The following is a 57,671-nucleotide window of genomic DNA, read 5'->3' as shown; positions in this document are numbered from 1 at the left end:
CGGTGAGTGCTCATACGGATAGTAGCCCGTGGACCGTGCGAATCGTCTCGGACCTGATGACAAAGGACGATGCCGCAGAAGGTGACAATCCCGTTGTCATTCCAATGTCCGATGTCGGCCCGAGTTCACCTGCGAATTGGACAGGCTACGCAGTCGGCACCGTCTGGGCGATGCGTGAGGCAGGGCTGCTGCCTGCAGATTGCCCAAACTTTGACATTGCAATTTCCTCGGATGTTCCAATCGGCTCTGGGCTGTCCAGCTCTGCCGCATTGGAGTGCTCCGTCGGCGTTGCAGCCTTCGAGCTCGTGCACGGTCGCAGTGCCAACGAGGAGGAGAAGCAGGGAATCATTGAGGCGGCCATCCGCGCAGAAAATGAGGTAGTTGGTGCCTCTACCGGTGGTCTGGATCAGCGTATTTCCATCAAGGGCAAGGAAAATCACGCGCTGGCCATTGACTTTGCGAAGAATTCGGACCAGCTTGTAAAGGCCGCCTTCGCAGACAAGGACCTCGAAATTTTAGTAATCAACACCAATGTGCGGCACAGCCTCTCTGATGGACAGTATGCGTCGCGTCGAGGAATTATCGATGCTGTGACAAGCGGTCTTGCGGTACCGAACTTCCGCGGGATGAGTGATGCTGTGGGAGCTGCTATCGATTGGGCCCAGGACAATGTTCCTGCAGACACCGATAAAGATCAGTGGGTGGATACGGTAGCGCGCAGAGTTCGTCACGTTGTTACCGAAACCGATCGGACTGCGCAGGCCATTGAAAAGCTCGCTGAGGGCGACTTCGATGCCTTTGGCACTTTGATGGTGGCAAGCCATCTTTCACTGAAGGAGGACTACGAAGTTTCCTGTCCTGAGCTGGATGTGGCCGTAGATGTGGCACTAGAGCAGGGGGCACTAGGTGCCCGAATGACCGGCGGCGGCTTTGGTGGCAGCGCCATTGCGCTGCTGCCACATGACCACGTCAGGGCTGCAGCCGATGCAATCGCTACAGCCTTCCGTGACCGAGGAATGCCTGAACCGGAATTCCTCGTTGCCAACCCGGGGCCGGGAGCAAGCCGGCTAGTCTAGTCGCCTCCCTCCCGCGCCCCTGCGGGGAAAAGGAAAACTACTGCAGCTCAAACTTCTTACGCTGAGGTTTGAGCAGCGTGGTCATAAAGATCAGCACAATGCCGAGAGCCGCTGAGACAAACATCGAGATGCCGTAACCGCGAATGATGTCGTCGGTGTTGGCATCGGCGACTCCGGCACCCGACAGGCCCGCGGTAATAATGGCGGACATTGCCACAAACAGTGCCGTACCAACTGCACCGGCAACCTGCTGCAGCGTATTCATAATTGCCGAGCCATCCGGGTAAAGATCGCGTGGCAGGTCGCCGAGGCCGAAAGTAAACAGCGGCGTAAACAGCAGACCAAGGCCAATCTCAAACACAATGTGGCAGGTGACAATCCACCACAGTGGTGTCGTAGCCGAAATAAAGCCCAAGCCAAAGAGTCCCAGGGCCAGCAGTACAGCGCCGGGGATTGCCAATGGCCGTGGGCCGTACTTGTCAAAGAGCCGGCCGATGGCTGGGCCCATCAGACCCATAATCAGCGGACCAGGCATGACAATCAAGCCGATGGTCTTGACATCGACACCACGCTGGCTGAGGTAGAGCGGCAGGATGATGATGACACCGAACATCAACATGAAGCCGACCGACAGAATAATGGTGGAAAGCCTAAAGCTCTTGGTACGGAAAGCCCGCAAATCAATGAGGGCACGATTGTCGGGTGCGAGGCGACGCTGACGCACCACAAAGAGCACAAGCAGCACAACTCCGGCCGCGCCGAGGATTCCGTCGATAAGCGTGAACTCCGCACCCACGCGGCTGAGCGAGTACACCAGCGGGCCAAACGCGCCGGCGCTGAGGAACACGGAGAGGACGTCGAGATGCTTGGTGGAGTCCTCTTCGATCTTCGGGACGAGGAATGCGCCGACTACCAAAACAATGAGACTCAACGGCAGCATCGTGTCGAAGAGTGCGTGCCAATTGTTGTTGGCGACCTGCAGAATTAATCCGGAGATGGTCGGGCCGATAGCAGGTGCCACGGCGATGACCACGCTCATGCGTCCCATCATGCGACCGCGTTCGTGCTCGGGTACGACATTGAGCACCGTGGTCATAAGTAGCGGCAGAAGCACGGCGGTGCCGCTGGCCTGCACAATACGAGCGAGCAGAACGACTGCGAAGTTCGGCGCAAAGACACCGATAGCGGTACCTGCGACGAAGAGTCCCTGACAGACGGTGAAGAGCGTGCGGATGGGAACTGTGGAAATCAAGTAGCCGGTCATCGGAATGACGACGGCCATGGTCAGCAGAAACGACGTCGTCAGCCAACCGGCAGTCGCAGCGGTGATACCCAAATCGGCTTTGACGACCGGAATTGCGACACTCATGACAGTCTCATTCAAAATTGCCATAAATGCCGCTGCCAGCAGCACATAGATTGCCATATAAGCGTTGGCAGGTGCCGAGGCGGAATGGGATTCCGAGTTAGATGAGACGTGCGATGAGGGCTCGGAATCGTGAGACTCAGAAACCAAGTGAAGCTACTTTCTAGTTATCGTTATTGAAAAATCAAAAAATCAAAATCTTGGGATATTGACGACCCAATGACTGGGGGCGTTGGCACACAAGTTGCCACGAACATCCTAAGGTAAAGGTTAAAGATTAACCCGTTGGAAAGGACTCGATTAGTCGTGAGCAATATCAAAGTGGGCGTTCTCGGCGCCAAGGGCAAGGTTGGCAGCACAATCTGCGAGGCAGTAGAGGCCGCCGATGACCTGGATCTGGTTGCTGGCATCGATCACGACGATGAACTGACTGAGCTTGTTGACGCTGGAGTCCAGACCGTTGTCGACTTTACTCAGCCTGACGCCGTCATGGGGAACCTGGAGTTCTGCATCAGCCACGGCATCAACGCCGTCGTGGGTACCACGGGCTTTACTCAGGAACGTCTCGATCAGGTACAGCGCTGGCTTGACGACGCCGACGGTGACGTCAACGTCCTTATTGCCCCTAACTTCGCAATCTCCGCGGTCCTGACCATGAAGATGGCGGAGCTGGCTGCACCGTACTTCGACTCGGCGGAAGTTATTGAGATGCACCACCCGTTTAAGAAGGATGCGCCGTCGGGCACTGCAATTCACACTGCTGAGGCTATTGCGCGCGCTCGCAAGGAAGCTGGCATGGGCGCGCAGCCTGATGCCACCGAGCAGACGCTCGACGGTGCTCGTGGCGCTGATGTGGAGGGTATTCCGGTCCATGCAGTTCGTATGACCGGCTCCGTTGCTCATGAGACTGTGATTTTCGGTGCAGAAGGTCAGTCGCTGACCATTAAGCAGGATTCGTACTCGCGCACCAGCTTCGTTCCGGGCGTTCTGCTCGGCGTGCGTAAGATTGCTGACTTCCCGGGTCTGACTGTGGGACTGGAGCCATTCCTGGGACTGTAAGCACCAGGAGTTACGTGAAAATGTCGGAAAACGTCACTTTATCGGCGCAGCTGATTGCCGCGACTAATTTTTTCCCACCGGAGGACATCGGTTTCGAGACCGACGCCGACGGTGGGGAAGCGCTTATCGAGTTTTCGGGACGTGCGTGCTACGAAACGTGGGACAAGCCCAATCCGCGCACGGCGACCAACGAGGGCTATTTGCGCCATGTCCTCGAGGTGGGGCATACCTCGCTGTTTGAGCACGCTAGCGCCAGCATTTATGTTCGCGGACTCTCGCGGTCGTGTGCACACGAATTGACGCGGCATCGTCATTTTTCCTTCTCGCAATTATCACAGCGATTTGTGCCTGCTAGCTCGAACAATGTGGTTGTTCCACCCGCCATTGCGCAAGACCCCGAGCTGTTGCGAGTTTTTGAAAGTGCGGTCGATCAGTCGCGTTTCGCCTATGGTGAATTATTAGATGCGCTTGAGGAGAAGTGGGCGGACGAGCCCAATGCTATTTTGCGCCGTAAGCAAGCGCGGCAGGCTGCCAGGGCAGTATTGCCCAATGCCACTGAGACTCGAATCGTGGTCACAGGCAACTTCCGCTCGTGGCGTCACTTCATCTCTATGCGCGCAACCGAGCACGCCGACGGTGAAATCCGCGAGTTGGCGGTCGCTTGTCTGAAAGAGCTACAGCGCTGTGCGCCCGTGGCATTCGGGGACTTTGAGATCAACACGTTGCGTGACGGATCGGTCATCGCATCGAGTCCTTACGCCTTCGAAGGCTGATGACACGTACAGTGTGAAGATATAGTTGATAGGAATTTTTAGGAAAAGGTAGTCAACAATGAGCACAGGACTTGTCTCAACACGCGGTGCTGACATTTTCGGCACCGTTGCCGTAGCTATGGTGACCCCTTTTGATAAGGAGGGCAACCTGGATGTTGACGCTGGTGTACGGCTTGCCGGCCACCTCGTTGACAACGGCCTGGATGCCCTGATTTTGGCTGGTACTACCGGTGAGTCGCCGACGACCACGACGGAGGAGAAGCTCACTCTGCTCAAGGCCGTCCGTGCTGAACTCGGTGATTCGGTCAAGCTTATGGCCGGTGCTGGCACGAACAACACCGCTAGCTCGATTGAGCTGGCCAAGGCTTCGGTGGCTGCGGGCGCGGATTCGCTGCTCGTGGTCACGCCGTACTACTCCAAGCCGAATCAAGAAGGTCTGTACCGCCACTTTACGGCGGTAGCAGATGCCGCTGACGCGCCTGTGTGCCTGTACGACATTCCGCCGCGTTCGGTTATTCCAATCGAAGTTGATACCATTTACCGACTGTCGGAGCACCCAAACATTAAGGCTGTTAAGGATGCCAAGGGTGATTTGGGCGCTGCCGCAGGAATTATCGCTAATACTGATTTGGCGTGGTACTCCGGTGACGATGTATTGAACTTGCCGTGGCTGTCGATTGGCGCTACTGGTTTTATCTCCGTTATCGGGCATGCTGCTCCGAAGCTTCTGGCAGAAGTTCGCTCGTGCTTTGACAAGGGCGATTTGGCTGGAGCTCAGGCGGCCCACGCAAAGATGACTCCGCTGTTTGCAGCTCAGGCTGCGCTCGGTGGTGTAAGTTTTGCTAAGTCCGCTCTGCGTCTGCAGGGCATTGAGATAGGAGATCCGCGCTTGCCGCAAATCGCACCTAATGACCAGCAACTTGAGTTGCTTGAAGAAGCTATGCGGAAGGCAGGTGTTCTGTAGTGGCTGAAGGACGCAATCGCGCCCGCAAGGTGACTCGGAAGGCTGGCCCGCCGTCTGAGTCCGATGTTGCTGTAGCAGAGCAGCAGCAGAAGAAGAACTCCGGTTCGAACGAGTCGAAGTCTTCTCAGCGCTCCGGGGACCGTAAGAACTCCGGTGGCAATGGACGTTCGGAGAAGAACGACTCTCGCGGCGGAGCTAAGAAGTCGCAGAATTCGTCGTCACGCAATTCCCGTGGGGGACGTGGCGGGCGTGGCGGCAATCGCGGTGGCCGTGGCGGTCGCGGCGGACGCGGAAATCGCCGTAACGTCGTGCAGTCGATGCAGGGTGCTGACCTGACTCAGCGTCTGCCCGCACCGCCGAAGGCGCCGAAGGACGGTCTGCGTGTTGTCGCGCTCGGCGGTATCTCGGAGATCGGTCGTAACATGACCGTGCTCGAGTACAAGAACCGCCTAATCATCGTTGACTGTGGTGTGCTGTTTCCGAGCTCCGACGAACCGGGCGTTGACCTGATTCTGCCGGACTTCTCCTACATGGAGGACAAGTGGGATCGCGTTGAAGCACTGGTAGTAACCCACGGTCACGAGGACCACATTGGTGCTATCCCGTGGCTGCTGAAGCAGCGCGCGGATATTCCGATTATCGCTTCCCGCTTTACCTTGGCGCTGATTCAGGCCAAGACGCAGGAGCACCGTCAGCGTCCGAAGGTTATCGAGGTCAACGACACCAGCCACATCCAGCGTGGCCCGTTCGACCTGCGCTTCTTCAACGTTAACCACTCCATTCCGGAGTGTCTGGGCATCGTCATCAAGACCGGTGCCGGCATGGTTGTTCACACCGGTGACGTGAAGATGGACCAGACTCCGCCGGACGGAAAGCCGACTGACCTGCCGGCACTGAGCCGCTACGGTGATGAAGGCATTGACCTGTTCCTGTGTGAGTCCACCAACGCAACCATTCCGGGCTTCTCGGACTCGGAGGCAGAATTGGCTCCGACTCTGCGTCGTCTGATTATGGATGCCAAGCAGCGAGTAATTGTTGCCGCGTTTGCCTCTAACGTCTACCGCGTGCAGGCCGTTATTGATGCTGCCGTGAAGGCCGGCCGTAAGGTCGCTTTCAACGGTCGTTCGATGATTCGTAACATGCGCATCGCGCAGGAGCTGGGTCTTTTGACCGCGCCGGAGAACACCATTGTGGAGATGAACGAGGCAGCTCGGATGGCTCCGCACAAGGTGGTGCTGGTTACCACCGGTACGCAGGGTGAGCCGATGGCCGCTCTGTCGCGCATGGCTCGTCGTGAGCACCGCCAGATTACGGTTCGCGATGGTGACTTGATTATCCTGAGTTCCTCGCTGGTGCCGGGCAACGAAGAGGCCGTTTTCGGTGTCATCAATATGCTCGCCCAGATTGGTGCGACGGTTATCACCTCCAAGGACGCCAAGGTTCACACCTCGGGCCACGGTTTCGCAGGCGAGCTGCTATTCCTCTACAACGCTGCTCGTCCGTCGAACGTCATGCCGATTCACGGTGAGTGGCGCCACATCCGCGCCAATAAGGAATTGGCAATCTCTACCGGTGTGAAGCCGGAGAACGTCGTTCTGGCACAAAATGGTGTTGTTGTGGACCTCGTCGACGGTCGCGCTCGCGTGGTTGGCCAGATTCCGGTCGGTAATCTCTACGTCGACGGTGTCACCATGGGCGATGTCGATGCCGACGTTCTAGCTGACCGCGCTGAACTGCGCGAAGGCGGTCTCATCACTGTCACCGCCGTTATCGACAACCGTACTGGCCGCCCGCTGGAGAAGCCGAAGGCGCAGGCCCGCGGTTACTCCGACGATGCCAAGGAAGTGCTCGCTACCGTAGAGCAAGTTGTCGATGACACGCTCTTCGACTTGGCTGGCAGCGGCGAAAACAATCCGTACCGCATGGCACAGGAAGTCCGTCGTCGCACCGAGCGCGTCATCAACCAGAAGTGGCGCCGTAGCCCAATGGTTGTCCCAACGATCGTTCCGATGTCCTCTGAGTCCACCGATGAGGTCACCGACGACGATATCCGGGAGTCCCGCGAGAGCGTTTAAACCGACGCGCATCGTGGGGCGACTACCCGCCATAGGTCGCTGACAAGCCCGCATCATAAGCACGAGTTTTCGTGCGGATGCGGGCTTTAGTGTTTCTGGTCTAGGCTGGTGCCATGACTTTTGCAGAACAGGAACGTGAAGCTCTAGCTAACCTGCTGCTCGCCGTCGGCCCCAACGCGCCAACGCTGTGTGAGGGCTGGACCACTCGAGATCTGGCTAATCACCTCTATATCCGTGAAAATCGCCCGGATGCTGCCGGCGGAATGTTTGTCAAGGCTCTGACTGATCGTCTGAACTCCGTAACGGCAGAGGTTGATCAGATGCCGTACGCAGAGGTCGTGGGGAAGTGGGGCAGTGGTGCTCCAAAGTGGAACCCGATGAAGTGGGCGGACAAATATGTCAACACTGTCGAGAACTTCGTTCACCACGAAGACGTGCGTCGTGCACAGGAAGGCTGGACAGTCCGTCAGCTTCCGCCGTCCGCAAAGACCGATCTGTGGAAGATGGTCACTACCTCTGGCCGCATGATGCTACGTGGCTCGACCTCGACGGTTGTTTTCATGCGTGACGACGGAGTTGCTGCGACCTTGGTCGACAATAGTGACAAGAGTGCTCCGGTTGTGACTGTGAGCGGTAGCGTCGGTGAACTTGTGCTGTGGCTCTATGGCCGTGATGAGGTTCGCGTCACCATTGATGGTGATGAGTCTGGCATTAAGCGCAACAGCATCTAATTGAGTGCTTCAATTTAACTCCGGCTTTACCCCAACCTCGTAATTCAGCCATCTCATCGTGCGCTACTATGCCTAATGCCTCGCTTGAGGCCAGCCCTCCCTGATCACGTAGTGAACACCGTATTACTGGTGTTAAGCAATGACACGCGTGTTACTAATGTGAAAACGGTCCGGGATTGGCTGTAAGGTATTGGGCATGTCAGCGACCAGCCGAACCAGAACCGACAATCGTCGAGCATCGAACCGCAATGCGGACATCGATGCCACTCGTCGCTATCCCGTGCACAATGCGACGGAGGAGTTTGAGCGCACGCCAAGTGCGATGTCCTTCGTCGGTAAAAGCCTTGCCAACGCCTGGTCGGAAACGGCCCGTGGCGTGGCAGGTGTTGCCCGGAAGATTGGTGGTCGCAAATCAAAGCGAGATGATGAGGAGAATATGGCGCGGCGCGAAAGTGACGCCGATTTTTCAACGACGACGCCTCGCAGGAAGCGTCGTAAAGCTGCCAGCGGATATGACGATGGCTTGATTGACCCACCGGCACCAACCGACGTTGACGACGTTGACCTGGATGTTCATGACAGCGGCGAGTCTGGCTCGAAGGACGGCGTGGCCTTGTTGGTCATGGCGCTGGCCATTGTGCTCGCCGGGTCGACATGGTTCCACCTGGCCGGTCCGGTGGGAGAGGTCATTGAGACATCGGTGCGAACCATCATCGGCATCGGTGCCTTTGTGCTGCCCATCGCGCTCGGCGCGATTTCCGTGATGATGATGCTGGAGACGACTCCGCGCTCGGAGCGTCTGCCAGCCGTCGCCACGGGCGCGACCCTTATTACCGTCGGTCTGCTGGCGATCGTCCACATCGGGTCGGGCTGTCCTGCTGACTGGGAAGGCCGACGCGCCGCCGGCGGTGCGATTGGCGGATACATCGGTTCGCCGCTTGCTGCTGGCTTTACGTCATGGGTCGCCGTCATTTTGCTGCTCGGCATTATCTTCTATGGCGCGCTTGTGCTCTCTGGCGCCACTGTGCGTCAGCTTATTGATGCCGTCAAGGAGTACCTCAACTTCAGCGAATGGTCCTCACGCGGCAAAAATGATGAGATCGAATCCGATGACCCCTACGGCGATGTGGACGCCATGCTCAATCGCCGTGCCAGTGCACCGTCCGATTCGGACTACGCCGACGAAGATTTCGATAAGCCCACGCAGCTAATTGAGCGTCGCCCTCGCCGCTCGTCCCGTTCGGCTGAGCGCTCCCGTTATCGCGCACCACGCCGTGAGGCCGAGTCGCGTCGTAGCGCTAGTGCTGCGCCTTACGACGATCATGATGGTGACGGCAACCTCTACGATCTTCTAGATGAGGCTCCGCGTTCCCGCCGGAGTGTTCCGAAGAATACGCAGTCTGTGGAGGACATCGATTACGACTCCGCTCGCACAATGCAGTTTGACCGCGCCGATTTTGGTGCCTCGGCAAAGCGTGCGCAGCCGGAGCCGGAATTCCCGGCAGCCGAGTATGTCGATGAACCGACCTCGGATGCTGTCCACCGCGATACTGAAGAGACGGAATCGACCATTCCGGCAGTTGGGGCTACCTCTGCTCAGCCGCAGCATGAGCCTGACTATGCTGCCCCGGAGTATGACGAATACTCCGAGTACCCAACTGCCCAGGCACAGCGGGCTGCTCAGCAGCGGTCGCAGCATGAGGTAGTGGAGCATAAGCCAGTGGAGCCTGCGACCAAGCCGCAGCCGCAACAGTCCGCACCACAGGCGGAACAGGCGCGGCCGACTGCTGCCGAGGGCAATGACGATGCAATCTCTGATGCCACCCGTCGCACGATGAATGCTATCGCTGCGCGCTCCGGTATCGATGCCTCCAAGATTCCGGCAACGACTCCAAAGTCGGAATTGGAAAAGGACAACGCTGGCAATGAATCTTCGGCGGCACGCGAGGCCGAATCCGACTACCAGCTGCCGTCGACAGACTTGCTGATTCCGGGTGAGCGTCCGAAGACTCGCACTGCGACCAATGACCGCATGATCGAGGCAATCACGGAAGTCTTTGCGGAGTTCAAGGTCGATGCCGCGGTGACTGGATTCTCGCGTGGCCCGACGGTGACCCGTTATGAAGTCGAGCTGGGCCCGGGCGTGAAGGTTTCGAAGATCACGAACCTGCAGTCCAACATTGCCTACGCTGTGGCGACTGACAATGTGCGCCTGCTGACTCCGATTCCGGGTAAGTCGGCAGTCGGCATTGAGGTGCCGAATAATGACCGCGAGATGGTCAGGCTCTCCGACGTACTGCGGGCGCCGAAGACCGTTGCCAACGATGACCCGATGCTGATTGGCCTGGGTAAGGATATTGAGGGCGAGTTCATTTCGCACTCCATCCAGAAGATGCCGCATCTGCTCGTCGCTGGTTCGACCGGTTCCGGTAAGTCGGCATTCGTCAACTCCATGCTGGTGTCGTTGCTCACCCGTGCCACGCCGGAGGAGGTTCGCCTGATTCTGGTGGACCCGAAGATGGTGGAGCTGACTCCGTACGAGGGCATTCCGCACCTGATTACGCCAATCATCACTCAGCCAAAGAAGGCCGCTGCCGCACTGCAGTGGTTGGTGGAGGAGATGGAGCAGCGCTACATGGACATGAAGGCTGCTCGCGTGCGTCACATCAAGGACTTCAACCGCAAGGTCAAGTCCGGTGAGATTACGACACCGCTGGGCTCGGAGCGCGAGTACCGCCCGTACCCGTACATCGTCTGTGTGGTCGACGAGTTGGCTGACTTGATGATGACCGCGCCACGCGATATCGAAGACGCCATCGTTCGCATTACGCAGAAGGCTCGCGCCGCCGGTATCCACCTGGTGCTGGCAACGCAGCGCCCGTCTGTTGACGTGGTTACCGGTCTGATTAAGACCAACGTGCCTTCCCGCCTGGCATTTGCCACCTCATCGCTGACCGACTCCCGAGTGATTCTGGACCAGGGCGGTGCAGAAAAGCTCATCGGTATGGGTGATGGCCTATTCATTCCGCAGGGCGCCGGCAAGCCACGCCGTATCCAGGGTGCCTTCGTTACTGACGAAGAGATTCAGGCCGTCGTGGAAGCCGCTAAGTCTCAGGCGGAACCGGACTACACCGAGGGTGTCACCGAGGACAAGAACGCAGAGGCCGAGCGAAACATTGATCCGGACATTGGCGATGACCTCGAAGACCTGCTGCAGGCAGTCGAGCTGGTCGTCACTGCCCAGCACGGCTCGACGTCGATGCTGCAGCGCAAGATGCGCGTCGGCTTTGCCAAGGCCGGTCGTCTGATGGATCTGATGGAGACTCGCGGCGTGGTCGGCCCTTCGGAAGGCTCCAAGGCCCGTGAGGTACTGGTCAAACCGGAGGAACTTGAAACCATCCAGTGGATGATTAAGGGCGCCAACCCAGAAGACGCGCCAAAGGAAGAAGTCAATGTCGTCGACGCCGACCCAAATCAGTCGATGGCATAGGCAACGGAGAATACGGTGACGTGTTGAGATTGTTTTCTCAGCACGTCACTTTTTCTATTCGGGCGATACGCACTGAGTTTGGTGCCCGGCGCTCCTAGACCCCATACCGACGTGTATAGTTTCATCACGTGGAGGGGAGTATCCCCGGTAAGTGAGAATTTCTCACTTTTCCGTGACGGTTATCGTCAGCACGGATTGAGGGCGTAGCCACGGCTCGCGTCAGACAATCCCGGTGCCGTCACTTCTGCCACAGGCTCGGCCCGCCCGATGAGGCGGGGAGACCAGCGGTAGGAGCAGGAGAGACCTCCGGTTCATGTTCGCACGACCGGAGGTCATATTTAAAAATGCATGTGCCCGCATTGGTATGGATTATCACCATTGTGGTTGTCTTGGGCTTCCTCACCTTCGACTTCTACGCACACGTTCGCACCCCGCACGAACCCACCATCAAAGAAGCTGGTCTTTGGACGCTGTTTTATGTCGTCCTGGCCTTGATATTCGGCGGAATGGTGTGGCTGCTGTGGGATCACCACCGTGGTATCGAGTTCTTATCGGGCTACATCACCGAAAAGGCGCTCAGTATTGACAATCTGTTCGTCTTTGCGCTGATTATTGGTGCGTTCAAAATTCCCCGCAAGTACCAGCAGAAGGTGCTGCTCTTCGGTATTGGCCTGGCCCTGGTATTCCGAGGTCTGTTCATTTGGGCTGGTGCCGCCGTCATTAGCGCATGGTCGGATGTCTTCTACCTGTTTGCCATCTTCTTGATTTACACGGCTATCAAGACGATTTACGACGAAGCCGTCGATAAGCCAGAAACCGACCCTTCAGACATGAAGATTATTCAGTGGCTGCGTCGCGTCGTGCCGATTACGGATCACTACAACGGTGACAAGCTGACCAAGAAGGAAAATGGCAAGCACTACCTGACGCCGCTGGCTATTGCTCTGGTTGCCATTGGTCTCATTGACGTCATGTTTGCGTTCGACTCCATTCCGGCCATTTACGGCCTGACGGATGAGGCATACATCGTCTTTACCGCCAATGCGCTGGCCCTGATGGGCCTGCGGCAGATGTACTTCCTGCTGGACGGCCTGCTTGACCGCCTTGTCTACCTCGCCTACGGCCTCGGTGTCATCCTGGCATTCATTGGTGTCAAGCTGCTGCTGCACGCACTGCACGAAAACAACCTGCCGTTTATTAACGGCGGTGAAAACGTCAGTGTGCCGGAGGTATCCACTTGGACGTCGCTGGCATTCATTGTCATCGTGCTGGTCGTTACTGTTCTGGCCTCCTGGCTCAAGATCAAGCGCGATGAGAACATGGGCGGCATCGCCCTGCCGCGCGAGCAGCATGATGATCCCCACGACGTCAGCGACAGTGGCACGGCATCGGCAACTGCGGAAGAATCCTCCACCACCGGTGGGGATTCACAGAAGTCGACTGGGCGCTAGTCGAACGCGATTGTGAGATAAGGTAGCAATTGTGACTGCTTCTACTGCTGAATCGGGCCCCGTCTCCAACTGGAATCTGCCGAATGTCCTGACTGTCTTGCGCATCATCGGTGTACCGGTGTTTTTGTGGGTGTTGCTTCAGGAGGGCGGAATGGACACCACCTGGCGGTGGTGGTCGTTCGCTGTATTCGCGCTTCTGATGGCGACCGACAAGCTGGATGGTCATTTGGCGCGCAGCCGCAATCTCATTACTGATTTCGGCAAGATTGCAGACCCCATCGCCGATAAGGCGCTTATGCTCGCTGCGCTGATTGGTATGAACATCATCGGCATCCTGCCGATTTGGGTCACGGTCATCATCGTGATTCGTGAAGGCGGTATCACCATTTGGCGCATGTTTGCCCTGCGTCAGGGACGTGTAGTGCCGGCATCGCGTGGCGGCAGAATTAAGACTGTGCTGCAGTCTGTGGCAGTGGGGCTATTCCTCATGCCAGTGTCGTGGATGCTCTGGCCGGCCTGGATTGTCATGATTGCGGCGATTATCGTCACCGTCGTCACCGGCGTTCAGTACATTGTGGACGCCCGAAAAGTAGAGCAGCCGAAGTAAAGGATTTCCGCCTGTGAGCACGACACTAAATGACGGCCTTATCGACGACGTGGATAGCGCCGCTCACAGGCTGGTCACACTGCTTTCGGCACGCGGTGAGACACTCGCCGCTGCCGAATCTCTTACCGCAGGCTTGCTGTGTGCCACCGTCGCATCCGTGCCTGGAGCCTCTGCGGTTCTGCGCGGCGGCGTGGTCACTTACGCCACGGATGTCAAGACACTGCTTGCCGACGTCCCGGAGGACGTACTTAACACCTACGGCCCAGTGGCCGAAGTTACTGCGCGATACATGGCGTTCGGCGCCGCCAGCAGGGTAGTGGCCGACTGGGGCGTTTCGCTGACCGGTGTAGCCGGCCCAACCATGCAGGACGGGCATCCCGTCGGTGAAGTATGGTGCGGAGTACGGCGACCTGGTGCACAGACTGTAGAGGACGTAACTGCAGTGCGCTTACCAGTGGATGAGAGCGGTTCGCGTTCGCAGATTCGTCGGCAAGCAGTGGAATTAGCCTTGGAGTTGCTGATTCGAAACGTGAATGTTGATTAATTTTTAGAAATTGGGAACAGGTCGGCCCGCTAAGACGTTAGAGATAGTGATGAGCAACAATACTGCACTTATGACCGTTCGTTACCCAAAGGTTGATGGGCCCAAGGTAGATGGCGCTGCTTCGGCGGAGTCCGCGCGCGCGGCCCTGGCGGATCAGCTGGGCTCTGTAACGCAGTCGCGTGAGCCGCTGTTGCGCGAAGCACTGGGGGAGACCTTGCGCGACATTCGTTCGCGCAGTGGTCAGACTCTGCGTGAACTGTCGGAAAATGCTGCCATCAGCCCTGGTTATCTCTCGGAGCTGGAGCGGGGACGCAAGGAGGTGTCCTCGGAGCTGCTGGCCTCGGTGTGCGCCGCGCTGGGGGTGACGGTGTCGGACCTCATGATGGAAGCGGCAACCGCGATGGCTTTGCACTCCGCAAGCCCCGAAATGGCGGCTATGTAGAATTTTTGTTGATAGCGGGAATTGTTTCCCGCTATTGGCGCTTAGTGCCCCAAACTGCGCACTGTTCGTTAAGATTAGTTGCGCAATTAACGCTAACCTGCTCATACGGTAGTTACCTTTAGAAAGGTGTATGGAACACTATGGCTAATCCCTTTGTGAAGCTGTGGAATTACTTGATGGCCGCTTTCGATTCCAAGATTGAGGAAAACGCTGATCCGAAGGTTCAGATTCAGCAGGCCATTGAGGACGCACAGCGCCAGCACCAGGAACTGTCACAGCAGGCGGCAGCTGTGATTGGTAACCAGCGTCAGCTGGAGATGCGCCTTAACCGCCAGCTCGCTGAGATTGAGAAGCTGCAGGGCAATGCCCGCCAGGCACTGCAGTTGGCTGATAAGGCGCGCGCAGAGGGAGATGCTGCGAAGGCAACTGAGTATGAAAATGCCGCTGAGGCATTTGCAGCTCAGCTGGTTACCGCAGAGCAGTCGGTAGAGGATCTCAAGGCACTGCACGACCAGTCGCTGCAGCAGGCCGCACAGGCTAAGAAGGCTGTGGAGCGCAACTCCATGCAGCTGCAGCAGAAGGTCGCTGAGCGCGCAAAGCTGCTCAGCCAGCTGGAGCAGGCCAAGATGCAGGAAAAGGTTTCGGAATCCCTGCAGTCTATGAATGAGATTTCTTCTGGTTCGACCCCGAACCTCGATCAGGTTCGTGACAAGATTGAGCGTCGTTACGCTAATGCTCTGGGGCAGGCAGAACTTGCACAGAACTCCGTACAGGGGCGTATGGCTGAGGTTGAGGCAGCAGGTGTACAGCTTGCTGGTCACTCCCGCCTGGAGCAGATTCGCGCAGAAATGAATGGCTCGAATGAGCTTTCTGGTGGCCAGCAGCAGAAGTCCATTGAGGGCACTGGCAACACCGGTGCATCCAATGTTGATCCGGCGGTCGCTGAGCGTATGCGCCAGCTGCGTGAGGGCAACTAGGTTTTACATAGGTTTTACACCTAGTTTTATTCACCCTCGCCGCGGGCGATAAGTGAGTCTCCCATTGCCTTGGCACGGTTAATCGTGCGGATGATAACCGGTACGCCAAAGGCAACAATGGAGGCGTTGGCACCACGTGCCTTGCGGGCCTCCAGTACTTCAGAGGCGGCCATGACCTGCAGCGGAATCATGCGCAGCGTCAAAGACAGAGCCAGCGAGATGGTTTCTACCGGCACGCCAAAGCGGGCTAGCGGCTGCATTGCATGGGTCAGCGTATCCATGATGTCGCTGACGCGAGTTGTGAGCGTGAGCAAGATTGCCGCAGCAATTGCGGCCAAAAGCGTCAGAAATGTAGTCAGAGCCGTCAGCCCGTCGGCACGCCACCACAGCAGAAGCGATAGCAGTGCCAGGATAATGACGGCACCGCGCAGTTGCCGAAAGGCAACGCGTGGCGGAATTTTCGCTACTGCATAGGCGAGTGCCACAATGCCGACGGAAACGGCGCCGCCGACCCAGCTTTCCACCAAAATTGCGCTGGCCAGCATGAAAACGATAACACCAACAATTTTAGCGGCGGTTGGCAGCTTATGAATTGGGGAAGTGTGGTTGAGATACAGCCCGAGCGGAACATTGGCGGCGTGAATCATTAGCGATTCCCCTCCGCCCGCGACATCTCGTCAACATAGCGTGCGATGACCTCGCTCGGTGCACCGTCATCGACAATTTGTCCGCCACCGACGCGGATGACGCGGTCGAAATCGGCAATGAAATCCAGGTCATGCGTAACAACGATCACCTGCTGGTCAAGCTCTGCGAAAATATTGCGAATATGCAGACGATTGCGCAGGTCTAGCAGAGTAGTGGGCTCATCGGCGATGATGGTCGTAGGACTAAGAATCAGCACCGCAGCAAGCGCCAAAAGCTGCTTTTGCCCGCCTGACAGCAGATGCGGCGACGTATCCGCATGATCTTCCAGGCCGAAACGCTTAAGCGCTGCATGGACCAGTTGGTCGCGTTCCTGGCGCGGGAGCTTGCGCTTTCGCAGCGAAAAAGCAATGTCCTCCGCAACCGTTGGCATCACAATCTGGTTGTCCGCATCCGAGAAGATAAAACCGACTTGTTTGCGGACTTCTTTTGCCTGCTTGGCGACGTTCAAACCCTCGTACATTACTGTGCCACCAGTGATCGCGCCAAGCCCATTGATCAATCGGACGAGCGTGGATTTACCACCACCATTCTCACCGATAATGCCAATGCGATTTTCTGACAGAGTCAGCGTAGTCGGCTGCAGAATCTGGCGGCCCGAATAGTTCGCGGCGGCCTGGTTGAAAGTGATAGTGGGCATGGTGTGCCTTAAAGGTCTTTCAGTACGAGTTTGTGAGGCGGTGAGTAAACGACTTAAACAGCCTTTGCTTCTTCGATGTCGCGGTTTTGCTTGCGGTTGACAGCGTCGGGAAGCAAATCTGGAAATGCCTGCAATACGGCGGTGGCAATTACGGCTGCGGCGACAACCTTAATCAGATCGCCAACAATGAACGGCACGTTGGTAGCCAGTGCCTCGCCGAAGCCGAGGCCCATACGCCAGACCAGGCCGAGGGCGCCGAAGAGGTACTGAACTATGACACCGACTACACCAGCGCCGATGAAAACTCCGACGCGGGCGGCCTTAGCGCGCGGAGCCTGCTGAGCAATTGCGCCGATGACGAAACCGGCAATCAGGTAGCCAACAATGTAGCCCACGGTCGGGCCTGGGAGCGCAGCAATCAGTGGTTTCCAACCTGCCATGTTAGGAACGCCGACAAGGCCGACAGCGAGGAACAGGGTAGTGGCAAGCCCGCCACGCTTAAAGCCCAGAATCATGCCGGCCAGCGCGATGCCCATATTCTGCAGGACAATCGGAACGCCGAGACCGCCAACTGGGATAGCAATACCGCCGAGCACAATAATCAGTGCTGCAAAGGCGGCAATAATGGTGAGGTCATATACCTTTGAGTTATTCACAGGCTCTATCTTAATCCTCGCACTTGAGCGCTGTTCAGGAGGGGCTAGTAGGCGTGCGGCCGTTCGAAAATTATTGAAAGTGTGCCTTCAAAAATGGCTATCCGCAAAATGCATCTTGTACGTTGGTCTCATGCGATTGGCTGACTTCCACAACTTCGTCATCCACGAATTTGGTCCTGAACAAGGTCCGTGGCTCCTGCACTCTCACGTTTTGATGGGCTACGGCAAGACACCAACGGATTTATTGGAGGACGGAGTCGAACCGCGCGACATCTGGTGGGCGCTGTGCAAGGAGTTCGACGTGCCGGAAGAGCGCTGGTACGGCCCCGACGAATAGGCGCCAGGCACGCGTTTTCGATGCTTGACGACGATTGCAGCGTGGCGTTGCCATTCGAACAGGATTTCGCATATTATCGGTTGTGTTAACGAAGTCAATCCGTTCTAGCCGGTATCTTCCGGGTGTAACCAACCTCAGCGGTGTCGCCGATCAATTTGGAACCAGAATGGGATTTTTCGCGCCTAACTAGGTGTGAGCGAATTTACCGTTGTGGATGAAAATCGGGATGCAGTTTCTCTGAGTACGGCTCCGGAACCCGATACCGTACGTGACAATGACGATAAGGAAGAACAACACACTATGGCTCGTAAGAAGACTACGGCTTCGAACCAGGGCAATGATCGTCTCAAGGCGCTGGATGTAGCGCTGGCGAATATTGAGAAGGATTTTGGTAAAGGCGCAGTTATGCGTCTGGGCGATGACAATCGCCCACCGATTCAGGTCATTCCCTCTGGCAATATCGCGATCGACGTGGCGCTGGGCCTGGGTGGTTTCCCACGCGGTCGTATTGTAGAGATCTACGGTCCGGAGTCTTCGGGTAAGACCACAGTTGCTCTTCATGCAATTGCGGAGGCACAGCGTCAGGGCGGCATTGCCGCTTTCATTGACGCGGAGCACGCACTGGATCCGGTGTATGCGCGCAAGCTCGGTGTGGATACGGACAATCTGCTGGTCTCTCAGCCAGATACGGGTGAGCAGGCGCTTGAGATTACGGACATGCTGGTTCGCTCTGGCGCGATTGACATTATTGTGGTCGACTCCGTGGCTGCCTTGACGCCGAAGGCAGAGATTGACGGTGAGATGGGTGATTCTCACGTCGGCCTGCAAGCAAGGTTGATGAGTCAGGCGCTGCGTAAGATGACCGGCGCGCTGTCCAGCACGGGCACGACGGCGATCTTCATTAACCAGCTGCGTGAAAAGATTGGCGTTATGTTCGGTTCGCCGGAAACTACCACCGGCGGTAAAGCACTGAAGTTCTACGCCTCTGTGCGCTGTGATGTTCGCCGAATTCAGACATTGAAGGATGGACAGGACGCGGTCGGTAACCGTACCCGCCTCAAGGTTGTTAAGAACAAGGTCTCGCCGCCGTTCAAGCAGGCAGAGTTTGACATCATTTACGGTGAAGGCATCTCCCGTGAAGGTTCCTTGATTGACATGGGCGTTGACAATGGCATTGTCAAAAAGTCTGGATCCTGGTTTACCTATGAGGGCGATCAGCTGGGGCAGGGCAAGGAGAAGGCCCGTACGTACCTGCGGGAAAATCCTGAGGTCGCCAAGGAAATCGAAATCAAGATTAAGAAAAAGCTCGGTGTCGGTGAATACGCTGACATGGAGGAAGAGACTGATATTGATGCTCCGGTTGATGTTGTCCCAGACATTGATTTCGATGATTTGGATGAAGAATAGCCACTCGAGAATGAGAAGTGAGGATTGTGGATAATCGCGACGGTCGCGATGTGCGAGAAACCATCGAAAAGCTGGCAGAACAAATTGCAGCAGCAGATGGCAGCTCGCTTTATGACGCCGGACGTGAAGAATCCAAGGCTCCCATTCGTGCCAAGGCACTGCGGTTGCTGGACCAGCGGATGCGGTCTCGGCAGGAACTCCTTGACCGGCTCAGCGCTGTTGAGGAGTTTCCGGCGGAGATGATTGAAGAAGTCATTGAGGACCTCGCGCGAAGCGGGCTGGTCAATGATAATCAATTTGCGTCTGAATGGGTGCGGCAGCGTTTCGCCGCTCGTGGCAAGTCCAAGATGGTGCTCGACAGGGAACTGCGGGACAAGGGCATCGGTTCCTCGCAGCGTGCGGCAGCGCTGGAGCAGATTACTCACAATGATGAAAAAGTTGTCGCCCGCAAGCTAGCGGCGAAGAAGGCAGCGACTATTAAGACTGTAGCGGCGGACTACAACGCTAAGCAGAAGGACCTCCGCCGAGTGGTGGGAGTACTCGCGCGGCGTGGCTTCCCCGCGGAGCTGTCCATGGAAATTGCTCGTGAGGAATTGGACGAGCAGTACCGCCGCCTGCAGCAGGATGCAGACTAAGGACTTGGGCGTTGAAGTGCCCAGGTCAAACACGAGTCCTAATTGTGGAAATGGGCGGCAAACCGCTAACCTAAACTGCCGTGACTACCCCTTCTTTGAACTCTCAGCAGCAATCCTCGCCTCGCACCTATGAGGTACGTACCTTCGGCTGCCAGATGAACGTCCATGACTCGGAACGTCTGTCTGGTCTGTTGGAAGAAAACGGTTATGTAGCAGCTGCGGAAGGTGAAAACCCAGACCTCGTGGTCTTTAACACCTGTGCCGTGCGCGAAAATGCGGATAACCGCCTCTACGGTACGTTGGGGCAGCTCAAACCAGTCAAGGATGCAAATCCCGGCATGCAAATTGCCGTTGGTGGCTGCCTGGCGCAGAAGGACAAGGACGTTGTCGTCAAGAAGGCGCCGTGGGTGGACGTGGTCTTTGGTACTCACAACCTCGGTTCTTTGCCGGCGCTGTTGGAGCGCGCTGCGCACAATGAGCGCGCTGAGGTGGAAATCAAGGACGCGCTGGAGGAATTCCCGTCGGTGCTGCCGGCGAAACGTGAATCGACCTACGCGGGCTGGGTCAGTATCTCGGTGGGTTGTAACAACACCTGTACTTTCTGCATCGTTCCGAGCTTGCGTGGTAAGGAACGCGATCGCAGGCCAGGTGATATTCTGGCCGAGGTCCAGGCACTTGTTGACCAGGGCGTTACCGATGTCACCCTGCTCGGCCAGAACGTCAACGCCTACGGCGTGAACTTTGCTGATCCGGACATGGAGCGTGACCGCTCGGCATTTTCCAAGTTGCTGCGCGCCTGCGGCGAAATTGAAGGCCTTGAGCGTCTGCGTTTCACCTCGCCGCACCCGGCCGAGTTCACCGATAATGTCATCGACGCCATGGCTGAGACCCCGAACGTCGTCCACCAGCTGCACATGCCGCTGCAGTCTGGATCGGACCGTGTCTTGAAGGACATGCGCCGTTCCTACCGCACCAAGAAGTTCCTGGGCATTTTGGACAAGGTGCGCGAGAAAATGCCGGATGCTGCTATCACCACCGACATCATCGTTGGCTTCCCGGGCGAGACCGAAGAGGACTTCCAGCAGACCCTGGATGTAGTGGAAAAGGCCCGCTTTAGCTCTGCATTTACGTTCCAGTACTCGCCACGTCCGGGTACTCCGGCGGCCACGATGGAAAATCAGGTGCCACCGGAGGTGGTCAAGGACCGTTACGGTCGCCTGCTCGCACTTCAGGAGCGTATCTCGGAAGAGGAAAACGCAAGGCTTGTCGGCCGCGAGGTCGAGCTGCTGGTCAGCCAGTCCGATGGCCGCAAGAATTCGGAGACACACCGCATGTCGGGTCGTAGTCGAGATGGCCGCCTGGTGCACTTCAGCCCGTCGGAAAGCGAGCCGGGAATTATTGACCGGAAGATTCGCCCGGGAGATTATGTGACTGTGCGCGTTACCGATTCGGCGCCGCACTTCCTCATCGCGGATTCCGGCGTGCTGTCTCACCGCCGCACCAAGGCGGGGGATAATGTGGAGGTTGGTCAAACTCCGACGACCGCTCCCATCGGAGTCGGTCTGGGCCTGCCAAAGATCGGGCGCCCGGAGAAAACGAGTGTAAGTGAGGGATGCGGCTGTGAGTAGTGACAATGCTTCGCCGGAAGGTGACATGGAATCGACGCAGGCAATGGAGTCCGCGCAGCAGTTGCGTGCTGAAGAGCGCAAGGCTGCCGGCGAGCTGGATCTCGGCCCGGCCGCCATACCCATGATGATTGCGGTCGTCGGCCTGATTACCGCTTTCTTCCTTCCGCACTCGGGCGTTGTGCTCGGCTTCGACGTGCTCCTGGATACGGACGTGGCACGTGAGTACTTCACGGCGCGCCCGGAGCGCATTTACACGATTTTCGTGCTGTTGGGCGTGCTGCTGGCCATTGCCACCCTGATTACGCGCACGACGATTCTGGCGTTTGTAACGTGGGTAGTGTCGTGCATTCAGGCGGTCTACTCGGTGTTCGCCGGTTGGATGCGTCAGGCGCGCCCGCAGGAGCTTCCGGGGGAGGGCATTTCCTTTGGTCTGGGGCTCAGCATCGGCTGCAGTTTCACTCTGGCGATCGCCATGACGTTCATCGCTTTTCGACGGAACAAGAAGCAGCTGGAACTCGCGTCGAAGCGACGCGAACACCACGACACCGATCCGGTTCTGCGCGCGCAGCAGGTGTACCTGCGCTCTGGCCTGACTCCGAATACGTCCACGGATGTCAAGGTGGTAGATGACCGCCGTGCACGTGCTCGCCGCCGAAATCGAGCTGAGTCCTAGTCGTAGCTTCTTTGACATAGCAAGAGAGCCTATCCCCAGTGGTTTGGGGATAGGCCATCTTTTTTGGGTGTGCGGTGCGGTTCTAGCCGCGTGCAGGCTTAGAGCTCCTTGAGCGTCTCAGCAGCCTGGTCAGCCCACTGACGCCACTGCTCGGCCTGCTCGCGGGCCTTTGCAGCCTGGGAAGCCTTGCCCTTGGCCTCCAGGTCTGCGGCCTTCTTTTCAAACTCCGCTGCGCGGTCAGCGAACTGCTGCACGCGTGCCTGTGCCTCCGGATCGGTGCGACGCCACTGCGAGTCTGCGGCATCGGCGACACGCTTTTCCAGCTCACCAATTCGGTTTTCGTATTCGCGGACGCGGCCACGCGGCACGTAGCCAATGGCCTCCCACTTTTCCTGAAGTTGACGCAGCTCGGCGCGAGCGTGGTCGAGGCCCTTTTCCGGATTAATACGGGAGTCATACTCAGCCAACAGCGCGTCCTTGGCCGCAGCGTTTTCCTCGAACTCCCTGTCGCGGGCGGCATTGACTGCGTTGCGAGCGCCAAAGAACTCATCCTGAGCGGCCTTGAATTGCGCCCAGAGCTTGTCATCGACCTCGCGCGGTGCGCGACCAGCGGCCTTCCATTCCGACATCAAATCGCGGAACGCGGCCGCGGTTGGGCCCCAATCAGTCGAGGACTTCAGTGCCTCGGCGCGCTCAATGATGTCCTCCTTCGCACGACGAGCGGCCGCGCGGTTGCGGTCGAGCTCAGCGAAGTGGGAACCACGGCGACGGTTGAAGGCGTCGCGAGCGCGCGAGTAGCGTCGCCACAGCTGGTCATCCGTTTTGCGGTCGATACCGCGAATCTGCTTCCACTCAGTGAGGATCTCGCGGATGCGGTCACCAGCGGCTTTCCACTCAGTGGAGTTTTCCGCAATGTCCTCGGCCTCGGCGGCAAGCTCTTCCTTGCGCGCAATGGCCTTCTTCCGGCGCTCAGCCTTATCGTGGGCGACCTTTTCCTCTGCCACCTTGGAGGACTCAATAACCTGCGCCAAACGAGCATCAAGCGCATCGAGATCGCCGAGCACCGTGGCCGTGGCCAAGCTTTCACGCAGGTCCGCGGCATTGTGAGAAATGCTCTGTGCTTCCTGCGGGTGAGTCACAATTCGAGACTCCAGCAGCTCGACCTCCGTGGCAAGGTCATCGAAGCGCTTGCCATAGTGGGCATAGCCCTCCTCGACGGTGCCGGCCTGCCAAGAACCAATGTTGCGTTCCCCAGCAGCGGTCTTCAGCCAGACAGTGCCGTCCGCGTCAATACGACCAAACTTCTTCGGGTCACTGTGGACTGCGTGAGGCGTGGCGGCTGTGGTAGCACCAGCTGGCGTTGCAGCAGCGCCTGGGACCCTACGGTGAGCCGGCATTGCACCCGGTCGTGGCCCGGGATGCGGTCCGGGGCGAGGACCTGGCTTCGGAGTATTGCTGGTACCGGTCATAGTGGGTGAACCTCTTCCAATCTTCTTTTAGAACTGCCGCGCGACACGGCTGCCATAAAACACTTGCTGTATGTGGTCGAGTATCCCAAAAAATCTAGCGCAGCGCGCGTAACCCCGCCGGAATAAGGCACTGATTAGCCCCTCACGGTAGCGTTGGGAGCGTGAATTCGCGTTTTCCTCGGCTTGTAATCGTCCCCCGTGCGCTCCTCATCGTCGATGAGCTCGGTGGCACGCCTGCCGTTGCAGTCGCTCTGCGGGAGGCGGCTCGCGAGGCCGTGGCAACGCTGTGGGGCGCCGATGGCCCTGGGGAAGTGGCCATCATCACCGGCGACATTCCAGCAGCCGAGCAATATCACGACAGCACGCCAGGTAGCTTTCGCCCTTACGGTGCCGATGTGCGTGTGGCGGCAGGAACAGCACTGCCGGAACTCCTCGGCCGGTGGCTCATCGAAGACAGCGCCAAGCGTCTCTTTGGTGACACCGTAGCGGCCACCTGTTACGCCCACGCGGACGACGCGCTGCGCGACGGTCAATCTCGTTTGCTCGTGCTTGTCGACGGCGCATTCGGGCTTGCGGACAATTCCCCGGTCGGCGAAATAGCGGGTGCTGCGGAGACAGACGCCCTGTGCCGCACCATTGCAGGACACAGCTGCGTATCAGTTGACCTAGTCGGTACCAAGTTCCCCGCGCCAGGTGAGTATGCGGCAGCTCTGTGGCGGGAGTTGTACGAGGTCGCGGCAAGGTGGGAGAAGTCGGACAACGTGGACGTCGTCAAGCATGTGTATTACAGTCACGCGCCCTACGGTATCGGCTACCACGTGGCTAGCTGGCAGTGTGTGGGGAAGTAAGCTCCCAGCCAGGAGATAGTTTTCCAGGAGTGTGAAGAAACAAGTGACGACATCGCAAGGCGTGAGCCTGCCGGTTCCGATTGCAGTGGTGGGGCCGACGGCGTCGGGCAAATCGGATTTGGGGTTGGTGCTGGCAGAGCAGCTCGGCGGTGAGGTAGTCAATGTTGACTCGATGCAGCTCTACCGGGGAATGGATATCGGCACGGCGAAGCTGTCGGTGGCTGAGCGTCGGGGGATTCCGCATCACCAGTTGGACGTGCTCGATGTCACGCAGCCGGCATCGGTGGCTTCGTACCAGCGTCATGCCGTTGCGGATGTCGAGGATATTCGCGCTCGTGGGAAAGTTCCCATCCTTGTCGGTGGCTCAATGATGTATGTCCAGGCGCTGGTGGATGACTGGCAGTTCCCGCCAACGGACCCTGAGGTACGTGCGAAATGGGAAGCAGTGCAGGAGGAGATCGGGCCTGCGGCATTGCATGCTCGCCTCGCGGAAGTTGATCCGGATGCGGCGGCGATTATTGAGACAAACGATCCGCGTCGCACTGTGCGTGCGCTGGAAGTCATCGAACTGACCGGCAAACCCTTTGCCGCGTCGAAGCCCTCGGTGGATGCGCCGCCACGCTGGGGAACGCGCATTTTGGGTTTGCGCACCGAATCTGAGTGGCTGAATCCGCGCATTGAGCTGCGGACAAATAAGATGTTCGAATCCGGGCTGGTGGAAGAAACTGAGACGCTGATTGAGCAGGGGCTTCGCGAGGGGGTGACAGCCAGCCGTGCGATTGGGTACGCACAAGTCCTGGCGCACTTTGACGGCGAATATGACCTGGACACCGCGCGTGAACGCACGATTACGTCAACGCGCCGTTATGTGCGCCGCCAGCGCTCCTGGTTCAACCGCGATCGACGTATTAGCTGGCTGGATGCTGCAGGCGATGTGCCGGGACAGGCATTTTCGGCCCTGGGGCTTTAGTCGTGGCGCTAAAATAGCACCCATGGTTTCTTTCGCTAAAGGTCACGGCACGCAAAATGATTTCCTCATTTTTCCGGACGATTCGGTCAGCCTCAATCTGACGGAGTCATTGGTGGCAGCAGTATGCGACCGTCAGCGCGGTCTGGGTGCCGACGGTGTCTTACGGGTTGCGCGTGCAGGCGATCTGGTCGCTGCAGGTGTGTTAGAAGCCTTGCCGGCTGATGTCGAGGCCAGCGATTGGTTCATGGACTACCGCAATGGCGATGGTTCAATCGCTGAGATGTGCGGCAACGGCGTGCGTGTTTTCGCGCACTACGTGGCGACAATCCACAGCCCGGGCAGTGTTGCGGATGGAAAACTCCGCGTCGGGACGCGGGCTGGTTTGCGTGAGGTCCGTATTGGTGATCTCAGCGATACTCACGCCACCGTTGGCGTCAATATGGGACTGCCCGAGGTTCTGGGCGTGGGCACCGCCTTCATCGGTTCTACGGGCGACGCAAAGTTCGCGGGCATCGGCGTGGATGTGGGGAACCCGCATTTGGCGTGTGTCATGCCCGGACTCGACGCTGAGGGGCTGGCAAAGCTGGATTTGGAGGGGGCGGGCTCATCTGCCAAGCCAGTGCTTGCCGACGAAGCCATGTTCCCACACGGGCTGAACCTGGAAATTGTCACCCCATTGGATGACTCCGGTGCGGTGAACATGCGTGTAATTGAGCGGGGAGTGGGAGAGACCCGTTCTTGTGGCACAGGCACTGTCGCAGCAGCGATTGCCGCGCTGACCGATGCCGGTCGCACGGAGGGCGAGGTCACAGTTAATGTTCCAGGAGGCCAGGTTACGGTGACCATTAGTGAGGCGCCTGCCAAAGACGGTGCCTTTGCGGCCACGCTGACCGGTCCGAGTGTCATTCACACCCACGGACAAATCGACCTCGAGGCGCTGTAGCAGCACGCTCGAGGTCTTTAGCGGTTAGTGCCCACCGCAGCCGCCATCACCGCAGCCACAGCCGCCGTCGCCGCAGCCACCACCGCAGCCCTGCGGTGCAATAATTTCGCCGGTGAGCAGGAACTTACCGGAGACAACCATGCCTGGCTGCGGGGCTACGTCGCCACCCGGCACCAGGACATCCATTGGGGTTGGCAGCGCCAGGTTGAGCACCCAGAACTTCTTACCGGTCAGCTCGTTGACATGCTTGCGGGAGTTGTTGATAACACCTGCCAGTTCGACGGCAGCACTGGGGGAGGTCGCACCAGCCTGCTTGCCAATGAGCGGCTTTGCGCCGACAAAATTGAGCTTGTTCGGCTTTTCGCCAGTGCGCTTTTCGTATTCCTCAGCTGATTCGTCGAATGCGTAGTCCGTGGCCAGTGCCGACAGTGCGACATGTTCAAAAGTCTGCGTGCCGGCATCGACAATCATCGGGCCCTGTGCAAGAACGCAGCACGCAATTTCAATGACCTTGTCAAAGTCCTCAGAAGATGGGTCGTCACCGACGATTTCCACCAGAGCGAGGACATCATCCACGCTGGAGACATGTGCTGTCACGGTCGGGTCACCGGCAAAACCGGCGTAGGTGGAGAAAGGTTCAACGCCGAGCATGTGCAGACGAGCGCCCGACGGATCTTCGAAGCGAACTAGCTGGCCACCACGAACCTCGCCGAGAACCGAGAGATTATCGCTGGCAATCGCGGCTTCCATCGCCTCACGCCAGTTGGAGTAGTCCATGCCAATGCTTCGCAAGTCAGTAGTCATAACTGTCGATGATACTTGCGCAATCTTAAAGTGTGAACCCTTTTGCGTATTTTGCGTGCGTGATTTGTTTAGCGGTCTTAGATATGTAGGAGTTAATAGTGCTCGCATGCCATATAACTAATTCCTAAATGTGACATAAAAGACTTTCCTAGGGTCTGCTAATTATGTTCCATTTAGGGCGGGCTAAGAGTAGGGTAGCCTTTGTAAACAATATTCGTTTAGCCAAAATTGGTTGCTTTTCCATGGCTGACTTGGGGTTTGGCAGCGCGGATATTGCATGAATGTTCTCGATTAAAGGGAAGGCCACTCATGCTTGGATTGCGGTTACGAACTCGAGCCAACATTGCTCGTACGGATTGCGCACAATCGCTTGCCGATGTCGCGGTGGGCAGCACCGTCGTACTAGGGGCGCCTGAAGTAGATGCGCAGCTGTGCCGCAGGCTCTCTCAGCTTGGCCTTCGCCCCGGTATGCGTGTCACTGTCGGCCGCAACACCAGCGGCGGCGGTCGCATTATTCACTCAGGTGCAACGCGCTACGCCATTGATGGCGCCACGCTGCGTCACATGGCGGTGGCTGCTTAGCGCACGTGACGCGCTGTTTTCCTTTTCTGCTTTATAAAACCGTTCTTGTTCACCGTGGTGTCGGCCCGAATCGCGACCTGCGTCCACGGGCTCCAATTTCTGAAAGTTCTCAATGCCAACACCCACGGAATCGACGTCCCGAAAGTTTGCCGCCACGCCGAGCTGCCACGCCTGTAGTGGGGGAGCACCAGCTAGGGACGGCGCGCCTGTAATCGCAGTAGTCGGTGCACCAAACTCCGGAAAGTCCACTCTTTTCAATGGACTGACCGGGGCCAAGGCCCAAATGGGCAATTGGCCTGGTACATCCGTCGAGGTCAGTCGCGGTGCATGGCAGACCGCAGACGCGGAATATGACGTCATTGACTTTCCCGGCGCGTATTCGCTCGATGCGATGAGCCCAGATGAAGAGCTCACCCGCGAAATGTTGGTGGAAAAACCCTTGGCGGAGCGGCCGGACTTGGTGGTTGTCGTAGTCGATGCCACAGCACTTGGTCGTGGTCTCTACATGGCTGCCGAGTTGGCAGAGCAGCCACAGCGCATTGTTTTGGCTCTGACAAAGCTCGATGTTGCCGAGGCTAAGGGCATTCGCGTGGACCCAGCCGCGTTGCAGTCGGCGATGGGAATGCCGGTTGTTGCTCTCGACCCCCGTCGTAAAGCGGGCATGACGCTCTTGGCGGATGCTGTAGCTGCGTCGTTGGCAGGCTGCAGCACGGTGATGGCGCCAGCGCGACCGGCAGCGGGACAGTCCCAGGAAAGCCTCGATGATGCGCGCTTTGCCGCCATCGACGCGGCGGTCGCGGCGGCGACCGGGGATGTGGAAGATCGCCAGACCGTATCTGACCGAATTGATGATTTTGTCCTTCACCCAGTGGTGGGGCCAATTATCTTCCTGGCAGTGATGTGGGGTGTTTTCCAGATCACCACGACGGTGGCGGCACCTCTGCAGGACGGTCTGGAGACGCTGATTACCGGCGACTTCGCTGACTTGGTCACTCGTGGGCTGGAGGCGATCGGCTGGGCACATCCGATTGTGACCGGTTTGCTGGTCAACGGCATCATCGGCGGTGTCGGCATGGTGCTGACCTTTGTGCCGCTGATGGCGCTGATGTTTCTGTGCCTGGCGGTGCTGGAGGACTCCGGCTATATGGCGCGTGCGGCGGTGGTGGCCGACCGTGCCATGCGCGCAATCGGCTTGCCGGGTAAGGCCTTCATCCCGCTGATCGTGGGATTTGGCTGCAACGTTCCAGCAATCTCGGCGACGCGAGTGTTGAGTAATCCACGGCATCGAATTTTGACAGCGCTGCTGGTGCCGTTTACGTCCTGTTCAGCTCGATTGACTGTGTACGTGATGTTGGGCGCGGTGTTTTTTCCGGAAAATGCAGGCACCGTGGTCTTTGCCATGTACGTGATTTCAATTCTGCTGGTTATTCTGGCCGGTTTAGTGATGCGCAAGACACTGTGGCGCACGATGCCGTCGGAACCGCTGGTTATTGACCTGCCGACGTATCAGCTGCCAACGGCACGTCTGGCACTGTCGGTGATGTGGATGCGATTGAGGGGCTTTTTGCAGACCGCCAGTGGCATCATCGTCAGTACCGTGATTGTGGTCTGGCTGTTGATGTCTATTCCTGTCGCTCCGGGGCATTCGTTCGCCGATGAGGATCTGGCTCCACGCGATTCCGCCTACGGCGCGGTGAGCGAAACCATTGCACCGGTTTTCAATCCGGCTGGCTTTGGTACCTGGTCTCTAACCGGTCCGTTGGTGACTGGTTTTGTCGCCAAGGAAGCTGTGATCTCGACATGGGCGCAGACGTATGCGGTGGAAGATGTCACTGACGCTGAGGCAACGGAGCAAGCAAGCAGCCCGCTGGCACAAAACATCAAGCGGGACTTCGATGAAGCCTCTGGCGGACACGGACTGGCTGCAGTGTGGGCGTACATGATCTTCCTGCTCGCCTACACCCCGTGTGTGGCGACCATGGCCGCACAACGTCGTGAAATTGGCGCCAAATGGACAGCCTTCGGTGTGGCGACACAGCTGCTGACAGCATGGATTCTGGCAGTTGTGGTGTTCCAGGGGCTGAAGCTGTTCCTCTAATCCTCGAATACAGACATCGATATAGAAAGGAGCTAATCTCATGGCACTTTTTAGTTCTCTCGGCACTCGAAAGAAGGCTGAAGCATCTCGTCAACCAGCCGAAGCCGTGCAAGAAGCAATTGCTCAGGGAATTAGCTCCCGCCGAAAAATCGCCGAGATGACCGGACTGCAGCCGACAACTGTGGACCTCATCCTAGAAAGAATGGAGCGAACCGGTCAGCTGCGCCGTGAGCCGCTCGGCGGCATGTGCCCGGGCGGCGGTTGCTCCAGCTGTGGCATGTCAACCTCTGGTACGTGCGCTGGCGGTACCTCTAACAACGGTCCGGTGGCACTTGTACTGACTCGTCGCCCCCACAACGATCGCGACGATCATATCGCCGCCAGCGCCCGCAACGCATAACTCCGCCGCTTAATTCTCACCGCACCTTAGGCGGTTTCGGGTTTTCCCTCGGTGCTCAATGCGGAGATTTCGCCATGTCATGCAACAATGGCACGTAGTATGACTAATCTTTCCAACAACTTTGATGAGGTCAGCGACGACTCGTCGCATGAGTTCGACAACTTCTTTACCGACGACTCAGAAGATGCTGACGCTGTGGCGGGGGTCGACACTGCTAATGCCGACGAGGACTCCTCGGATGATGCGTTCGCGGAACACGTCGGCACGCACTTTGAACCGACAGTCGGTGACCTGGACCTGGAAGCGCGCTCCTCACTGCGCCGTTTGACCAGGTCAGTAGCTCATACTGATGACTCTGATGAGCTGATGGTCGAGTATCGCCAGCTGCGTCTGGAACGCGTTGTGCTGGTGGGTGTGTGGCTTACGGGCACTTTGCAAGAGGCCGAAGTTGCCATGGAGGAATTGGCGGCGCTGGCAGAAACCGCTGGTTCTGAGGTCCTCGAAATGGTGCTGCAGCGCCGTGATAAGCCGGATCCCGGCACGTATATTGGCTCGGGCAAGATTAACGAGCTGCGCGATATTGTCGCCTCCACGGGCGCGGATACGGTGATTTGTGACGGTGAGCTCTCGCCGGGCCAGCTGGTCGCGCTGGAGGACCGCCTCAACGTCAAGGTCATTGACCGAACCATGCTGATTTTGGATATTTTCGCTCAGCACGCCAAGTCCAAGGAAGGCAAGGCGCAGGTTTCTCTGGCACAGATGCAATACTTCTACACGCGCCTGCGTGGTTGGGGTGGCAGCCTGTCGCGTCAGGCCGGCGGTCGCGCTGGCTCGAATGGTGGCGTGGGTCTGCGTGGTCCGGGTGAAACCAAGATTGAGACCGACCGTCAGCGCCTGCGTCGCGACATGGCACGAATCCGCAAGGAACTGGCAGCCATGAAAACCGCGCGAGAAATCAAGCGTGCTCGTCGTAAAGCGGGACATCTCCCGCGCGTCGCGATTGTCGGGTATACCAACGCCGGCAAGTCCTCGCTGCTCAACGCGCTGACCGGCGCTGGCGTGCTCGTTGAAGACGCCCTGTTTGCCACGCTGGATCCGACAACGCGCCGTACCAAGCTTCGCGACGGGCGCACGGTAATCATGACCGACACAGTTGGATTTGTCCGCCACCTGCCAACCCAGTTGATTGAAGCATTTCGTTCGACTCTGGAAGAGGTGCTCGAAGCCGACATCATCATGCATGTCGTCGATGGCTCTGATCCATTCCCGCTGGAGCAGATCAAGGCGGTCAACAAGGTCATCAATGAGATTGCCGAAGAAGAGCACGCCGAGATGCCGCCAGAGCTGCTGGTCGTCAACAAGATAGATAAGGCTGACGGCATCACACTCGCACAGCTTCGCCATACGCTTGACGACGCAGTTTTTGTCTCCGCCCGTACAGGCGAGGGCATTGGTGAGTTGGAGACCCGACTTGAGCTCGCGCTCAATGAGCTGGAGTCGCATGTGCGGCTGCTCATTCCCTATGACAAGGGCAATATTGTCTCCATGCTCCACGAGGATGCCACGGTCCTCGAAGAGACCTGGACGGAGCAGGGAACTGAGATGGATGTTCGGCTGCCAACCAGCCTGGCTGAGGAGTTATCTCCGTACCGCATGAACTAGCATTACAACCATGAAATCCACTTCTTCGTCGGAGGCTGAAACGAATTCCTCCGCAGACCCAGCCGAGCGCGGACGCCTATTCGGCTGGGACATTCATGGTGATGGTCGGAAAATTGAACCTGGGGCAGTGGTCGCTCCAAATGAGCGACTGAACTGGCCTCGAACTATTGGCATCGGCGCGCAGCACGTCATTGCCATGTTTGGTGCCACCCTGCTGGTGCCACTGTTGACGGGGTTTCCCATCAACACCACGCTGCTGTTTTCCGGTATCGGCACAATCGTCTTTCTGCTGATTACCCGTAACCGGCTGCCGTCGTACCTCGGCTCATCCTTCGCGTTTATCGCACCGCTGAGCGCCACACAGGCACAGGGAATTGGCGCGCAGCTGGGCGTGGTGCTCACCGCTGGTATCGCGTTGATGCTGGTCGGGTTTGCAGTGAAGTTTGCCGGTAAGCGTGTACTGGATTTGATCATGCCGCCGGCAGTCACAGGTGCCATCGTTGCTCTGATTGGTTTTAACTTGGCGCCGGCTGCAACGGAGAACTTTGCATCGCAGCCGCTGGTGGCTTTTATCACGATGCTTGCCATCCTCATTGCAACGGTTGCCGGTCGCGGTATGGTCAGCCGCCTCGGTGTTCTCATCGGTGTGCTCGTGGGTTGGGCATTCGCCGCAGCTACGGGCAACTTATCGCCTGAGGCCACCGAGACGGTGGGAAACGCCGCATGGTTTGGCCTGCCGCAGTTCCACGCCCCGGAATTCCACCTCAACGCCATGCTTATTGGCCTGCCGGTCATTGTGGTGCTAATTGCGGAAAACGTCGGCCACGTCAAGGCCGTTGCCGCCATGACCGGCCGCAATCTTGACGATATCGCTGGCGACGCCCTCATTGCCGACGGCCTGGCCACCACCATCGCCGGTTCTGCCGGTGGTTCGGGCACCACGACCTACGCCGAAAACATCGGTGTTATGGCCGCTACGCGCGTGTACTCCACGGCTGCCTACTGGGTGGCCGCCTTCACCGCTATTGCGCTGGCCTTTATCCCGAAATTTGGCGCACTCATTCTCACCATTCCAACCGGCGTACTCGGCGGTGCGACCATGGTGCTCTACGGCTTAATTGGTCTGCTGGGTGTGCGAATCTGGATTGATGAAAAGGTCAACTTCAACAACCCCGTCAACCTCATGGCCGCCGCCACTGCGCTGATTGCCGGTATCGGCAACCTCACCCTCAACGTCGGTTCCCTTACTCTCGAGGGTATCGCCTGGGGCTCGGTCGGCATCATCGTCGGCTACCCAATTTTGAACTGGCTCTACAACACAGTTGGCGAAAACCGCTCTTAGCTAAGGGGGAGGGGGGCAGGCGCACACAGCGCAAAGCGAAGGCTTAACGACGAAAAACTGGCGACCGCAGCCACCAGGTTTCGTCGTTAAGCCTTCTTTTTTAATCTCCCAGTTCCTTGGCGATGAGACTTGAGATGGTGTCGACCGCTGTCGCGTTAGTGCTGGTGACAGTGACTTCATCACCATATTCGGCGCCAAGTGCCATGAGCATCAGCGATGAGGTGGCATCAGCCGGTTCATTATCGGGCTCAGGAGAATCCAACAGCTCAACCAGAATTTCCTCTTGGAAACGGGAAGCGCGTTGCGCGATAACGGTCGCGGGGCGAGCGTGGATGCCCACCTTGGAACCCACGTGGACGTGTTTCGTGACCATAAGCGGCACCATGCCTTCCTGCTAATTGAGTTCTTCCGCGTCTGCTGTGGAGCTTAGTATCTCGGCGGTGGCTAAGAGAGCGAGTTTGCCTAAAAATTTGCTTCAGGTCAGCAAGGCTTAAGAAAGCATTCGTCTATGCCTTTGTCTACACCGCAGTTTTCACATGCGAGGCGCTCCCAACTTCCGTCGCCGACTTCGGTGGCCAGAACTGCTTGAACACCACAATGAGCGCCGCAGCCACAATACTGCCGAGCACGATTGCGAGCAGCCAGGCCAGCGGATTATCGATGGCAAACAGCACAAAGATGCCGCCGTGCGGAACGCGGGTAGCGGCCCCCAGCGCCATGGAAGTACCGCCGGTAATGACACCACCGACCACCACTGATGGAATGACACGCAGTGGATCGGCAGCAGCAAATGGGATGGCGCCTTCAGAAATAAACGCCGCGCCAAGCACCCAGCCTGCCTTCGCGTTCTGCCGTTCTGCCGGGCTGAACAACTTTGGGCGCGTAATGGCCGCCAGCGACGTGGCAAGTGGCGGAACCATTCCCGCTGCCATGACTGCGGCCATCACCTTCCATGACGCAGGATCGGCGGAGGCGGCGCCGGCCACGGCGAAGAGGTATGCAGCCTTATTGATCATGCCGCCCATATCCACACACATCATTGCACCCAAAATGCCGCCGAAGAGGAATGCCGCACCAGTATCCAGCGACTGCAACCAGTGCTGCAGACCCGTCATCATCGATGCCAGTGGAGCACCCAGCAGTAGGTACATTGTCAGCCCCACGCCCAGCGCGCCGATGAGCGGAATGACTACCACCGGCATCAGGGGCTTGAGGAAATCAGGCACCCGCAGTTGCAGCAGCCATGCCACGATGAAACCGGCCAAAATACCTGTGACCAGGCCACCGAGGAAACCCGCGCCCACGGAAATCGCCACGGCGCCACCAATAAATCCCGGCGCAATACCCGGCCTACCAGCCATGCCGAAAGCGATGTACGCACTCATAATCGCCACGATGACCTGCATGCCTTGGCTGCCTATTACAAACAGCGCCGATCCCAGGTACAGCCACAAACCGTTGCCCTCTACCTGGACCACACCGCTACTTGTCGGGATTGAAATAGGAGAGCGCAAACCAAGCGCCTCCGAAATAGTCAGATTGCTCATCACTGCATCGGCGACAGCGCCAATCTGATGACCACCGACCAAAAATCCCAGCGCAATTAGCAGGCCCGATGCCGCAACGAACGGCACCATGTAGCTCACGCCGGTCATTACAGCATCCCGAATCCAGTGCCCGATGCTCTTGCCACCGCTTATCGACGGTCCCTGCGACTGAGCCTTATCAGAGGATGATGCCCCACCATTTGCGCCATCGCTTACGGCATCGCCTGCCTGCGGCTTGTCATTGTCCTCGGCATCCTTGCCTGCGGAGTCACCGCGCTCATACGCACGAGTGCGGGACTTCTCCGCGAGTTTCTTGGCTTCATTGATGACATCGGCCGGTTTATTGACGGCCTGTCGAATCGGAACCTTTAGCTGCGGTCGGTCCCCAAAACGTTTCAGTCCGGTCACCCCGATATCAGCTGCAATGACGACGATATCTGCACGCCGAATTGCGTCTGCTGGTGCTTCTTGCGTGCCGGCCGAGCCTTGGGTTTCTACGGTCAGTGATACATCCGGCATGTTTTGCGCGGCACCGCTGAGTGCTTCTGCAGCCAGATAGGTGTGTGCGATACCAGTAGGGCATGCGGTAATAGCGACAATGTTGGTCTTCGTTGTGCGCTTCTTGGATTTCCGCTTTGGCGCACGAGAAAGGTGCTCAGTGATGATGCGAGCTGCCTCAGCGTCTGTTTCCGCACCACGCAGTGCAGCTCGGAAGCCCTTGTCGCGCAGAGCTTTGGCTAATGCCGCCAGGATTTCAACGTGAACATCGCTGTTGCTTGTCGGTACGCCAATGAAAAAGAGCAGGTCAGCGGGCCCGTTGGGAGTAGTGAACTCCGTAGTATTTGCCAGTCTGGCAAACAGCAGTGTTGGTCGAGTCCAGTCTTCATGACGGCAGTGCGGAATTGCGATACCGCCGGGCAGCCCAGTAGGCGCTTGCTCCTCGCGTTCGAGTGCAGCTGCAACGATGCCCGCGCTATCTGTAGCTCGACCGGAAGTAACAGCAGCACCAATCAGATGGTTGAGTACCTGTTCCTTACTTGAACCCGCATTGAGATCGAGGAAAACCGTCGATTCATCGGCTAATTGTGCCGCGGTGGAGGAAAAATCAGCCGAGGAAGACATGAGAGAGAGATTTCCTTACTGCTATATATCCAATGGCCATGATTGGCCGTTTTCTGGGTGAACCTGCTCGGGGTAGGGAATAGTTGTACCGGGCAAGCTGGTCGCCGCAGCACCGTAGGCGACTGCATTAGCGAGCGCATCCTGGTAACTATCTCCACGTTCACGTGCCATGACGTAGCCAGCAAGAGCACAGTCTCCTGCCCCCACCGTGGACTGCGCCACGATAGATGGGGAAGTAGCGGCGAAGCAGCCGCCTGATTTCACGGACAGAACTGCGCCTGCCTCACCGAGAGTGGCGAGAACTTCCTGCACACCGAGTTCGTTGAGAGCGCGAGCAGCCTCTGCGACCGGAATGTAGTTGCCCTCCATCGCAGCAGCTTCCAACTCATCACCATCAGCGTCGATAATCTGTGCCAGCTCAAAGGCATTCGGTTTCATCAAAAATGGCTGAACGCGTGGGAAAGCGCGCACAATCTCAGTCAGTGGACCATCACTGGTATCCATGGCAACTCGAATTTCCGGGTTGACGGATTGCACGGCCTCCATGCATTGGACGTAGAAGTCCCCGGGGACTCCAGGTGGCAATGAACCGGCGAAAACAACCCAGTTTGCCCGCTTGGCGTGGTGCACCAACTTCTCTAACACACGGCGACGGTGTGCCTTGGTCAAGGTCATACCGGGGGAGTTGAGCTTCGTGGTTGTTCCGTCTGCCTCAGCGAGAGTGAGGTTCACACGCGCTTCATTCATAGTGTTGATGGCCTCATGCGGAATGCCAGAGACCTCAAGCAAACGGGTGAACTTACCGTAGTTGGAAGCTGGGTACAGCGCGAGTGTGTCCACGTCTGCATAGTGCAGAGCCTTCGACACATTGATGCCCTTGCCGCCGGCCATGTCTTCCGACATCGGTAGACGGAAAACACCACCTCGCTTCAGCTCAGTGTCAAGGCGCGCCAGGCGGTCAATCGAAGGATTAACTGTCAGCGTGAGAATCATGAAGCAACCACAACCTCAACGCCGTGTTCCTTCAAGTCATTAATAAATTGCTCCGGAGCCGACGCATCAGTAATAACGACGTCGATATCTTCCAAAGCTGCGAAACTCACCAGGAAGTCGCGGCCCAATTTTGTCGAGTCAGCCATGACGACGACCTTGCGAGCATTGGTAATCATGGCGCGTTTTACTGCAGCTTCTTGCGGGTCTGCCGTAGACAGACCGTGGTCAATAGTCAATGCGTTGGAGCCAATAAACGCGACGTCGGCTCGCATGACCGCCAACGTGCGAAGTGCGGTATCGCCAACCACAGCCTGAGTAATAACTCGGACTTGACCGCCGAGTAGCTGAAGCTCAATGCGATTGGATCCCGCAAGAGTGATGGCGTTGGGAAGAGAATTTGTGACAACCGACCAGCGGCGATTGTCAGGAGAGTGGACCATCAACTCTGCGAGAGCCTCAGTAGTAGTACCCGCGTCGAGGAAAACGCCACCGCCGGAGTCCGGCAGAAATTCTGCGGCATGCCGTGCGATAGAGAGCTTGGCATCTTTCTGGGCATTCTTACGAGCTGCCACGGTAAATTCGACCGTTTGAAAGGAGCGTGTTGCTACCGCGCCACCGTGCACACGGTGTACTGCACCTTCGGCATCAAGCTGCGCGAGGTCTCGGCGAATCGTCTCTGCGGTGACATCAAATGCCTCAGCAAGATCGGCGACCGTTACACGTCCTTCCACAGCAGTCAGGGACGCGATTTTCCGGCGGCGTTCCTCGGCGTACATACCCGCTCCTTAATTATCGCAGACGGCACCTTTTATTCCTTAACTCAATTATGCCCGTTTATGTCTGATACGGGCAATGAAAGTGTGGGATTTAAAGGCTGCGGAGTACGCTGACAACCTTTCCCAAGATTCGGGCATGCTCCGCGGGCAGGGGATCAAAGGCGCGGTTATGCGGCATAAGCCACTTGCCGGCTGCGTCTTCGTGCCATTCCTTGACCGTAGCTTCGTCTTCAAAAAGGGCAGCGACGAAGTCTCCCTGCTCTACAACTTCCTGGGAGCGGACTACGACCCAGTCACCATCGAGGATGCCGGCATCAACCATTGAGTCGCCGACAACCTTAAGCAAGTAAAGCTGGCCGCTACCGGTAATTTCCATTGGCAGCGCCATGTGGCCTTCCACATGCTGCTCGGCCAAAATGGGGTTACCCGCGGCAATCTGGCCAACCACGGGGACAAAAATTGGCTCCGGCATATCATCCGGCATCTCGGGCGTTTGAGAATTGTTTGTGGCCTTGGGTCCTGGCTTTACCGGAGTGAAGGAGCCGGCTGAGGACCGGGAGTCGCGAACATTGACTGCACGAGGCTTGTGCGGATCTCGACGAAGGAAGCCCTTCTTTTCCAGTTCCTTGAGCTGATAGGCCACGGAAGACGTTGAATTTAGCCCGACCGCGTCACCAATTTCACGAATGCTGGGCGGATAGCCCCGCAAAACCACTGCATCCGAGATGACATCAAGGATGCGGCGTTGCCGTTCGGTGAGTGTTTTTAAACTTTGCTTCTTCTTCTGCGCCACAGTTCTTCCCTTTCTCAAACTCTTTCGAACAAATCATATCTCAAAACTGTTCGAATTTGCGACCATCTTGGGGAGTATTCGTCGAGGAATTCTTGCGAATTTGCCTGCTCTTTGGTTGTTCGGTGGACGCCAGGTGGAAAAATTCGAAAATCTGTCCGTTAAAGTCTGGACAAGATTCGAACATAGTGTTATAAATCGAACATAGCGAATTACTCGAACAGTCGTTTGATGCTCTTGGTTGTGGCTTGCTTGTCGGGTCCGCCCTTGGGCTTAGCCTCCACGGTATCCAGGCACTGAGAAAAGGGAGTAACACAATGTCCACTGCAATTCTCGCATCTGCAACTAACAGCACTACTGATATTGACTTTGCTCAGTCTTCCACGCGTTCGACCAATACTGAGCGGAAGGTTCCGGTTGTATGGGGAGAGCGCAGCGCCTGTCGCACGCAGGATGTCGTCCGTCCAGGGCAGCGAGCGCGAGTGGCTGACCGCCGGTCGGGAGCGGGGGCGTCCGCACGTAACCGTGCAGATGGATCTCGTCCAGGCCGCACTGCAGTCAACTATGGCAGGCCATCGCTATCCATAAGCAGGGCGACAAGGCCGGTTCGTCGAGACGTGTCAGTCGGCACCAATCTCTCACGCATGATGGTTGTGTGGACGTTGGGGCTGGGAACCTTCTTTGGAGTTCTCGGTGGGGTGGTGTCTGAGCAAGGGCAGCAGGACATCGCTGATGCCACGTTCACACCAGCATATGCGTCGTATTCAGCTGAATAACTCTCTGTCGCTATAGAGGCCGATAGTTTCTGCGGCGGCAAGGTCGTGAACGAAGTCGACGTAAACTAGTAAGCGTGCATTGCCAATTTTGTCATCATGATCAGACTCGTGTTTTGGATTCGCGCCTTATAGATAACGGGATGGGCATCCGTCGCCGTAGAGAATGTCTGAACTGTGGAAAGCGGTTTTCCACTATTGAGCGTTCACAACTGATGGTGGTCAAGCGTGATGGTATCCCGGAGGAATTCAACCGTGACAAGGTGATTCAGGGTGTTCGGCGAGCATGCCAGGGACGTGAAGTCTCGGAATCGCAGCTCAAGCAATTGGCGCAGAAAGTAGAGGAGAGTCTCCGTGAAAAGGGCACTCCACGGGTGGACTCAAACGATATCGGTTTGGCAATCCTGGAACCTCTGAAAGAGCTCGATGAGGTGGGCTACCTTCGATTTGCATCAGTGTACAAGTCCTTTTCCTCTGCTGAGGATTTCGCTGAAGAAATCCGCAGCATGCGAGCTGACAAGAAGGAAAAGGACTCGTAGCACGCAAACTTCGTAGGCAGCACACGTCGGTGCCCGGAAAAACACCGAGCTTACCGCAATTTGTCCACTCGTTTTTTCACTCGAGTTAGAGAAACACTTTGTGCCGTCCCCAGACGCTGCGCAAAGAGACTGACCCGAAGTTCCTCAATCAGCCACTGAATATCGCGGACATCAGCAGATTTTGCTCGAGCCTTCGGCAGTTGCTTGAGCTTTGCTTCCAGGTACTCGCGTGCTTCCGCAACTTCATCCTCGCGGTCTGCGTCACGGTCTGGATTAAGATTCATCTCTTCCAGGCGAATTCCCATTGCCTCAAAGTAGCGCGATAAGTGGCGCAAGTGTTGCCAACCGTGCTTGGCAACAGCGCCCTTAGGCAGCATAAAGTCCAACTGTCGGCGCATGTCATCGATGGCATCGCCTTCCCACTTATTCAGCTGGTTCGTCACCGAGACATACCGCGGCATTGACTTCGCAATGCCCACAACGAGCTGGCGCACCTCCGACGCAACTCCAGCGCGCACAGTGGCTAGTAGCTTCGCAAATTCTTCAGGGTCTCGGACGGGGCCGCCGGCGGCCAACATTCGGTCACGAACAACAGCTACTCGGCAATCCTCGACGAGTCCCTCCGCACCGCCATGCGGCCACGCATCGACGCCGACACGCTGCTGCAGTGGCAGTCCCTTCGTCATTTGGGTGACATTAACTGGGCACTGTCGAAGTAGCATGGTCAGATTGGTAGTGGCCAACGTAGTCTCTGCCTGAGCCTTTGTCGGCTTGACCTCAACCGCCACACCATCCTTAGTAGCAACCAGTGTCGGGTACATGGTCACCGATTGACCGTCGACAGTGCTACGCACAGTCTCGGCCACTGTGCCCAAGTTGTCGGCTGTCCAGTCCTTGACTGCCTCGTGGGCTGCGGCTTTTGCTCGCTTGGATACGGCAGTCGATACGGTGGCTGCATGCTTTGCACGCAGTGCGGCAAGGTCGCGGCTTTGATCGACAATCTTGCCGTGACGATCGATGACAGCGTAGTTAAAGCGCAGGTGCTCGGGCAGCCTCGACGAATCAAAGTCAGCACCGTTGATGCCGGATCCTCCGAGACGTCGTAAAGCATCGGCAAATACGTCGACGAAGCGGCCGGAATAGGGAACCATCTGATCCAATGCACGGCGAGCAAAATCCGGGGCGGGGACCACGGACTTACGCAGTGCCTTAGGCAAAGTGCGGATATAGGCCTCGGCCAGTTCGGCACGCAGGCCAGGTACTTGCCAATCGAATCCGTCTTCGCGAAGACCAGCCAGAAGTGGCACAGGAACACGCAGCGTCACGCCATCATCTGGTGCGCCCGGCTCGAATTTGTAGCTGAGCGCGAAGTCAACGGAGCCCTGCTGCCACATTTCCGGAAATGCGTTGTCGTCGATGTCGCCGGCATCGGGGTTGAGCAGCTTATTCGGATCGAAATCGAGCAGATCCGGCTGCTTCTGCTTAGTCTTCTTCCACCAGCGATCGAAGTTGGCCGCGGTGGTAATAGATGCGGGTAGCTTCGAGTCATAGAACGCGTACAGGACGTCATCATCGACGACAATGCCGCGGGAACGCTGCTTTTCCTCGATTTTTGCAGCCTCGGCAAGCTTTTCCTGGTTAGTTCGGAAAAACTCGTGGTGAGTATTCCATTCGCCCTCAACAAGCGCGGAACGAATAAAGATAGACCGCGCGGCATCTGCATCAACGCGGTGGTAGGGAACCAGTCGATCGACCACAACGGGCACACCGTAGAGTGTCGACTTCTGGTACGCCATGGCGGCGCCACGCTTAATGGACCAATGCGGCTCGGAGTACTGATGTTTGAGCAGGTGAGCACCGGCCTTCTCGGCCCACTGCGGCTGAATAGTGCCAACATTGCGGGCAAAGGTGCGGGAAGTTTCCACAATTTCGGCCGCCATCACCCACCGTGGTGGCTTCTTGGCCAGCGCAGACGACGGGTGAATGAGAAATTTCGTACCGCGCGTACCGGTGAATTCCTTACCTTCGCCTTCGCGGGTGCCAATCATGGACAGCAAGCCTGGGAGCAGGGATTTTGCCACTTCATCCGGATTATCCACACCAGCAGTTGAACTGCGGGCAGTGAGGTTCCAACCCAGCTCGGCGGTGGCCTGGTGCAGTTGGCGAACCAAATCCTGCCACTCGCGAACACGTAGGTAATGAAGGTATTCGCGCTTGCACAGCTTGCGGAACTGGTTGCCACTGAGCTCGCGGCGCTTTTCCTCCAAGTACTCCCAGAGCTTTAGCAGGGAATTGAAGTCACTGGTCTTGTCCTTAAACCGAGCATGCAGCTGATCGGCCTGTGCCTGGAATTCCAGCGGACGCTCGCGAACATCCTGAAGCGATAGTGCGGCGACAATGACTGTTACCGCACCGAGCGTGGTGTTCTCGTATCCCTCAACCAGCATGCGGGCAAGTCGTGGGTCGACGGGAATACGCGCAATCTGGCGGCCGATATTCGTCAGCTCCGGAGTGCCTGAGTCGGTGGTAATCGCCTGCAGCTCGGTCAGTAGATTAATGCCATCGCGAATGGCCTTGTGCTCCGGTGGCTGGACAAAGGGGAAGTCCTCAATGGCACCGAGACGCAGTGAAATCATCTGCAGCACGACTGATGCAAGGTTCGTGCGCAAAATCTCCGGGTCCGTAAACTCCGGGCGAGAGAGAAAATCCTCTTCGCTGTAGAGACGGATAGCCACACCATCGGCCACACGACCACAACGGCCAGAACGCTGATTGGCAGACGCTTGGCTGATGTCCTCGACCGGCAAACGCTGAACTTTCGTGCGGGTAGAGTAGCGCGAAATACGGGCGGTACCAGTATCAACGACGTACTCAATGCCCGGTACGGTAAGCGACGTCTCCGCAATGTTGGTGGCCAGCACAATGCGTCGACCGGAGTGCGGAGTAAAAATTCGATGCTGTTCGGCATTGGACAGCCGGCCGAACAGTGGAACAGCTTCGACACCCTTCCAGTGTTTGCCTTCAATGGCTTCGGCCGCTTCGCGAATTTCACGCTCACCAGAGAAAAAGACCAGGATATCGCCGTCGCCGAGCCGCATAAGCTCCTCGCAGGCAGCAATGACACCGTCGAGCTGCTCAATGGCAACTTCCTTTTCCTGCCCGTTTTTCGCAACGACCGTCTGTACCAGCGGGCGATAGCGGATTTCCACCGGGTAGGTGCGTCCTGACACCTCGATGATGGGCGCCGGATGATCGTCGTCAAGCGCGAAATGACGCGCGAAGCTGTCCGGATCGATCGTCGCCGACGTAATAATGACCTTCAAATCCGGGCGTTTCGGCAGAATATGCTTCAGATATCCCAGCAGAAAGTCGATGTTGAGGCTGCGTTCGTGCGCCTCATCGATGATGATTGTGTCGTATTCGCGCAGCAGGCGGTCGCGCCCGATTTCGGCGAGCAGAATACCGTCCGTCATCAGTTTGATGCAGGTGTCTTTGCCCACGCGGTCGTCAAAACGCACGGCATAGCCGACGTGCTGACCAATCTTTTCGCCCAGCTCGTCGGCGATGCGCTCGGCGACAGAGCGCGCAGCAATACGACGAGGCTGCGTGTGGCCAATCTTTCCGCGGATACCGCGGCCTAGCTCCAGACAGATCTTCGGAATCTGCGTGGTCTTACCAGAACCGGTTTCACCAGCGATAATGACGACCTGATTATTCTCAATCGCCTCGGCGATATCGTCGCGGCGCGCAGACACCGGCAACTGCGCGGGATACGAGATTGAAGGGATCGCTTGACGACGCTCTTCCAATCTTTCCAGCGCAAAATCAAGATCTGCGGAGATTGCAGACAGCGCCTTTGGCGCGGATGCTCGCTTCAACCGACGTCGAAACGACTGTGCCTCCCGGATGGGAAGCTGATCAATGCGCTCATAGAGTTCCTGCTTGCGCGAGTTCTTGCCCGATCGATGGTGCTTCGGACGGTCGCCTCCGGGCTGAGAGCCATGTGCGGAGCCCCCAGCGGAGCTATTAGAGCGACGAGCTGGTGTATCAGTGCGGCCTTGAGTAGTCATGGTTGCCTACTAGATTAGCCGGGACTGCTAAGCCAGCCCACATGTACCCAATACCCAACTTGGTGTGAGGGGCTCTGCAGCTTTCTATTTCAGTTGGGGCGCAGCGGCCCCTTAGAGCCAGGTTTTAGCGAGCAGCTGCGAGTTTTTCTGCGACTTCCTTGCAGTCTTCGCGGCCGCAGTGTTGAGTCTCAGTGTGCTGCCAGCAGTCATCACAAATGAGCACCTGACGGCGGCAGGTGTCCTCATTGATGCAGTTCTGGAAGGTATTGGTGGGCTTGCCACAGTGCACGCAGTGACCGAGCTGCACGTAGTCTTCATCATCGACGCCGTCGCCGAACTCCATGTGCATACGCTTGTCAAAGACATAGAGGGAGCCTTCCCACAGTCCCTTGTTGCCGAACTTTTCGCCGTAGCGGACAATGCCGCCGTCGATTTGATAGACCTCTTCGAAGCCGCGGTTCTTCATCAGCGCGGAGAGAATCTCGCAGCGAATACCGCCGGTGCAGTAGGAGATTACTGGCTTGTCCTTCATCCAGTCGTACTTGCCGGACTCCAGCTCATCAATGAAGTCGTGCGTGGTTTTGACATCCGGGACGACGGCGTTTTTGAATTTGCCAATTTCCGCTTCCATGGCATTTCGTCCGTCGAAGAAGACAACCTCATCACCGCGTTCTTCAACCAGCTTGTTGACTTCTTCCGGCTTGAGGTGGACGCCGCCACCGATGACGCCGTCGGCATCGACCTTGAGTTCACCCGGAGCGCCGAAGGCCACAATTTCGTCGCGGACCTTCACCGAGAGCTTCGGGAAGTCCTCAGCGCCGCCCTCACTCCACTTGAACTGCATGGAGTGGAACGCGGGATACTGCTTCGTCTTCTTGATGTACTTCTTGCACGCATCCAAGTCACCGCCGACGGTGCCGTTGATGCCGTGTTCGGAGACCAGGATTCGGCCCTTGAGTCCTAGCGATTCGCAGAGATCGCGCTGCCACAGCATGATGGCGCGCGGATCTGACAGTGGGGCGAACTGGTAGTACAGAAGAATCTTGCTGATGCTCACGCGGTCTATTCTAGTCAGCTGACGCAGTTATCCTATTTTCAGCGTGGGCACCCCTTTGACCAGCAAGTTCGAAGTGAACCGCTAGTGCTTCTGGTAGAGCCCCTTCTTCTGGAACTTCGGCTCTGAGGTAACGAGCACACCAAGATTGCGGAAGATTGATTCATCGACACTGCCCAGGATGGTGGTGGTGTGAACATCGCAATTGCGGAGGTTCTTCAGCTGAGCAAGTGCAGCTCTGGCATCATCGCTGGTTGCCGCAGACACTGATAGGGCAATCAACACTTCGTCGGTATGCAGGCGCGGATTGCGGCTTCCCAAGTGGACAGTCTTGAGCGTCTGGATCGGCTCAATAGCTGCAGGGGAGAGCAAGTGCAGATCTGGGTCGATGCCCGCGAGCTGCTTGAGCGCATTAAGCAGCATCGCAGCCGAGCATCCGAGCAGTGCAGAGGTCTTACCGGTGATAATCGTGCCGTCGTGCAGCTCAATGGCACTGCCCGGCGCGCCGGTGGCCTTTTCAATCTCCAGGGCTGGTGCCACGACACGTCGATTAGCGGTGGACACGCCAGCCTTGCTCATAATCATGGCGATGCGCTGCGAGACTTCGTCATCGCTAGCGGTCTTGCGCTCGTCGACAAGCGCCTTGTAGTAGCGGCGGATGATTTCCTGGTTCGAGGCTTCGCGGCAGACCTCATCATCTTCGATGCAGTAGCCGGCCATGTTGACGCCCATGTCGGTCGGGGACTTGTAGGGCGACTCGCCCGCGAGCTTTTCCAGTAGCGTGCGCAGCAGCGGGAAGACTTCAACGTCACGGTTGTAGCTGGTGACCTTCGTGTCGTAAGCCGCCAAGTGGAAGGGGTCGATGAGGTTAATGTCATCGAGGTCGGCCGTGGCTGCTTCATAGGCCAGGTTGACTGGATGCTCAAGCTCTAAGTTCCAAATGGGGAATGTCTCAAACTTGGCGTATCCGGAACGGATGCCACGCTTGTGGTCGTGGTAAATCTGCGACAGGCAGGTGGCGAGTTTTCCAGAGCCCGGGCCCGGAGCAGTCACGACGACCAAATCGCGTGTTGTCTCAGCCCACTCGTTGATGCCAAAGCCCTCTTCGCTGACGACCTTTTCCGTATTTGCCGGGTAGCCGTCGATGAAACTGTGGCGGATGACGTTTAATCCAAGTCGTTCCAAGCGCGCAATAAAGTTGTTCGCCATGGTGTTGTCGTCGGCAAGCTGCGTGACGACGACGCTGCCGACCAGAAAACCACGTTCGCGAAAGACATCGATGAGGCGGAGAACGTCGTCTTCGTACGTGATGTCGAGGTCGGCGCGTACCTTGTGGCGTTCCAGATCCTTGGCATTGATGCAGACCATGATTTCCAGATCGTCCTTCAGGCGATCGAGCATGGCGATTTTATTGTCCGGAGTAAAGCCCGGCAGGACGCGGGAGGCATGCATGTCATCAAAGAGCTTGCCGCCCATTTCGAGATAGAGTTTGCCGTCTTCACCTGCGATTTGTTCACGACGCTGCTTGATGTGTGCGGATTGCATATCGATGTATTTCTCGCGGTCAAAACCGACAGCCTGAGCCATGTTGCCCTTTCTCGAGTGAGGTGGTCCGAGGAGGTTTCCGATAAACGCCGGAATTCTTCGGTGTCTATCGTAGTCGACTCCGCACAGCAGAACTGCAGCGGAAGAGCTGGGGTACGTGAGCAGAAATTGTTTTACAACTTAAATGAAAAGTGACCACGCAGAAAGTCCTGACCTATTAGAGTTTGGAATGTTGTTATCCCAAATGAAACATCAAGGATGTGACATGCATCAGACCCGAGTATCTGCGTCATTGAATGGCCAAGAGCGAGCCACCAACGCTCAATTCCAGGTTGGGAGGCGAGGTTTCCTCGTTGGCGCCTCCGCGGTTTCCGCCGCGGCAGTGCTGCCAACAGTGGCTCATATGCCTGCTGCGAGCGCGACTCCTACGGCGGGCGGCGGACAGTCATCGGTAAACCTCAATGTCGGCAGGGGAATGGCCGATATGACAGGTGAACCATTCGGCGCTGGTATGAACGGCTACGCCGTCATGGATCAGACCTCCTCAGGTCTGCGGTTGCGCCAAATGGCTAGAGCGTTCATCTTCGGCGATGAAGCAGGTAACCGCGTCGTTCACGTCACAGCAGACATGGGACTGATGTTTCAATCCATTCAAATGGAGGTGCTGCGTCGCCTGCGTGCCATCTTCGGTGACCTCTACCACGAGGGCAACGTATTAATCGGCGCATCTCATACTCATGTCGCGCCGGGCGGCACCTCAGGACACCTCATGGTGGATTTAACAACGTTGGGTTTCCGACCGGTCACTTTTGAGGCAGTCGTCGTTGGTGTGGTCAAGGCAATCGAGCGCGCGCACGCTGACTTTCAGCCGGCAAACGTTCACCTGACCAAGGGTATTGCTCATGACGCAGGCGTTAACCGCTCCCTCCAAGCTTTCCGCCGAAACCCGGATGAGGAGCAGCAGCGCTTTCCCAATGGGGTGAATCCGGAGAGCCACACTCTGCACATCAGCCGCGGCGGCAAGGAAGTCGGCTTTATTAATTGGTACGGCATTCATCCGACCACCTTCGGGCCTGAGCACACAATTATTGAAGGCGACAATAAGGGCTACGCCGCGTGGAAAGTGGAAACTGACCACGGTGTTGTCCACCGAGAGCCGGAGAACGCCCCGTTTGTCGCAGCATTCGCCATGTCATGTCCAGGTGATATCAGTCCCAACATGGGATTAGTCCCCAACTCCGGTCCAGGAAATGGCAACGAGGAAGAGTCTGCCCGCATCCTCGGGCAAAGGCAGATTGATGCCACAACCGGTGAGACCATTCCGCTGCCAGGCGGCGGTATCGACATCGTGCACAAGTGGGTAAATCTTGCCGATGTTTCCATCAATCCTGAGTTCACCCCGGACGGCAAGCCACATCGCACCGGCCCCGCCATCCTCGGCGCAGCGTTTGCCGCAAGTAGTCAGGAAGATGGTGGCGGTGAGCCACTTCTGGGCTTCAACGAAGGCGAGCGCGGCGGCACACCGTGGGTGCGCCAGCTTAACAACGTCGTCCTGCCAGCCAATATCCGAGAAATCCAGGGGGAGAAGGAAAACTTGCTTCCGGTTGGCTACATCGATGGTCTGCTTCAGCAAACGCACATGTTCGCCATCACCCGCATCGCAGGCTTTACCCTCATCACCAATGGCCTCGAGCCGACCACAATGTCTGGCTACCGCATGCGCCAGCACGTCGCGAAAGTCCTCGGCGTACCAATCGATACCGTTATCTGCCAGGGTTACACCAACAGCTATGGGCACTACGTCGCGACGCCCGAGGAATACTCGCAACAGGATTACGAGGGCGGCGCCACCGCCTTCGGAAAGTACACGCTGTGCGCGATTGTTTCGACGTACGATGATCTCGCTCACGCGCTTAACGACGGTCTTGCGCTCAATCCCGGCCGTGCCGCTGGCGACCTGACAGGAATGATTCCGCCATCACCGTCGGGAGGAAAGATTATTGATTCACCACCACTTGGTAAGAAGTTTGGCGATGTGTTGGAATCCACTGCGACCGTGAAGGTCGGTGACAATGCAGTAGCTAGCTTCGTCGCGGCGAATCCGAACAATGACCTACGCCTGGAAGACGGATACTTGCTTATTAAGAATGCTCGCGGAGAAATCGTCTCCGACGACTGGGATCAGGCGTCAATTATTGAGTTTGTCAAGGACGGCATCTACACCACAGCAAAGGTCACCTGGGAAACCGCTGGGGTCGCGCCGGGCAAGTACGACATCATTGTGCGCGGCAGTGCACTGGGAGTTGGCGACTCGCTGAAAGAGTTCGAGGGTGTGGCCTCTGTGCAGCTGACTTAGGCGATGCCAGGCGTACCTAACGTATAGTCCGTAGTGCGTTTTGGAAAAGTAATTTTTCGTCAATGTGGCAGGAGCTTATGCTCGATGAGTAATCCGAACGATCCATATAATTCCAACAACCCTAACGAATCCCGCGAATCTAACGGATCGCACAACCCGTATGATCCGTATTCCGGTGGAGCTCACGGTGACGGAAACTCGGCCTACAATCCTTTCGGCTCGGATTCCGGTTCGAACGATGTCCCGCGTGGCCCAGAGGACTCTCCTCAGTGGGGTCAGCAGTGGAATCAGGGCGGTAATCAGCAGCCTTTCGGTAGCCAACCGTACGGAGGTCAGCCATACGGTCAGCAGTCTTACGGCTACGGAGGATGGCAGCAAGACGCCGCCGGTGCTGATACCTTGGCTCCCGGGGTCCGGATGCCCGGTGGGGAACAGCCACCGGTGAACCCGGTGGCACAGGGGCCGACGAAGGTCAGTATCTCTGACGCGTTTTCGACGGCTTTCCGCTACTTAAACAGCTCACTGGGAACCTGGCTTGGCGGCATGGTGCTCTTCGGCGGTGTCATTCTTGCTATCAGCATCATTGCTGTCGGCTTTATGACCGCACAGATGGGTTTTGACCCGAACTTCGACCCCGAAAATCCGCCCATCCCTACGGATGAGCAGTTCCAGACGATGATGACTGGCATGATTGTCATGATCTTGGTCATGGCAGTCTTTATGTTCCTCATGCAGCTGTTCTTGTTGCGAGGCGCATTTGAGATCATGGATGGTCGGCCGTCGACGTTTGGTGCATTTTTCAAAATTGGGCGCTGGGGCTCGATGCTCGGTGTCTACATTGTCATGTTCTTGGTGCAGCTACTGTGCGCTTTGCCGGGCATCTTGCTCTTCATTGGCGGTGGAGTGCTGACTGGCTCCACCGGTAGTGGCGGCGGCGCCGTATTGATGGTCATTGGCTATGCACTAATGATCGGCCTTGCAGTATTTATCATGCCTGTCGCCTCGACAATGCCGATGCTGGTGATGGATGGTCAGTGCAGCGCTCTGGAAGCCCCTGTTGTGGCATGGCGTGTAGTCAAACCTCAGTACTGGACCATGCTGGGTGCCTTCATTTTGGTTTCGCTGGTATCTGCTGCAGGTACGCTGCTGTTCTATATCGGTGTTCTTTACACCATGCCGTTGGCAATCATCGTCCAGGTCCATGTCTACCGTCAGCTTGTTGGTGGCCGTCGCGTGATGCCTAACAATCCGCAGGCGCAGGGGTACTACCCGCCACAGCAGGGATACTAAGTAGTTGCGGCTATTGCCTGCACAATCGAGGGAAGGCAGTAGAAGCTAAAACTGAATAAAAAATCGCCCGTGGTGCCAGATGAAATCTAGCGCCGCGGGCGATTCGTCATCAGCGGTCGGACGACCGTTTTAGGCGTGAGCCTTAGCGAGTAGCCTCAGCGAACACAGCCTGTGCGATACCGGAAACAGTGCCGGCAATCTTTACAGCCTCCCAGACCTGCTCCTTGGTCAGACCAGCGTCACGGACGACCTTTGCGTGAGAGGTAACGCAGGCTTCACAGCCGTTGATCGCAGAAACAGCCAGCGACCACAGCTCGAAGTCTTCCTTCTCAACGCCAGGGTTGGAGATGATGTTCATGCGCAGGCCGAACTTAACCTGTGCGTAGTCATCGCCGAGCACGTGACGCGTGCGGTATGCAACGTTGTTCATGCCCATGACGGTGGCAGCGCCCAGTGCAGCCTCGAAAGCCTCGTCAGACAGGTGCTCCTTGGCTTCCTCAGCAATCTCGGAGAAAACGGTCTCGTTGTGAGTAGCTGCAGCGGAAGCAACCAGGGTGCCCCACAGTTGCTGCTCAGACAGCTCCGTCGAACGGGTGAGAGTGCCAAGGTTCAGCTTCATGTCCTTGGCGTACTCCGGCAGACCGGAACGAAGGTTGTCAATGCTCATATGAGTTACTTCAGCTCCTGCTTCAGAACGTCCATCTTGTCGATGTTCTTGGTCGGGTCATTCTTCTGCCAGTTACATGCGCAGACCTCTTCAGACTGAAGAGCGTCGAGAACACGCAGAACCTCGTCGACGTTACGGCCAACAGCGTCCGGGGTAACGGAAACGAACTGAATGATTCCGTCCGGGTCAATGATGAAGGTTGCACGGTCTGCAACACCCTCAGCGTTTTCGACGCCGAGTGCGCGCATCAGGTCGTGGCGGATATCAGAGAACATCGGGAACGGAATGTCCAGCAGGTCCTCGTGGGTTGCACGCCAGTTGAAGTGGGAGAACTCGTTGTCGCCGGAGCCACCCAGAATAACGGTGTCGCGGTCCTCGAACTCTTCGTTCAGCTTGCCGAATGCAGCAATCTCAGTCGGGCAGACGAAGGTGAAGTCCTTCGGGTAGAAGAAGACGACCTTCCACTTGCCCTCGTAGGACTCGTTGGTCACCTGCTCGAAGTAGTCATCCGGAGAAGCGGCATTTGCATCACGCAGGTTGCCACCCTTCAGTGCGGTCAAAGAAAACTCGGGGAACTTGTCGCCAACAGTCAAAATTGCCATGGAATCCTCCTGAATGTATTCCTTCTGGGGTCGGTTCCATTATGCCTATGTATTTTCAGACCGTCAAGAGGAAAATGTTAATAAGCTCGTGTAGGCTTATAGGTATGCGTAATAGAGATTATCGGCCGACGTTGCCTCAGTTACGTGCTTTTGTCGCGATTGCCGATACCGGTCACTTCGGCCAAGCTGCAGCTCGGCTGGGCATTTCGCAGCCCAGCCTGTCCCAGGCGCTGTCCACTCTAGAGCAGGGACTTGGTGTCCAGCTCGTGGAACGCTCTACCCGTCGGGTTTTGGTGACACCGCTTGGTCGAGGTCTGATTCCGTACGCACGCCAGGCGGCTGAAATTGTCGACGAAATTGTCGCACGTGCCGCTGGCCGTACTGATGATCTTTCCGGTCCGCTATCCATCGGCGTTATCCCGACGGTGGCACCTTATGTTCTCCCGACATTCCTGCGCCTCGTGCGCGAGGAGCTTCCCAACTTGAAGCCACGCATCGTGGAGGAGCCCACCGAGCGTCTGATCGAATCGCTCCGCTCCGGCACCATCGATGCCGCCATCATGGCTCTGCCTTCGGAAGTCCCGTCCTTCGATGAAATCTTCCTCTATGACGAAGAGTTCTACATCGTCGTCCCTGAGGATCATCCATTGGCAGGAAGGGAAGACGTAGAGCTGGAAGCTCTGCGTGATCTGGATTTGCTCCTGCTTGACGACGGTCATTGCTTGCGCGACCAGATTCTGGATATCTGTCGCAAGGTCGATGCCATGCATGGGGAGTCTTCCAGCCTGGAAACCCGCGCGGCCTCGCTGTCGACGGTCGTGCAGTGTGTTGCAGGTGGCCTTGGTCAGTCGCTAGTTCCGGAATCGGCGGTGAAGGTCGAGGCAAAGCGCCCTGGCCTTGCTATCGCACGCTTCCAGGGCCCAACACGTCCGGGCCGTACCATTGGCCTGGTACACCGAGCATCGTCGGTACGCGGTGGTGAATTCAACCGCATTGCCGAACTTGTGCGGCAGGCATACAAGGAAGCCGTGGAGTAATTTTTAGGCTCCAGTAGGAAAAGGGCCAGGCCAGAAGTGGCCTGGCCCTTTTTGGCCGTATTTGTAGCTAGCTCCAGATAGGACTAGCCCTGAATAATGCGCAGCGATGCCAACCTGACCTCGCCGTACTCATCCGAGGCGGTGAGGTCGACTTCTGCCTCGAAGCGCCAACCGTGGTCACCCTGTGGGTCATCAATAATCTGCACCACGCGCCAACGGCCCTCACCCGCATTGCGGTCGATGGAAATCATGTCACCACCACGAGCATTCGCATCAATGCCGATGTCGTCATACTCGTCGAAGTAATCATCCATCGCGGCAGGCCAATCCGGCGCATCCTCAAGATAATTGTCCAGATCCGCGAGCTCTTCTTCCTTCTCGAAGGCAAACAGCTGGACATGTCGGAACATGAGGTTTCGCACCATGCGAGTAAATGCACGCTCATTGCCAGTCAGCGGTCGAGATTCATCGCTACCAAAGGCCGCTTCCTTCAGAGTCTCCTCATCCAGCGGCTTATCCGGATCGGCCATCTGCGCCCACTCATCAACCAGCGAATTATCCACCTGCGCGACCAACTCACCGAGCCACTCAATAATGTCGCGGAGCTCATCATTGGCCGCCTCCGGCGGCAGAGTGTGGCGAAGTGTGCGCCAGGCATCGGTGAGGTAGCGCAGGAAAATACCCTCGGAGCGGGCAATTCCGTATTCGGAGACAACATCCGAGAACGTCATGGCCTTTTCCACCATCTCGCGGACTACCGACTTCGGTGACAGCGAGAACTCCCGCACCCATGGGTGACCTTGAGCATATGTGTCGAACGCACCCTCCAGCTCGTCGGCAAGCGGCATTGGCCAGGTGATGTCTTCGACGATATTCATGCGTTCGGTGTAATCGACGCCCTCGGCCTTCAGCGCCGCGATTTCCTCGCCGCGTGCCTTCTTCTGCTGTGCGACAAGTAGCGGGCGCGGATCTTCCAGAATCGACTCGAAGACGCTGATGACATCGAGCGCGTAGTTGGGGCTCTCCGGATCGAGAAGCTCCAGCGCTGCCAGCGCGAATGGCGACAATGGCTGGTTGAGCGCGAAGTCACGCTGCAACTCCATGGTCAACTCGGGGCGACAGTTATCGCCTTCGCCACGCGTGACGACGATGCCAGCGTTAACCAAACCGCGATAGAGCTCGATGGCGGTCAAAATCGACTCGTTTTGCTGGTGGCGAGTGTCGTGGTTGGTGCGCAGCAGGTGCCGCATGTGCTCATAGGTATCGCCACCGCGGGCGATGACGTTGAGCAACATGCCATTTGTCACGGCAAAGCGGCTGGTCAACGGCTCCGGTGGCTGGGAGACAATCTTGTCAAAGGTCTTTTCCGACCATGTCACCTCGCCCTTGGGCACAGACTTCAGGCGCAACTTCTTCAGTTTGGCCTCGTCCTGACCGGCACGACGACGCAATTTTGCGTTTTCGATTTCGTGCTCGGGAGCTTCAACAACAACGGTGCCCTCCGTGTCGTAGCCAGCACGACCTGCACGGCCGGCAATCTGGTGGAACTCGCGCGACTTCAAAATGCGGCTGCGACGGCCATCGAATTTGGCCAGGCCGGTGATGAGCACTGTGCGAATTGGCACATTAATGCCGACACCGAGCGTGTCTGTGCCACAGATGACCTTCAGCAAACCGGTCTGTGAGAGCCGCTCGACCAAGCGGCGATACTTGGGCAGCATGCCCGCGTGGTGGACGCCAATTCCCTGACGAACCAGCTTTGAGAGCACCCTGCCGAATGCGGTGGTGAAACGGAAATCGCCAATCTCTTGGCGGATACGCTCCTTTTCCTCCTTGGTCAGCAGCTTCAGGCCGGTTAGCGCCTGCGCCTGTTCAGCAGTCTGACGCTGGGAGAAAAAGACGATGTAAATTGGGGCTTTGCCTGACTTCAGCAATTCAGCCAGCGTGTCATGGACTGGTGTGTAGACATAGTGGAAGTCCAACGGCACCGGGCGAGTCGTGCCGGTCACCAGATTGACGTCACGGCCCGTGCGCTCCTTCAAATCCTTTTCAAACTTGCTGGTATCACCGAGCGTTGCGGACATGAGAAGGAATTGGCACTTCGGCAGCTCGAGCAGCGGCACTTGCCAAGCCCAACCGCGATCTGGATCGGCATAGAAGTGGAACTCATCCATCACCACTTGGTCGATGTCGGCATCAGCGCCGTCACGAAGGGCGATGTTGGCAACAATCTCGGCGGTTGCACAGATAATCGGTGCACCGCCATTGACAGTTGCATCGCCGGTCATCATACCGACGTTTTCCGCACCAAAAACCTCACACAGGGAGAAGAACTTCTCGCTCACCAATGCCTTAATCGGGGCGGTGTAAAAGCTGCGCTGCCCTCGAGCCAGCGCGCAAAAATGGGCCGCGATGGCCACCATGGACTTTCCCGAGCCAGTCGGCGTGGCGAGAATGACATGGTCACCCCCGGCCAGGCCAATAGACGCCTCTTCCTGGGCAGGGTAGAGCGTAATGCCCTGATTCCTGGTCCAGGCAGTAAACGAATCCAAAATCGCGTCTTCGAACAGCGATTCAGGAACCTCAGCTAGGTCGGGAAGCATTTCAGATAAAGACACGCTTCCCACCCTAGCGGCACCGAGCGAATTAGAAGCGGAACCAGGGCTTCCAGCCACGTCGGCGTGGCTTCTTCTGCTCTGGCTCGTTATCCGACTTCGCGTCGCTTTCCGAGGCTTCCTGCTTATCCGCAGCGTCCTCCGAAACGTCCGGCTGTTCCAGTTCGGCTTCGGAGTTATCCTCTGCTGCAGTCCCACTTTCCGCAGTAGCTTCGGCGTCGGAGGCTACCTCAGGTTCAGCATCGGTTGCGACCCCAGCTTCGTCGTCAAGCGAGGAAGACTCCTGCTTGGCTGGACGAAGCGGCTGCGAGGCGAGGAATTTCTCAAACTCCGCGCCCAGCTCATCGCCCGACGGCATCTCGCCGTCAGGTCCGAGCAGAGGAGACGACTCCAGTGCTTGACGACGGCGAACCTCCTGGTCATACTGCTCCTCGAGCAAATTGACCAGCTGGGAGACCTCCCCGGACTCATTCGTTTGAGCGTTGAGGATTTCTGCAACCCGTGCGGACTCCCGCTCGAGAGCCTCCAGCGGCAAATCCAGCCCAGCAATCTTCGCTACCTCCTGTAACAGCCGCAGAGAAGCCAGCGGATATTCAGAGGCTGCGACATAGTGCGGAACCTGCGCGGTAAAACCGAATGCGTCGCGGCCGCGACGGGTCAACTCGTACTCAATGTTCAAGCTGGCAGCACCAGGAACAGTGACGCGGTTGCCCCACTTGTGCAGGTCCTTGAGCTTTCGCTGGTCACTGCCGTGGGCAATGATGCCAAGTGGGCGAGTGTGTGGAACCGTCATCGGGGCGGAATACAGCGACACTGTGCGGCCGACATTGTAGCGTTCCGCAAGATCGGCCACTGCAGCCGAGAAAGCTTCCCAGCGCATGTCCGGCTCAGGGCCAGATAGCAGCAGGAATGGCTTGCCCGAGTTGTCGCGTACGACATCGAGGGAAAGGTTCAAATCGGCGACATCCACAATCTCATCATGATTCATGGTCACCGCAGGACGGCGCGAGCGGTAATCAACCAGTTCATCGATGGAGAAGTTCACCAATGGGCGATGCTCCAGCGCATCCAACAGAAAGCGTGCCGACTCTGTGATTGCATGACCGGCATCCGCATAGCCATTAAGAGCAATGACCAGCGTTAGATGTTCTTCGCCTCCCGTTACGTCCGGTACCGGGAAAACAACCTCATACATATTGTCCTGAGGCTTGTCGGTCGGATTATTCACGTGCGACTACCTCCTGTGTAATTCCTTATTTGCCTTTTGAAGTAAGCAACCAGGATACCGCACGAATTATTCCAGTTATCCACAACTGAAAAGTAGTCCACAGCTTCGCCCAGTTTGCGGCCTTCCGCTCCGCACGAAGGCGCGGCTTTCGATAACAATAAGGGCCACACCGAAACGGCGGCTAAACCGAGGTTGCCGCCAAGAGATTTTCCACGGGGGAAAAGGGGTAGGGAACTAATGGCTATTACAGAAGACTTTGACGCACATCGAGTGCCAGAGATTGAACCAAGCGTGTTCTTGACTAATTTGCCGGGAATCGTGGGGTTCTATCCACGCGGCCAGGTTGTTATCGCGGCACTATACCGTCGTCAAGCCGAGCAGATTGGTCGGGGTGAGATTGAGATGGATCCGTCGTCGCACGCAGGTCCCATGCTGATTAAGGATGTCGCGACGATGGAAAGCGATCCCGAGCTGGTACGCGCGGCGGCGGACTTCTTGCTTGATGAGGGATGCACGCACGCGGATGTCTTCATCATTGAAGAGTCGTGGGGGATTGAGAAAGACTCCACGCCGATTGTCGGATGGCTTCGGGAAGGCGGCCTGCATGAAGTACGGCTGGCGGGTGTCGCGAGCATTGCGGCGGGGGAAGTTGTCACTGACGAGCGGGGAGAGATTATTGGCATTGTCGGCGATAGTTTGATGACCACCAATGCGGATTTGCTGTCGCGACATGGGGAAAAGATATTCAGCTCGTACCAGGAGTACCGCGACTATTTCCGCGGTGGCCAATTTGAAGACGGCGTAGACCGCGGGGTCATTGAAAGCCTGCGGGAGCGGGCACTGATGATTGATAAGCCTCGGACGTTGAAAATTGGCTCCGACAATGCAGCGCTAGTTGAGCATTTTGACGTGCTGACGTCGACCGTGGAAAGTGTTGCCGCCGGAATCACCGATGCGCATGACGCAGTGCGCGATGACACAAGTGGTTTTGCCATTGCCGCGGCGTTGAGCAATGTCACCTTGCGTGACATGTCGCTGATTTTTATTACGTCACCATTTGCACAGGCGATTGGCCAAATCTGGCATGAAGCGGCCATTGTGCATAGGGGGAAGCTGCGCGCCAATGCTCTGGCATGTTTTGCGATTGCCAAATTTGCTGAAGGCTTGGAGAACTTCGCGCAGACCGCACTTGATGAGGCGGCGCGCGAGCAGCCCAATCATTCGCTTACGCAGCTGTTGGAAATTGCCTCAGCCAACCAGATTGTGCCGCGATGTGTCGGAACAATCTTAAGCGCTGCCCAGGAGGTTCTGCG

49 protein-coding genes (2 of these 49 cut by a window edge) are annotated in these 57,671 nt (G+C 57.4%); 31 read left to right on the top strand and 18 right to left on the bottom strand.

The window, feature by feature from the left end; genetic code table 11:
- Positions 1–1,076 carry the 3' portion of a galactokinase gene (galK, locus tag Q4E11_RS01520; protein ID WP_303163470.1) on the top strand. Its footprint begins 181 nt before the window's first position, so only the last 1,076 of its 1,257 coding nucleotides appear in the window; its start codon lies off the left edge, out of view; it ends in the stop codon at positions 1,074–1,076.
- A gap of 37 nt (positions 1,077–1,113) precedes the next feature.
- Here the strand turns inward: galK and Q4E11_RS01515 are convergent, their stop codons facing one another.
- Positions 1,114–2,592, bottom strand: coding sequence for an MDR family MFS transporter (locus Q4E11_RS01515; protein ID WP_303162997.1), 1,479 nt, complete (start codon positions 2,590–2,592; stop codon positions 1,114–1,116).
- Positions 2,593–2,748: 156 nt separating this feature from the next.
- On the opposite strand from Q4E11_RS01515, the gene dapB reads away from it, so the two are divergent.
- From dapB to Q4E11_RS01460, 11 genes are all read left to right on the top strand, one after another.
- Entirely contained in the window at positions 2,749–3,501 is a 753-nt protein-coding gene (dapB, locus tag Q4E11_RS01510) for a 4-hydroxy-tetrahydrodipicolinate reductase (RefSeq protein WP_303162995.1), read from the top strand.
- Between the two features lie 20 nt (positions 3,502–3,521).
- Positions 3,522–4,274 (top strand): FAD-dependent thymidylate synthase, encoded by a 753-nt coding sequence (gene thyX / locus Q4E11_RS01505; protein ID WP_303162993.1) that lies wholly within the window; start codon positions 3,522–3,524, stop codon positions 4,272–4,274.
- 58 nt (positions 4,275–4,332) lie between these two features.
- A complete protein-coding gene (dapA, locus tag Q4E11_RS01500) occupies positions 4,333–5,238 on the top strand; it encodes a 4-hydroxy-tetrahydrodipicolinate synthase (protein ID WP_303162990.1) in 906 nt (301 codons plus the stop codon).
- Complete coding sequence (locus tag Q4E11_RS01495) at positions 5,238–7,313, top strand: ribonuclease J (protein WP_303162988.1); 2,076 nt, start codon at positions 5,238–5,240, stop codon at positions 7,311–7,313. The genes dapA and Q4E11_RS01495 overlap by 1 nt, the downstream gene beginning before the upstream one ends.
- A 113-nt stretch (positions 7,314–7,426) precedes the next feature.
- Positions 7,427–8,044 carry a TIGR03085 family metal-binding protein gene (locus Q4E11_RS01490; protein ID WP_303162986.1) on the top strand — a complete coding sequence of 206 codons (618 nt, stop codon included), beginning with the start codon at positions 7,427–7,429 and terminating at the stop codon, positions 8,042–8,044.
- Positions 8,045–8,240: 196 nt separating this feature from the next.
- Positions 8,241–11,534: a DNA translocase FtsK gene (locus Q4E11_RS01485; protein WP_303162985.1), complete on the top strand. Its 3,294-nt coding sequence runs from the start codon at positions 8,241–8,243 to the stop codon at positions 11,532–11,534.
- Between the two features lie 344 nt (positions 11,535–11,878).
- On the top strand, positions 11,879–12,985 hold the full coding sequence (locus tag Q4E11_RS01480) for a TerC family protein (protein ID WP_303162983.1): 1,107 nt from the start codon (positions 11,879–11,881) through the stop codon (positions 12,983–12,985).
- Between the two features lie 31 nt (positions 12,986–13,016).
- Entirely contained in the window at positions 13,017–13,592 is a 576-nt protein-coding gene (pgsA, locus tag Q4E11_RS01475) for a CDP-diacylglycerol--glycerol-3-phosphate 3-phosphatidyltransferase (protein WP_303162982.1), read from the top strand.
- Positions 13,593–13,605: 13 nt separating this feature from the next.
- Positions 13,606–14,136 (top strand): CinA family protein, encoded by a 531-nt coding sequence (locus Q4E11_RS01470; RefSeq protein ID WP_303162981.1) that lies wholly within the window; start codon positions 13,606–13,608, stop codon positions 14,134–14,136.
- A gap of 49 nt (positions 14,137–14,185) precedes the next feature.
- On the top strand, positions 14,186–14,578 hold the full coding sequence (locus Q4E11_RS01465; protein WP_303162978.1) for a helix-turn-helix domain-containing protein: 393 nt from the start codon (positions 14,186–14,188) through the stop codon (positions 14,576–14,578).
- A gap of 140 nt (positions 14,579–14,718) precedes the next feature.
- Complete coding sequence (locus Q4E11_RS01460; RefSeq protein WP_303162976.1) at positions 14,719–15,555, top strand: PspA/IM30 family protein; 837 nt, start codon at positions 14,719–14,721, stop codon at positions 15,553–15,555.
- 26 nt (positions 15,556–15,581) lie between these two features.
- On the opposite strand, the gene Q4E11_RS01455 is transcribed toward Q4E11_RS01460, so the two are convergent.
- The 3 genes from Q4E11_RS01455 to Q4E11_RS01445 are packed head-to-tail and all read right to left on the bottom strand — an operon-like array spanning position 15,582 to position 17,565.
- Positions 15,582–16,202 (bottom strand): energy-coupling factor transporter transmembrane protein EcfT, encoded by a 621-nt coding sequence (locus tag Q4E11_RS01455; RefSeq protein WP_303162973.1) that lies wholly within the window; start codon positions 16,200–16,202, stop codon positions 15,582–15,584.
- Positions 16,202–16,900: an energy-coupling factor ABC transporter ATP-binding protein gene (locus tag Q4E11_RS01450; protein ID WP_303162971.1), complete on the bottom strand. Its 699-nt coding sequence runs from the start codon at positions 16,898–16,900 to the stop codon at positions 16,202–16,204. Before Q4E11_RS01450 ends, Q4E11_RS01455 begins: the two co-directional genes overlap by 1 nt.
- Before the next feature lie 53 nt (positions 16,901–16,953).
- Positions 16,954–17,565, bottom strand: a complete 612-nt coding sequence (locus tag Q4E11_RS01445; RefSeq protein ID WP_303163468.1) for a biotin transporter BioY — start codon at positions 17,563–17,565, stop codon at positions 16,954–16,956.
- Positions 17,566–17,686: 121 nt separating this feature from the next.
- Between Q4E11_RS01445 and Q4E11_RS01440 the strand changes: the two genes are divergently transcribed.
- The 5 genes from Q4E11_RS01440 (at position 17,687) to Q4E11_RS01420 (ending at position 22,236) form a co-directional block, all read left to right on the top strand.
- Positions 17,687–17,893, top strand: coding sequence for a DUF3046 domain-containing protein (locus Q4E11_RS01440; protein WP_303162969.1), 207 nt, complete (start codon positions 17,687–17,689; stop codon positions 17,891–17,893).
- A gap of 300 nt (positions 17,894–18,193) precedes the next feature.
- Positions 18,194–19,300, top strand: a complete 1,107-nt coding sequence (recA, locus tag Q4E11_RS01435) for a recombinase RecA (protein WP_303162967.1) — start codon at positions 18,194–18,196, stop codon at positions 19,298–19,300.
- 26 nt (positions 19,301–19,326) lie between these two features.
- Positions 19,327–19,935: a regulatory protein RecX gene (locus Q4E11_RS01430; RefSeq protein ID WP_303162965.1), complete on the top strand. Its 609-nt coding sequence runs from the start codon at positions 19,327–19,329 to the stop codon at positions 19,933–19,935.
- 80 nt (positions 19,936–20,015) lie between these two features.
- Positions 20,016–21,563, top strand: a complete 1,548-nt coding sequence (gene miaB, locus Q4E11_RS01425; protein WP_303162962.1) for a tRNA (N6-isopentenyl adenosine(37)-C2)-methylthiotransferase MiaB — start codon at positions 20,016–20,018, stop codon at positions 21,561–21,563.
- Positions 21,556–22,236 carry a hypothetical protein gene (locus tag Q4E11_RS01420; RefSeq protein ID WP_303162960.1) on the top strand — a complete coding sequence of 227 codons (681 nt, stop codon included), beginning with the start codon at positions 21,556–21,558 and terminating at the stop codon, positions 22,234–22,236. The genes miaB and Q4E11_RS01420 overlap by 8 nt, the downstream gene beginning before the upstream one ends.
- A 98-nt stretch (positions 22,237–22,334) precedes the next feature.
- Here the strand turns inward: Q4E11_RS01420 and Q4E11_RS01415 are convergent, their stop codons facing one another.
- Positions 22,335–23,705 (bottom strand): DUF349 domain-containing protein, encoded by a 1,371-nt coding sequence (locus tag Q4E11_RS01415; RefSeq protein ID WP_303162958.1) that lies wholly within the window; start codon positions 23,703–23,705, stop codon positions 22,335–22,337.
- Between the two features lie 161 nt (positions 23,706–23,866).
- Between Q4E11_RS01415 and Q4E11_RS01410 the strand changes: the two genes are divergently transcribed.
- From Q4E11_RS01410 to dapF, 3 genes are read left to right on the top strand one after another with little or no spacing between them, the layout of a single operon-like run.
- The gene (locus tag Q4E11_RS01410; RefSeq protein WP_303162957.1) at positions 23,867–24,553 is read left to right on the top strand and encodes a hypothetical protein; all 687 of its coding nucleotides are present in this window, start codon (positions 23,867–23,869) and stop codon (positions 24,551–24,553) included.
- A 43-nt stretch (positions 24,554–24,596) separates the two neighbouring features.
- Positions 24,597–25,523, top strand: a complete 927-nt coding sequence (gene miaA, locus Q4E11_RS01405) for a tRNA (adenosine(37)-N6)-dimethylallyltransferase MiaA (RefSeq protein ID WP_303162955.1) — start codon at positions 24,597–24,599, stop codon at positions 25,521–25,523.
- A gap of 22 nt (positions 25,524–25,545) precedes the next feature.
- On the top strand, positions 25,546–26,466 hold the full coding sequence (dapF, locus tag Q4E11_RS01400) for a diaminopimelate epimerase (RefSeq protein WP_303162952.1): 921 nt from the start codon (positions 25,546–25,548) through the stop codon (positions 26,464–26,466).
- A 24-nt stretch (positions 26,467–26,490) separates the two neighbouring features.
- Here the strand turns inward: dapF and Q4E11_RS01395 are convergent, their stop codons facing one another.
- On the bottom strand, positions 26,491–27,270 hold the full coding sequence (locus tag Q4E11_RS01395; RefSeq protein ID WP_303162948.1) for a hypothetical protein: 780 nt from the start codon (positions 27,268–27,270) through the stop codon (positions 26,491–26,493).
- A gap of 309 nt (positions 27,271–27,579) precedes the next feature.
- Here Q4E11_RS01395 and Q4E11_RS01390 point away from each other — a divergent pair, with 309 nt between their 5' ends.
- The 5 genes from Q4E11_RS01390 (at position 27,580) to Q4E11_RS01370 (ending at position 33,354) form a co-directional block, all read left to right on the top strand.
- Positions 27,580–27,852 carry a FeoA family protein gene (locus tag Q4E11_RS01390; protein ID WP_303162946.1) on the top strand — a complete coding sequence of 91 codons (273 nt, stop codon included), beginning with the start codon at positions 27,580–27,582 and terminating at the stop codon, positions 27,850–27,852.
- Between the two features lie 112 nt (positions 27,853–27,964).
- Positions 27,965–29,950, top strand: coding sequence for a ferrous iron transport protein B (feoB, locus tag Q4E11_RS01385; protein WP_303162943.1), 1,986 nt, complete (start codon positions 27,965–27,967; stop codon positions 29,948–29,950).
- Positions 29,951–29,990: 40 nt separating this feature from the next.
- Positions 29,991–30,350 (top strand): FeoC-like transcriptional regulator, encoded by a 360-nt coding sequence (locus Q4E11_RS01380; protein WP_303162941.1) that lies wholly within the window; start codon positions 29,991–29,993, stop codon positions 30,348–30,350.
- Positions 30,351–30,449: 99 nt separating this feature from the next.
- Positions 30,450–32,012, top strand: a complete 1,563-nt coding sequence (hflX, locus tag Q4E11_RS01375) for a GTPase HflX (protein ID WP_303162938.1) — start codon at positions 30,450–30,452, stop codon at positions 32,010–32,012.
- A gap of 10 nt (positions 32,013–32,022) precedes the next feature.
- Entirely contained in the window at positions 32,023–33,354 is a 1,332-nt protein-coding gene (locus Q4E11_RS01370; protein WP_303162936.1) for a uracil-xanthine permease family protein, read from the top strand.
- A 100-nt stretch (positions 33,355–33,454) separates the two neighbouring features.
- Here Q4E11_RS01370 and Q4E11_RS01365 read toward each other — a convergent pair whose 3' ends face one another.
- From Q4E11_RS01365 to lexA, 5 genes are all read right to left on the bottom strand, one after another.
- The gene (locus Q4E11_RS01365; protein ID WP_303162933.1) at positions 33,455–33,727 is read right to left on the bottom strand and encodes an HPr family phosphocarrier protein; all 273 of its coding nucleotides are present in this window, start codon (positions 33,725–33,727) and stop codon (positions 33,455–33,457) included.
- A gap of 145 nt (positions 33,728–33,872) precedes the next feature.
- Positions 33,873–36,023, bottom strand: a complete 2,151-nt coding sequence (locus Q4E11_RS01360) for a fructose-specific PTS transporter subunit EIIC (RefSeq protein ID WP_303162930.1) — start codon at positions 36,021–36,023, stop codon at positions 33,873–33,875.
- 21 nt (positions 36,024–36,044) lie between these two features.
- A complete protein-coding gene (locus Q4E11_RS01355) occupies positions 36,045–37,016 on the bottom strand; it encodes a 1-phosphofructokinase family hexose kinase (RefSeq protein ID WP_303162928.1) in 972 nt (323 codons plus the stop codon).
- Positions 37,013–37,792, bottom strand: coding sequence for a DeoR/GlpR family DNA-binding transcription regulator (locus Q4E11_RS01350; RefSeq protein ID WP_303162925.1), 780 nt, complete (start codon positions 37,790–37,792; stop codon positions 37,013–37,015). The genes Q4E11_RS01355 and Q4E11_RS01350 overlap by 4 nt, the downstream gene beginning before the upstream one ends.
- Before the next feature lie 91 nt (positions 37,793–37,883).
- Positions 37,884–38,585 (bottom strand): transcriptional repressor LexA, encoded by a 702-nt coding sequence (gene lexA, locus Q4E11_RS01345; protein ID WP_303162921.1) that lies wholly within the window; start codon positions 38,583–38,585, stop codon positions 37,884–37,886.
- A gap of 314 nt (positions 38,586–38,899) precedes the next feature.
- Here lexA and Q4E11_RS01340 point away from each other — a divergent pair, with 314 nt between their 5' ends.
- Complete coding sequence (locus Q4E11_RS01340) at positions 38,900–39,358, top strand: hypothetical protein (protein WP_303162917.1); 459 nt, start codon at positions 38,900–38,902, stop codon at positions 39,356–39,358.
- Positions 39,359–39,432: 74 nt separating this feature from the next.
- Complete coding sequence (gene nrdR / locus Q4E11_RS01335; RefSeq protein ID WP_303162915.1) at positions 39,433–39,894, top strand: transcriptional regulator NrdR; 462 nt, start codon at positions 39,433–39,435, stop codon at positions 39,892–39,894.
- Positions 39,895–39,944: 50 nt separating this feature from the next.
- Here nrdR and hrpA read toward each other — a convergent pair whose 3' ends face one another.
- From hrpA to Q4E11_RS01320, 3 genes are all read right to left on the bottom strand, one after another.
- Positions 39,945–43,964: an ATP-dependent RNA helicase HrpA gene (gene hrpA, locus Q4E11_RS01330; protein ID WP_303162912.1), complete on the bottom strand. Its 4,020-nt coding sequence runs from the start codon at positions 43,962–43,964 to the stop codon at positions 39,945–39,947.
- 124 nt (positions 43,965–44,088) lie between these two features.
- Positions 44,089–45,021 carry a rhodanese-related sulfurtransferase gene (locus Q4E11_RS01325; RefSeq protein ID WP_303162910.1) on the bottom strand — a complete coding sequence of 311 codons (933 nt, stop codon included), beginning with the start codon at positions 45,019–45,021 and terminating at the stop codon, positions 44,089–44,091.
- Between the two features lie 81 nt (positions 45,022–45,102).
- The gene (locus Q4E11_RS01320) at positions 45,103–46,605 is read right to left on the bottom strand and encodes a DUF1846 domain-containing protein (protein WP_303162908.1); all 1,503 of its coding nucleotides are present in this window, start codon (positions 46,603–46,605) and stop codon (positions 45,103–45,105) included.
- Positions 46,606–46,828: 223 nt separating this feature from the next.
- Between Q4E11_RS01320 and Q4E11_RS01315 the strand changes: the two genes are divergently transcribed.
- Together Q4E11_RS01315 and Q4E11_RS01310 are read left to right on the top strand one after the other, a co-directional pair.
- A complete protein-coding gene (locus Q4E11_RS01315; RefSeq protein ID WP_303162905.1) occupies positions 46,829–48,919 on the top strand; it encodes a neutral/alkaline non-lysosomal ceramidase N-terminal domain-containing protein in 2,091 nt (696 codons plus the stop codon).
- Between the two features lie 84 nt (positions 48,920–49,003).
- Positions 49,004–50,209: a hypothetical protein gene (locus Q4E11_RS01310; RefSeq protein ID WP_303162902.1), complete on the top strand. Its 1,206-nt coding sequence runs from the start codon at positions 49,004–49,006 to the stop codon at positions 50,207–50,209.
- A 142-nt stretch (positions 50,210–50,351) separates the two neighbouring features.
- Here the strand turns inward: Q4E11_RS01310 and Q4E11_RS01305 are convergent, their stop codons facing one another.
- Positions 50,352–50,876, bottom strand: coding sequence for a carboxymuconolactone decarboxylase family protein (locus Q4E11_RS01305; RefSeq protein WP_303162899.1), 525 nt, complete (start codon positions 50,874–50,876; stop codon positions 50,352–50,354).
- A gap of 5 nt (positions 50,877–50,881) precedes the next feature.
- A complete protein-coding gene (locus Q4E11_RS01300; RefSeq protein WP_303162897.1) occupies positions 50,882–51,478 on the bottom strand; it encodes a peroxiredoxin in 597 nt (198 codons plus the stop codon).
- A 104-nt stretch (positions 51,479–51,582) separates the two neighbouring features.
- Between Q4E11_RS01300 and Q4E11_RS01295 the strand changes: the two genes are divergently transcribed.
- On the top strand, positions 51,583–52,515 hold the full coding sequence (locus tag Q4E11_RS01295; protein ID WP_303162894.1) for a hydrogen peroxide-inducible genes activator: 933 nt from the start codon (positions 51,583–51,585) through the stop codon (positions 52,513–52,515).
- Between the two features lie 83 nt (positions 52,516–52,598).
- Here Q4E11_RS01295 and Q4E11_RS01290 read toward each other — a convergent pair whose 3' ends face one another.
- Both Q4E11_RS01290 and Q4E11_RS01285 read right to left on the bottom strand, forming a co-directional pair.
- Positions 52,599–55,118, bottom strand: coding sequence for an RNA helicase (locus Q4E11_RS01290; RefSeq protein ID WP_303163466.1), 2,520 nt, complete (start codon positions 55,116–55,118; stop codon positions 52,599–52,601).
- 43 nt (positions 55,119–55,161) lie between these two features.
- Positions 55,162–56,358 carry a PAC2 family protein gene (locus tag Q4E11_RS01285; RefSeq protein WP_303162891.1) on the bottom strand — a complete coding sequence of 399 codons (1,197 nt, stop codon included), beginning with the start codon at positions 56,356–56,358 and terminating at the stop codon, positions 55,162–55,164.
- A 237-nt stretch (positions 56,359–56,595) separates the two neighbouring features.
- On the opposite strand from Q4E11_RS01285, the gene Q4E11_RS01280 reads away from it, so the two are divergent.
- Positions 56,596–57,671, top strand: the 5' portion of a protein-coding gene (locus Q4E11_RS01280) for a DUF4192 family protein (RefSeq protein ID WP_303162889.1). The gene runs 37 nt beyond the window's last position; the window shows 1,076 of its 1,113 coding nt (coding positions 1–1,076); it begins with the start codon at positions 56,596–56,598; its stop codon lies beyond the right edge, outside the window.

Source organism: Corynebacterium sp. (assembly GCF_030532195.1).
In the GTDB taxonomy this organism is placed as follows: Bacteria; Actinomycetota; Actinomycetes; order Mycobacteriales; family Mycobacteriaceae; genus Corynebacterium.
The sequence above is the reverse complement of the archived record's forward strand: the minus strand, read 5'-3'. Positions and strand labels throughout refer to the sequence as shown.

Excerpts from the sequence above, each read along its gene's own strand:
- thyX (WP_303162993.1), top strand. The coding sequence starts at position 3,522 with ATGTCGGAAAACGTCACTTTATCGGCGCAGCTGATTGCCGCGACTAAT.
- dapA (WP_303162990.1), top strand. The coding sequence starts at position 4,333 with ATGAGCACAGGACTTGTCTCAACACGCGGTGCTGACATTTTCGGCACC.
- Q4E11_RS01490 (WP_303162986.1), top strand. The coding sequence starts at position 7,427 with ATGACTTTTGCAGAACAGGAACGTGAAGCTCTAGCTAACCTGCTGCTC.
- Q4E11_RS01485 (WP_303162985.1), top strand. The coding sequence starts at position 8,241 with ATGTCAGCGACCAGCCGAACCAGAACCGACAATCGTCGAGCATCGAAC.
- Q4E11_RS01480 (WP_303162983.1), top strand. The coding sequence starts at position 11,879 with ATGCATGTGCCCGCATTGGTATGGATTATCACCATTGTGGTTGTCTTG.
- Q4E11_RS01465 (WP_303162978.1), top strand. The coding sequence starts at position 14,186 with ATGAGCAACAATACTGCACTTATGACCGTTCGTTACCCAAAGGTTGAT.
- Q4E11_RS01460 (WP_303162976.1), top strand. The coding sequence starts at position 14,719 with ATGGCTAATCCCTTTGTGAAGCTGTGGAATTACTTGATGGCCGCTTTC.
- Q4E11_RS01455 (WP_303162973.1), bottom strand. The coding sequence starts at position 16,202 with ATGATTCACGCCGCCAATGTTCCGCTCGGGCTGTATCTCAACCACACT.
- Q4E11_RS01450 (WP_303162971.1), bottom strand. The coding sequence starts at position 16,900 with ATGCCCACTATCACTTTCAACCAGGCCGCCGCGAACTATTCGGGCCGC.
- Q4E11_RS01440 (WP_303162969.1), top strand. The coding sequence starts at position 17,687 with ATGCGATTGGCTGACTTCCACAACTTCGTCATCCACGAATTTGGTCCT.
- recA (WP_303162967.1), top strand. The coding sequence starts at position 18,194 with ATGGCTCGTAAGAAGACTACGGCTTCGAACCAGGGCAATGATCGTCTC.
- Q4E11_RS01415 (WP_303162958.1), bottom strand. The coding sequence starts at position 23,705 with ATGACCGGTACCAGCAATACTCCGAAGCCAGGTCCTCGCCCCGGACCG.
- dapF (WP_303162952.1), top strand. The coding sequence starts at position 25,546 with ATGGTTTCTTTCGCTAAAGGTCACGGCACGCAAAATGATTTCCTCATT.
- Q4E11_RS01395 (WP_303162948.1), bottom strand. The coding sequence starts at position 27,270 with ATGACTACTGACTTGCGAAGCATTGGCATGGACTACTCCAACTGGCGT.
- Q4E11_RS01390 (WP_303162946.1), top strand. The coding sequence starts at position 27,580 with ATGCTTGGATTGCGGTTACGAACTCGAGCCAACATTGCTCGTACGGAT.
- feoB (WP_303162943.1), top strand. The coding sequence starts at position 27,965 with ATGCCAACACCCACGGAATCGACGTCCCGAAAGTTTGCCGCCACGCCG.
- Q4E11_RS01380 (WP_303162941.1), top strand. The coding sequence starts at position 29,991 with ATGGCACTTTTTAGTTCTCTCGGCACTCGAAAGAAGGCTGAAGCATCT.
- hflX (WP_303162938.1), top strand. The coding sequence starts at position 30,450 with ATGACTAATCTTTCCAACAACTTTGATGAGGTCAGCGACGACTCGTCG.
- Q4E11_RS01370 (WP_303162936.1), top strand. The coding sequence starts at position 32,023 with ATGAAATCCACTTCTTCGTCGGAGGCTGAAACGAATTCCTCCGCAGAC.
- Q4E11_RS01365 (WP_303162933.1), bottom strand. The coding sequence starts at position 33,727 with ATGGTCACGAAACACGTCCACGTGGGTTCCAAGGTGGGCATCCACGCT.
- Q4E11_RS01360 (WP_303162930.1), bottom strand. The coding sequence starts at position 36,023 with ATGTCTTCCTCGGCTGATTTTTCCTCCACCGCGGCACAATTAGCCGAT.
- Q4E11_RS01355 (WP_303162928.1), bottom strand. The coding sequence starts at position 37,016 with ATGATTCTCACGCTGACAGTTAATCCTTCGATTGACCGCCTGGCGCGC.
- Q4E11_RS01350 (WP_303162925.1), bottom strand. The coding sequence starts at position 37,792 with ATGTACGCCGAGGAACGCCGCCGGAAAATCGCGTCCCTGACTGCTGTG.
- Q4E11_RS01340 (WP_303162917.1), top strand. The coding sequence starts at position 38,900 with ATGTCCACTGCAATTCTCGCATCTGCAACTAACAGCACTACTGATATT.
- hrpA (WP_303162912.1), bottom strand. The coding sequence starts at position 43,964 with ATGACTACTCAAGGCCGCACTGATACACCAGCTCGTCGCTCTAATAGC.
- Q4E11_RS01320 (WP_303162908.1), bottom strand. The coding sequence starts at position 46,605 with ATGGCTCAGGCTGTCGGTTTTGACCGCGAGAAATACATCGATATGCAA.
- Q4E11_RS01315 (WP_303162905.1), top strand. The coding sequence starts at position 46,829 with ATGCATCAGACCCGAGTATCTGCGTCATTGAATGGCCAAGAGCGAGCC.
- Q4E11_RS01310 (WP_303162902.1), top strand. The coding sequence starts at position 49,004 with ATGAGTAATCCGAACGATCCATATAATTCCAACAACCCTAACGAATCC.
- Q4E11_RS01305 (WP_303162899.1), bottom strand. The coding sequence starts at position 50,876 with ATGAGCATTGACAACCTTCGTTCCGGTCTGCCGGAGTACGCCAAGGAC.
- Q4E11_RS01300 (WP_303162897.1), bottom strand. The coding sequence starts at position 51,478 with ATGGCAATTTTGACTGTTGGCGACAAGTTCCCCGAGTTTTCTTTGACC.
- Q4E11_RS01295 (WP_303162894.1), top strand. The coding sequence starts at position 51,583 with ATGCGTAATAGAGATTATCGGCCGACGTTGCCTCAGTTACGTGCTTTT.
- Q4E11_RS01290 (WP_303163466.1), bottom strand. The coding sequence starts at position 55,118 with ATGCTTCCCGACCTAGCTGAGGTTCCTGAATCGCTGTTCGAAGACGCG.